Origin of the sequence: Pseudomonas japonica (assembly GCF_013522925.1) — a bacterium.
Classification (GTDB): Bacteria; Pseudomonadota; Gammaproteobacteria; order Pseudomonadales; family Pseudomonadaceae; genus Aquipseudomonas; species Aquipseudomonas japonica_A.
This window is the reverse complement of the sequence record NZ_JAAMQU010000011.1, coordinates 1-56,880: the sequence shown is the minus strand read 5'-3', so window position 1 is coordinate 56,880 and position 56,880 is coordinate 1. Positions and strand designations below refer to the sequence as shown.

At 61.7% G+C, this 56,880-nt stretch carries 50 protein-coding genes, 2 tRNA genes and 1 rRNA gene (1 of these 53 only partly in view); 23 read left to right on the top strand and 30 right to left on the bottom strand.

Annotation, left to right across the window (positions count from 1 at the left end):
* Positions 1–416: the 5' portion of a YajG family lipoprotein gene (locus G7016_RS17655; protein WP_181117022.1), read on the bottom strand. It extends 169 nt beyond the left edge of the window; 416 of the gene's 585 nt are visible here — the first part of the coding sequence; its start codon is at positions 414–416; its stop codon lies off the left edge, out of view.
* Positions 417–1,144: 728 nt separating this feature from the next.
* Between G7016_RS17655 and mqo the strand changes: the two genes are divergently transcribed.
* Complete coding sequence (gene mqo / locus G7016_RS17650) at positions 1,145–2,656, top strand: malate dehydrogenase (quinone) (RefSeq protein WP_181117021.1); 1,512 nt, start codon at positions 1,145–1,147, stop codon at positions 2,654–2,656.
* A 67-nt stretch (positions 2,657–2,723) separates the two neighbouring features.
* On the opposite strand, the gene G7016_RS17645 is transcribed toward mqo, so the two are convergent.
* The 3 genes from G7016_RS17645 to G7016_RS17635 form a co-directional block, all read right to left on the bottom strand.
* Positions 2,724–3,014 (bottom strand): PA4642 family protein, encoded by a 291-nt coding sequence (locus G7016_RS17645; RefSeq protein WP_181117020.1) that lies wholly within the window; start codon positions 3,012–3,014, stop codon positions 2,724–2,726.
* Positions 3,015–3,075: 61 nt separating this feature from the next.
* Positions 3,076–3,549 carry a hypothetical protein gene (locus tag G7016_RS17640; protein WP_181117019.1) on the bottom strand — a complete coding sequence of 158 codons (474 nt, stop codon included), beginning with the start codon at positions 3,547–3,549 and terminating at the stop codon, positions 3,076–3,078.
* A gap of 66 nt (positions 3,550–3,615) precedes the next feature.
* Positions 3,616–4,173 carry a hypoxanthine-guanine phosphoribosyltransferase gene (locus G7016_RS17635; protein ID WP_181117018.1) on the bottom strand — a complete coding sequence of 186 codons (558 nt, stop codon included), beginning with the start codon at positions 4,171–4,173 and terminating at the stop codon, positions 3,616–3,618.
* 152 nt (positions 4,174–4,325) lie between these two features.
* Here G7016_RS17635 and upp point away from each other — a divergent pair, with 152 nt between their 5' ends.
* The gene (upp, locus tag G7016_RS17630) at positions 4,326–4,964 is read left to right on the top strand and encodes a uracil phosphoribosyltransferase (protein WP_181117017.1); all 639 of its coding nucleotides are present in this window, start codon (positions 4,326–4,328) and stop codon (positions 4,962–4,964) included.
* A gap of 2 nt (positions 4,965–4,966) precedes the next feature.
* Positions 4,967–6,205, top strand: a complete 1,239-nt coding sequence (locus tag G7016_RS17625) for a uracil-xanthine permease family protein (RefSeq protein WP_181117016.1) — start codon at positions 4,967–4,969, stop codon at positions 6,203–6,205.
* Between the two features lie 62 nt (positions 6,206–6,267).
* Here the strand turns inward: G7016_RS17625 and hemH are convergent, their stop codons facing one another.
* Both hemH and G7016_RS17615 read right to left on the bottom strand, forming a co-directional pair.
* The gene (hemH, locus tag G7016_RS17620; protein ID WP_181117015.1) at positions 6,268–7,290 is read right to left on the bottom strand and encodes a ferrochelatase; all 1,023 of its coding nucleotides are present in this window, start codon (positions 7,288–7,290) and stop codon (positions 6,268–6,270) included.
* Between the two features lie 13 nt (positions 7,291–7,303).
* Entirely contained in the window at positions 7,304–8,206 is a 903-nt protein-coding gene (locus tag G7016_RS17615) for a TIGR01777 family oxidoreductase (protein WP_181117014.1), read from the bottom strand.
* 202 nt (positions 8,207–8,408) lie between these two features.
* Here G7016_RS17615 and G7016_RS17610 point away from each other — a divergent pair, with 202 nt between their 5' ends.
* The 4 genes from G7016_RS17610 to phrB all read left to right on the top strand — a co-directional run bounded on the left by G7016_RS17610 (position 8,409) and on the right by phrB (position 12,911).
* Positions 8,409–9,395, top strand: coding sequence for an NAD(P)/FAD-dependent oxidoreductase (locus tag G7016_RS17610; RefSeq protein WP_181117013.1), 987 nt, complete (start codon positions 8,409–8,411; stop codon positions 9,393–9,395).
* A gap of 111 nt (positions 9,396–9,506) precedes the next feature.
* Positions 9,507–10,496 carry a YbgA family protein gene (locus tag G7016_RS17605; RefSeq protein WP_375139704.1) on the top strand — a complete coding sequence of 330 codons (990 nt, stop codon included), beginning with the start codon at positions 9,507–9,509 and terminating at the stop codon, positions 10,494–10,496.
* Between the two features lie 3 nt (positions 10,497–10,499).
* The gene (locus G7016_RS17600; RefSeq protein WP_181117012.1) at positions 10,500–11,447 is read left to right on the top strand and encodes a MerR family transcriptional regulator; all 948 of its coding nucleotides are present in this window, start codon (positions 10,500–10,502) and stop codon (positions 11,445–11,447) included.
* Positions 11,448–11,468: 21 nt separating this feature from the next.
* Positions 11,469–12,911, top strand: coding sequence for a deoxyribodipyrimidine photo-lyase (phrB, locus tag G7016_RS17595; protein WP_181117011.1), 1,443 nt, complete (start codon positions 11,469–11,471; stop codon positions 12,909–12,911).
* Between the two features lie 9 nt (positions 12,912–12,920).
* On the opposite strand, the gene G7016_RS17590 is transcribed toward phrB, so the two are convergent.
* The 6 genes from G7016_RS17590 to hemA all read right to left on the bottom strand — a co-directional run bounded on the left by G7016_RS17590 (position 12,921) and on the right by hemA (position 18,275).
* The gene (locus G7016_RS17590; protein WP_181117010.1) at positions 12,921–13,439 is read right to left on the bottom strand and encodes an acyloxyacyl hydrolase; all 519 of its coding nucleotides are present in this window, start codon (positions 13,437–13,439) and stop codon (positions 12,921–12,923) included.
* 106 nt (positions 13,440–13,545) lie between these two features.
* Positions 13,546–14,346 carry a glutamate racemase gene (gene murI, locus G7016_RS17585; protein ID WP_181117009.1) on the bottom strand — a complete coding sequence of 267 codons (801 nt, stop codon included), beginning with the start codon at positions 14,344–14,346 and terminating at the stop codon, positions 13,546–13,548.
* Positions 14,339–15,094: a molybdopterin-synthase adenylyltransferase MoeB gene (locus G7016_RS17580; RefSeq protein WP_181117008.1), complete on the bottom strand. Its 756-nt coding sequence runs from the start codon at positions 15,092–15,094 to the stop codon at positions 14,339–14,341. Before G7016_RS17580 ends, murI begins: the two co-directional genes overlap by 8 nt.
* On the bottom strand, positions 15,088–15,918 hold the full coding sequence (prmC, locus tag G7016_RS17575) for a peptide chain release factor N(5)-glutamine methyltransferase (RefSeq protein WP_181117007.1): 831 nt from the start codon (positions 15,916–15,918) through the stop codon (positions 15,088–15,090). The genes G7016_RS17580 and prmC overlap by 7 nt, the downstream gene beginning before the upstream one ends.
* Positions 15,919–17,001, bottom strand: a complete 1,083-nt coding sequence (gene prfA / locus G7016_RS17570; RefSeq protein WP_181117006.1) for a peptide chain release factor 1 — start codon at positions 16,999–17,001, stop codon at positions 15,919–15,921.
* A complete protein-coding gene (hemA, locus tag G7016_RS17565) occupies positions 16,998–18,275 on the bottom strand; it encodes a glutamyl-tRNA reductase (protein WP_181117005.1) in 1,278 nt (425 codons plus the stop codon). Before hemA ends, prfA begins: the two co-directional genes overlap by 4 nt.
* A gap of 177 nt (positions 18,276–18,452) precedes the next feature.
* On the opposite strand from hemA, the gene G7016_RS17560 reads away from it, so the two are divergent.
* The 8 genes from G7016_RS17560 to ychF all read left to right on the top strand — a co-directional run bounded on the left by G7016_RS17560 (position 18,453) and on the right by ychF (position 25,396).
* Positions 18,453–20,186, top strand: a complete 1,734-nt coding sequence (locus G7016_RS17560) for a tetratricopeptide repeat protein (RefSeq protein ID WP_181117004.1) — start codon at positions 18,453–18,455, stop codon at positions 20,184–20,186.
* A gap of 3 nt (positions 20,187–20,189) precedes the next feature.
* The gene (gene lolB, locus G7016_RS17555; RefSeq protein WP_181117003.1) at positions 20,190–20,807 is read left to right on the top strand and encodes a lipoprotein insertase outer membrane protein LolB; all 618 of its coding nucleotides are present in this window, start codon (positions 20,190–20,192) and stop codon (positions 20,805–20,807) included.
* Position 20,808: 1 nt separating this feature from the next.
* Positions 20,809–21,660: a 4-(cytidine 5'-diphospho)-2-C-methyl-D-erythritol kinase gene (ispE, locus tag G7016_RS17550; protein WP_181117002.1), complete on the top strand. Its 852-nt coding sequence runs from the start codon at positions 20,809–20,811 to the stop codon at positions 21,658–21,660.
* A 35-nt stretch (positions 21,661–21,695) separates the two neighbouring features.
* A tRNA-Gln gene (locus G7016_RS17545) sits at positions 21,696–21,770 on the top strand.
* Between the two features lie 45 nt (positions 21,771–21,815).
* Complete coding sequence (locus G7016_RS17540) at positions 21,816–22,757, top strand: ribose-phosphate pyrophosphokinase (protein WP_181117001.1); 942 nt, start codon at positions 21,816–21,818, stop codon at positions 22,755–22,757.
* 133 nt (positions 22,758–22,890) lie between these two features.
* Positions 22,891–23,493: a 50S ribosomal protein L25/general stress protein Ctc gene (locus G7016_RS17535; protein WP_181117000.1), complete on the top strand. Its 603-nt coding sequence runs from the start codon at positions 22,891–22,893 to the stop codon at positions 23,491–23,493.
* 196 nt (positions 23,494–23,689) lie between these two features.
* A complete protein-coding gene (pth, locus tag G7016_RS17530) occupies positions 23,690–24,274 on the top strand; it encodes an aminoacyl-tRNA hydrolase (RefSeq protein ID WP_181116999.1) in 585 nt (194 codons plus the stop codon).
* Between the two features lie 21 nt (positions 24,275–24,295).
* The gene (gene ychF, locus G7016_RS17525) at positions 24,296–25,396 is read left to right on the top strand and encodes a redox-regulated ATPase YchF (protein ID WP_181116998.1); all 1,101 of its coding nucleotides are present in this window, start codon (positions 24,296–24,298) and stop codon (positions 25,394–25,396) included.
* Positions 25,397–25,503: 107 nt separating this feature from the next.
* Here ychF and G7016_RS17520 read toward each other — a convergent pair whose 3' ends face one another.
* From G7016_RS17520 to ydiJ, 9 genes are all read right to left on the bottom strand, one after another.
* Positions 25,504–25,983: a hypothetical protein gene (locus G7016_RS17520; RefSeq protein WP_181116997.1), complete on the bottom strand. Its 480-nt coding sequence runs from the start codon at positions 25,981–25,983 to the stop codon at positions 25,504–25,506.
* Positions 25,984–26,165: 182 nt separating this feature from the next.
* Complete coding sequence (locus G7016_RS17515) at positions 26,166–26,966, bottom strand: hypothetical protein (RefSeq protein ID WP_181116996.1); 801 nt, start codon at positions 26,964–26,966, stop codon at positions 26,166–26,168.
* A gap of 472 nt (positions 26,967–27,438) precedes the next feature.
* Positions 27,439–28,545: a Gfo/Idh/MocA family protein gene (locus tag G7016_RS17510; protein ID WP_181116995.1), complete on the bottom strand. Its 1,107-nt coding sequence runs from the start codon at positions 28,543–28,545 to the stop codon at positions 27,439–27,441.
* 79 nt (positions 28,546–28,624) lie between these two features.
* Positions 28,625–32,395, bottom strand: coding sequence for an autotransporter domain-containing protein (locus tag G7016_RS17505; RefSeq protein WP_181116994.1), 3,771 nt, complete (start codon positions 32,393–32,395; stop codon positions 28,625–28,627).
* Positions 32,396–32,851: 456 nt separating this feature from the next.
* Positions 32,852–33,307 carry a hypothetical protein gene (locus tag G7016_RS17500; protein ID WP_181116993.1) on the bottom strand — a complete coding sequence of 152 codons (456 nt, stop codon included), beginning with the start codon at positions 33,305–33,307 and terminating at the stop codon, positions 32,852–32,854.
* A complete protein-coding gene (locus tag G7016_RS17495) occupies positions 33,294–34,784 on the bottom strand; it encodes a tyrosinase family protein (RefSeq protein ID WP_181116992.1) in 1,491 nt (496 codons plus the stop codon). The genes G7016_RS17500 and G7016_RS17495 overlap by 14 nt, the downstream gene beginning before the upstream one ends.
* A gap of 197 nt (positions 34,785–34,981) precedes the next feature.
* A complete protein-coding gene (gene uvsE / locus G7016_RS17490; protein ID WP_181116991.1) occupies positions 34,982–36,007 on the bottom strand; it encodes a UV DNA damage repair endonuclease UvsE in 1,026 nt (341 codons plus the stop codon).
* On the bottom strand, positions 36,004–36,594 hold the full coding sequence (locus tag G7016_RS17485; RefSeq protein ID WP_181116990.1) for a cupin domain-containing protein: 591 nt from the start codon (positions 36,592–36,594) through the stop codon (positions 36,004–36,006). The genes uvsE and G7016_RS17485 overlap by 4 nt, the downstream gene beginning before the upstream one ends.
* 57 nt (positions 36,595–36,651) lie before the next feature.
* The gene (ydiJ, locus tag G7016_RS17480; RefSeq protein WP_181116989.1) at positions 36,652–39,693 is read right to left on the bottom strand and encodes a D-2-hydroxyglutarate dehydrogenase YdiJ; all 3,042 of its coding nucleotides are present in this window, start codon (positions 39,691–39,693) and stop codon (positions 36,652–36,654) included.
* A 137-nt stretch (positions 39,694–39,830) separates the two neighbouring features.
* Between ydiJ and G7016_RS17475 the strand changes: the two genes are divergently transcribed.
* On the top strand, positions 39,831–40,715 hold the full coding sequence (locus tag G7016_RS17475; protein ID WP_181116988.1) for a LysR substrate-binding domain-containing protein: 885 nt from the start codon (positions 39,831–39,833) through the stop codon (positions 40,713–40,715).
* A 3-nt stretch (positions 40,716–40,718) separates the two neighbouring features.
* On the opposite strand, the gene G7016_RS17470 is transcribed toward G7016_RS17475, so the two are convergent.
* Together G7016_RS17470 and G7016_RS25815 are read right to left on the bottom strand one after the other, a co-directional pair.
* Positions 40,719–41,942 carry an MFS transporter gene (locus G7016_RS17470; RefSeq protein ID WP_181116987.1) on the bottom strand — a complete coding sequence of 408 codons (1,224 nt, stop codon included), beginning with the start codon at positions 41,940–41,942 and terminating at the stop codon, positions 40,719–40,721.
* Positions 41,943–42,021: 79 nt separating this feature from the next.
* Positions 42,022–44,076, bottom strand: a complete 2,055-nt coding sequence (locus G7016_RS25815) for a methyl-accepting chemotaxis protein (RefSeq protein WP_181116986.1) — start codon at positions 44,074–44,076, stop codon at positions 42,022–42,024.
* 204 nt (positions 44,077–44,280) lie between these two features.
* Here G7016_RS25815 and G7016_RS17460 point away from each other — a divergent pair.
* Together G7016_RS17460 and G7016_RS17455 are read left to right on the top strand one after the other, a co-directional pair.
* A tRNA-Met gene (locus G7016_RS17460) sits at positions 44,281–44,357 on the top strand.
* Positions 44,358–44,564: 207 nt separating this feature from the next.
* Positions 44,565–46,250, top strand: a complete 1,686-nt coding sequence (locus G7016_RS17455) for an acid phosphatase (protein ID WP_181116984.1) — start codon at positions 44,565–44,567, stop codon at positions 46,248–46,250.
* Here the strand turns inward: G7016_RS17455 and G7016_RS17450 are convergent, their stop codons facing one another.
* On the bottom strand, positions 46,251–46,946 hold the full coding sequence (locus G7016_RS17450) for a TerC family protein (RefSeq protein WP_181116982.1): 696 nt from the start codon (positions 46,944–46,946) through the stop codon (positions 46,251–46,253).
* 133 nt (positions 46,947–47,079) lie between these two features.
* On the opposite strand from G7016_RS17450, the gene G7016_RS17445 reads away from it, so the two are divergent.
* Positions 47,080–48,021, top strand: coding sequence for a 2-hydroxyacid dehydrogenase (locus G7016_RS17445; RefSeq protein WP_181116980.1), 942 nt, complete (start codon positions 47,080–47,082; stop codon positions 48,019–48,021).
* 37 nt (positions 48,022–48,058) lie between these two features.
* On the opposite strand, the gene G7016_RS17440 is transcribed toward G7016_RS17445, so the two are convergent.
* The 3 genes from G7016_RS17440 to can form a co-directional block, all read right to left on the bottom strand.
* Positions 48,059–48,610, bottom strand: coding sequence for a D-Ala-D-Ala carboxypeptidase family metallohydrolase (locus G7016_RS17440; protein WP_181117186.1), 552 nt, complete (start codon positions 48,608–48,610; stop codon positions 48,059–48,061).
* Between the two features lie 29 nt (positions 48,611–48,639).
* Positions 48,640–49,161, bottom strand: coding sequence for a superoxide dismutase family protein (gene sodC / locus G7016_RS17435; RefSeq protein ID WP_181116978.1), 522 nt, complete (start codon positions 49,159–49,161; stop codon positions 48,640–48,642).
* 85 nt (positions 49,162–49,246) lie between these two features.
* Positions 49,247–49,885 (bottom strand): carbonate dehydratase, encoded by a 639-nt coding sequence (can, locus tag G7016_RS17430; RefSeq protein WP_181116976.1) that lies wholly within the window; start codon positions 49,883–49,885, stop codon positions 49,247–49,249.
* Between the two features lie 133 nt (positions 49,886–50,018).
* Here can and G7016_RS17425 point away from each other — a divergent pair, with 133 nt between their 5' ends.
* The gene (locus G7016_RS17425; protein ID WP_181116974.1) at positions 50,019–50,444 is read left to right on the top strand and encodes a serine kinase/phosphatase; all 426 of its coding nucleotides are present in this window, start codon (positions 50,019–50,021) and stop codon (positions 50,442–50,444) included.
* 12 nt (positions 50,445–50,456) lie between these two features.
* Here the strand turns inward: G7016_RS17425 and rimI are convergent, their stop codons facing one another.
* Entirely contained in the window at positions 50,457–50,906 is a 450-nt protein-coding gene (gene rimI, locus G7016_RS17420) for a ribosomal protein S18-alanine N-acetyltransferase (RefSeq protein WP_181116972.1), read from the bottom strand.
* A complete protein-coding gene (locus G7016_RS17415; protein ID WP_181116970.1) occupies positions 50,903–51,691 on the bottom strand; it encodes an energy transducer TonB in 789 nt (262 codons plus the stop codon). Before G7016_RS17415 ends, rimI begins: the two co-directional genes overlap by 4 nt.
* Before the next feature lie 158 nt (positions 51,692–51,849).
* Between G7016_RS17415 and mksB the strand changes: the two genes are divergently transcribed.
* Genes mksB through mksF form a run of 3 tightly spaced genes read left to right on the top strand, consistent with a single transcriptional unit; the run spans position 51,850 to position 56,616 of the window.
* Entirely contained in the window at positions 51,850–53,133 is a 1,284-nt protein-coding gene (mksB, locus tag G7016_RS17410; RefSeq protein ID WP_181116968.1) for an Mks condensin complex protein MksB, read from the top strand.
* Positions 53,123–53,788 carry an Mks condensin complex protein MksE gene (mksE, locus tag G7016_RS17405; protein WP_181116966.1) on the top strand — a complete coding sequence of 222 codons (666 nt, stop codon included), beginning with the start codon at positions 53,123–53,125 and terminating at the stop codon, positions 53,786–53,788. Before mksB ends, mksE begins: the two co-directional genes overlap by 11 nt.
* The gene (gene mksF / locus G7016_RS17400) at positions 53,785–56,616 is read left to right on the top strand and encodes an Mks condensin complex protein MksF (protein ID WP_181116964.1); all 2,832 of its coding nucleotides are present in this window, start codon (positions 53,785–53,787) and stop codon (positions 56,614–56,616) included. The genes mksE and mksF overlap by 4 nt, the downstream gene beginning before the upstream one ends.
* A 142-nt stretch (positions 56,617–56,758) precedes the next feature.
* Here the strand turns inward: mksF and rrf are convergent.
* Positions 56,759–56,874: ribosomal RNA gene (rrf, locus tag G7016_RS17395) — 5S ribosomal RNA — on the bottom strand.
* Between the last annotated feature and the right edge of the window lie 6 nt (positions 56,875–56,880).

Sequence of the window (56,880 nt, the reverse complement as noted above, 5' to 3'; positions counted from 1 at the left end):
ACATCGGCGCGGAAGGTTGCGCTGATGGTCGCCTCGGTGACGTACATGTTGTCCTTGGGCGACTGGTATTTCAGGTCCGCCAGGGTCACGGTCAGCTGCGGCGCATTGTAGGCGCTGGCATTAGGGGTGAAGCCCAGCAGGCGTACGGCCGCTTCGGCCTGAGCCTGGAGCTTGGGCAACACATCGGCGCCATTGACCGACACCGCACTGGTTTCCGGATACAGCCCACCCCGGGTGCCCAGCGTGGGCGAAGGGCGGCCGTCCACCACCCGCACCACCACCGCCTGCCCCTGCCCTACCGGGGCCAGTTGCTCGGTGAGCTTGGGTTGCGGGTTGAGTTGCTGAGGGCTGTTGGCACAGCCAGCCAGCGCCAGAGCGGACGCGGTGATCAAACCGAACAACAGGCGTGGCAACATTCGTGTTCTCCAGAAATAAAGACGAAGCGGCAGTATAACGGAACGCTAATGCCTACTCACCCAGCATGCAGCGCGCCTGATCAAACACTTCATAAAAGCCGCCCTGGGCGAATGTTGTTCGGACATCGCGCAAGAATTGCCGGTTCCAGGCGCTTTTTTCCCAGTTAGGCCGCTATAATCTGGCCCCGATTATAAGGACGTCTCCTGATCGGGCCCTGCAGCCTTGCCGACCTACCGTGTCGTGCCCTGGCCGCGCCGACGGAGAGGCCTCCACCAGGCCAGCGGCGCGGTGTGCCTGCACCCCATCGCCCGGCCCCGGGGCTTCGCCATCTGGCTTCGCGGCGAACCTCGCTTTGAGGTTTACGACTCCAAAAGAGCGTGAAAAACAACGGTTTTCACAACTTCACGAGAGTGTGGCGAGCAAAAGAATGAATAACAGTGCGTCAGCAAGCAAAGCCTTAACGTTCCCGTTCCAGTCCTCGTACCGGGGTAGTACCTACCGGTGATCCTCTCTCGTCGTCGCAACCTCGACCATTGGTCTATTGCCCCTGAGCCGCACCCGTGCGTTCATGGAGCTACCATCGTCGGCAGGTATGCGTCGGCGCGAGCGCAGAAAAATCGGCCATGGTGTCGCCTTCATGCCCCTGCTTTCGCCAATTGGCGGCCGCAGCGGAGCAACCGGGGTGCCTGGCTGTCTATTTGATGCAGAAGATTTTGGAGATGCGTTAATGGCGCAGAACGAAGCAGTCGACGTGGTCCTGGTCGGGGCCGGCATCATGAGTGCTACCCTGGCGGTATTGCTCAAGGAGCTCGACCCCACGCTCCGGCTGGAAGTGGTCGAGGCAATGGACTCGGGCGCGGCCGAGAGTTCCAACCCCTGGAACAACGCCGGCACCGGGCATGCGGGGCTCTGCGAGCTCAATTACACCCCGCAGGCCGCAGATGGCTCGATCGACATCAAGAAAGCGGTGCAGATCAACACCCAGTTCGAGGTGTCCAAGCAGTTCTGGGCCTACCTCGCCGGCAAGGGTGCGATCAGCGCTCCCCGGGCATTTATCAGTCCGGTCCCGCACCTTAGCTATGTCGCTGAAAGCGGCATTCCATTCCTGAAGAAGCGCTTCGAGAGCCTGAAGCCGCATCACGCCTTCGCCGAAATGGAATACACCGAAGACCACGCCAAGCTGGTGGAGTGGATGCCATTGATGATGGATGGTCGCCCCGCTACCGAGCGGCTGGCGGCTACACGCGTGGCAAAGGGCACCGACGTAAACTTCGGCGCCCTGACCAACCTGCTGCTGGGGCACCTGGCAAACTCCGCCGATGCTCAGGTGAAATACTCCAAGAAGGTCACCGGCCTGAGCCGTCGCAGTGGTGGCTGGACGGTGGACGTGAAGGATGTACACAGCGGCCACACGCGCCAGATCGACGCCCGCTTCGTGTTCCTGGGCGCCGGTGGCGCCGCGCTGCCTCTGCTGCAGTTGTCGGGCATCGACGAAAGCAAGGGCTTTGGCGGTTTCCCGGTAAGCGGCCAGTGGTTGCGCTGCGATAACCCGGAGATCGTCCACCGCCATCAGGCCAAGGTGTACAGCCAGGCCGCGGTGGGTTCGCCGCCGATGTCGGTTCCCCACCTCGATACGCGGGTGGTGGATGGCAAGAAGTCCTTGCTGTTCGGGCCGTACGCAGGCTTTACCACCAAGTTCCTCAAGCATGGCTCGTTGATGGACCTGCCCCTGTCGGTGCGCATGGGCAACATCGGCCCGATGCTGGCCGTCGCCCGCGACAACATGGACCTTACCCGCTACCTGGTAAGCGAAGTGATGCAGTCGATGGAGCAGCGTCTGGAGTCCCTGCGCCGGTTCTATCCCGAAGCGCGTGCCGAGGATTGGCGGCTTGAGGTTGCGGGCCAGCGGGTACAGATCATCAAGAAAGACCCGAAAAAAGGCGGCGTGCTGCAGTTCGGCACCGAGCTGGTGTCGGCGAAGGATGGCTCACTGGCTGCGCTGCTGGGTGCTTCGCCTGGCGCCTCGGTCACGGTATCGATCATGCTGGAGTTGATCGAGCGCTGTTTCCCCGAGCAGTACCGTTCCGAAGCCTGGACCACCAAGCTGAAGGAAATTTTCCCGGCTCGGGAAAAGGAACTCGCCAGCAACGCCGAGCTGTATCGCGAAGTGTTCGATCACAACAACGCGAAGCTGGAACTGGTGTCGACCAGCACGGCGAGCGGCGAGCGCTACGCCTGATCGCCCCGTGACCTACCCGTACCGCCCGGGCTTCAAGCCGGGCGGTGCAGGCTGACCCAGCGCCTGTTCAGGCGTTGGCGGCTTTCTGAATGATCTCGATGTATTCCTGCGCGTTGCGCTGGTCGGCAATCTGCGCCACGAAATCCTGGCCATTGGCGTCCCGGGCATGCAGGTCGTAACCGACCTCTACGAAAAAGCCCACGAAGCGCTCGAAGTCATCGACCCGAAGCCCGCGATAGGCTTTCACCAGCTTGTGCAACGAAGGCGGGGTATCGTCGGCAGGCTCCACACCGAGGAACAACTTGATCTGCTCATCGCCGATCTCGTCGCCAATCACCTGCTTCTTGTCTTTACGCATTGCCTGTTCACCTTGTGGATAACCCGAGGGGCGCCAGTCTACTCCGGGGGCTTGCCACCACTCAACGCGCCTTCACACTCCCCGTATGCACATCCGCCCACACATGCCCGTTGGGGTAGGTGAGAAACTGCACGTACACCTGATCGTTACGCAGCATGTCCATCAGCACACGGTACTGATTGAGCGGGTACGTCAAGGTAAGGGTGGTGTTCTCTTCATCGAACACAGGCCGCTTGAGGCTTTTGCTCTCGGCGTCGAAGCTGATGATCACCTGGTTCAGCGAGGCGCCCTTGTTCAGGGGCTTGCCCTTGAGCCGAAGAGTGACCGGAGCGGTTACCGGGATCGGCTGCTGGTTGGACAGGCGCTGATTGCCCGCTACCAATGAATACTCGGTGATCTGGAGCAATTGCTGCTGCTCGGGATCGCCGTCGCGCAAGCCTTGCTCATCGGGGGGAAGGTATTGGCTGTGCTGGGGTGCTGCGGCGAGGGGCAGCGAGCAGGCAAGCAGTAAGAGGGCTGGGAGGGCAAGGCGCATGGCAGGCTCCAGAACGGGCCTGCCACTGTAACACCATCACTTGCCAACGGCGTGTGGCCGTCAGGCTTACAGGCCCTTCACCGCGTAGATGCCCGCCGCATTGCGCCAGTAACCTTTGTAGTCCATCCCGTAACCAAAGATGAAACGGTCGATGCACGGCAGCCCGACGAAATCGGCCTTCAGGTCGGGGCTGGCCTTGCGGTCGTGTTGCTTGTCGATCAATACGGCGGTGTGCACCGCTGTGGCGCCAGCGTGGCGGCAGAAGTCGATGATCGCGCTCAGGGTGTGCCCTTCGTCGAGAATGTCATCGATGATCAACACGTCGCGGTCGATGAAGGAAATTTCCGGCTTGGCCTTCCAGAACAGGTCGCCGCCACGGGTTTCGTTACGATAACGCGTGGCATGCAGGTAGCTGGCTTCCAGCGGGAAGTTCAGATGCGTGAGCAGTTTGCCAGCGAAGATCAGACCGCCGTTCATCACGCAGAACACGACCGGGTTGCGGTCGGCCAGCTGCGCGCAGATCTGCTCGCCGACGCGGGCGATCGCAGCCTCCACCTCGGCATCGGTGTACAGGCAATCGGCCTCGCGCATCACTTGACGGATGTGCTCGAGATCAGCGGACATGGCGCTCTCCAGGGGGGTCCAGGTAAAAGGCGGCAAAGGTACGCATCCAGCCGGAACGAATCAAGCGTTTCTGGACTAACGTCCAGACATCGCGCTGTGGATAGATTAATCTACCGCGCATTTTTTCTGTCTGCCTCCGGAGATGTTTTCCTATGCCCATCCGCGAAATCCGCCATCCGTTGATCCGCCACAAGCTAGGCCTGATGCGCCGTGCCGATATCAGCACCAAGAATTTTCGCGAACTCGCACAGGAAGTAGGCGCGCTGCTGACCTATGAAGCCACCAAGGACCTGCCTTTGGAGAGCTACGAAATCGAAGGCTGGTGTGGCCCGGTGCAGGTTGAAAAGATCGCCGGCAAGAAAATCACCGTGGTGCCGATCCTCCGGGCCGGCATCGGCATGCTCGACGGCGTGCTCAGCCTGATCCCCGGCGCCAAGGTGAGCGCAGTGGGCGTGGCGCGCAATGAAGAGACACTGCAGGCCCATACCTACCTCGAGAAACTGGTCACCGGTATCGAGTCCCGCCTGGCGATGATCATCGACCCGATGCTGGCCACCGGTAGCTCGATGGTTGCCACCATCGACCTGCTGAAGAAAGCCGGTTGCCGGGATATCCGCGCCATGGTGCTGGTGGCTGCGCCTGAAGGCATTGCCGCCGTGGAAAAAGCGCACCCCGATGTGCAGATCTACACCGCCTCGATCGACCAGAAGTTGAACGAGCACGGCTACATCATTCCGGGCCTGGGCGACGCCGGTGACAAGATCTTCGGCACCAAGCAAAAGGACGCTTGAACATGCAGGACGAGTTCAACGATCCGCTATGGCGGCAGGTGCTGTCGGGCGCGCAGATGCTGTTCGTCGCCTTTGGCGCGCTGGTGCTGATGCCGCTCATTACAGGCCTGGACCCTAACGTGGCGCTGTTTACCGCTGGCATGGGCACCCTGCTGTTCCAACTGGTGACCGGCCGCCAGGTACCCGTGTTCTTGGCGTCGAGCTTTGCTTTCATTACCCCGATCATTCTCGCCAAGGGGCAATTTGGCCTGGCCGCGACCATGGGTGGGGTGATGGCTGCAGGCTTTGTGTACACCTTCCTTGGCCTGGCAGTGAAGATCAAAGGTACGGGCTTCATCGACCGCCTGCTGCCACCCGTGGTAATCGGCCCGGTGATCATCGCCATCGGCCTGGCCATGGCGCCGATCGCCGCCAACATGGCCATGGGCAAGGCAGGCGATGGCACCGAGCTGATCCCTTACGGCACCGCCATGTGGATTTCCATGCCGGCCTTGCTCACCACCTTGGTGGTGGCGGTCTTTGGCAAAGGCATCTTCCGCCTGGTGCCAATCATCGCCGGTGTACTGGTGGGCTTTGCGCTGGCCTTCTGGTTCGGTGTGGTGGATACCGCGCGCATCGCGGCCGCGCCGTGGTTCGGCCTGCCTCACTTTACCGCGCCGGAGTTCAACCTGCAGGCGATTCTGTTCATCGTTCCGGTCGCGCTGGCGCCAGCGATCGAGCACATCGGCGGGGTGATTGCGGTGGGTAGCGTGACCGGCCGTGATTACCTGCGCACACCAGGGCTGCACCGCACCCTGTTGGGCGACGGTATTGCCACTACCGCGGCCGGCTTGTTCGGCGGCCCGCCCAATACCACCTATGCGGAAGTCACCGGGGCGGTGATGCTAACGAAGAACTACAACCCCAAGATCATGACCTGGGCGGCGATCTTTGCGATCAGCCTGGCATTTGTGGGTAAGTTCGGCGCGCTGCTGGAAAGCATTCCAGTACCAGTGATGGGCGGCATTCTGTGCCTGCTGTTCGGCTCCATTGCTGCCGTGGGCATGAACACACTGATTCGCCACCAGGTGGACCTGAGCGAGGCCCGCAACCTGGTGATCGTGTCGGTCACGCTGGTGTTCGGCATTGGCGGTGTGCTGATCGGCACCGGCCCTGGCCCGAGCGACTTCGGCCTCAAGGGCATCGCCCTTTGCGCACTGGTGGCAATGGCCCTGAACCTGTTGCTGCCCAAGCGGCAGTAAGGCCGCCATTGAGCGTGGTGTAAACCAACCGGGCAGCTGCGGGGGCTGCCCGGGGAACAGGGTCACACCGCCAGGGTTTCACACAGGGCGGTAAGCGCATCGGCCCACTGGGGGTTGTCGTTCAGGCACGGCACCAATACCAGCTCTTCACCTCCCGCCTCGCGGAACTGCTCCGCGCCACGTATGCCGATTTCCTCCAGTGTTTCGATGCAATCAGCCACGAACGCGGGGCACATCACCAGCAAACGCTTCACGCCCTTGGCCGCCAGTGCGTCGAGGCGTGCCTCGGTGTAAGGCTCGATCCATTTGTTCTTGCCCAGGCGGGACTGGAACGACACCGACCACTTGTCGTCGGGCAGGCCCATTCGTTCAGCAAAGGCCTGTGCGGTGCGAATGCACTGCCCGCGATAGCACACGGCCCGCTCGGCCGCCGATGCATTGCGGCAGCAGTCGGCATCCCGCAACGAGTGCTTGCTGCCCTTGGGCAACAGCTTGCGGATATGGCTTTCCGGTAGCCCATGGAAACTGAGCAGCAGGTGGTCGAAATCGTGCTCCAGCCACGGCTGGGCGCTCGCCGCCAGGGCTTCGATGTAACTGGCCTGATCGTAGAACGGGGGCAGCACCTTGAGCTTGAGGTTCAGCCCCTCCCCTTTCACCACTTCGCGGGCACGTTCTACGGCCGTGGTGATGGTGCTGTCGGCAAATTGCGGATAAAGCGGTGCGAGGGTTACGGTTTCGATGCCACGCTGCGCCAGGTTTCTGAGCATGCCATCGATCGAGGGCTCGCCGTAGCGCATGGCGATTTCCACCGGGCCATGCCTCCAGCGGGTAGCCACCTGAGCCTGCAATCGGCGGGTGAGCTCTACCAGCGGCGAGCCCTGATCCCACCAGATCGAGCCATAGGCATGTGCGGACTGTTCCGGCCGCTTGATCAGGATAAGTGACACCAATAGCCGGCGCAGGGGCCAGGGTATATCGATCACGTAGGGGTCCATCAGAAACTGGTTGAGGTAGCGTCGCACCGCTTCCACATCCGGCGAGTCGGGCGAGCCCAGGTTGATAAGCAGCAAGGCGTGATTGGTCATGCAAGGTCCTGGTTCATGGGCGATGGAGCAGATCATCCAGCGCGCTTTGCACATCATGGAAAGCAAACGTGAAACCGGCTTCTTCGAGCCGCAACGGCCTGGCCCGTTGCCCGCCCAGCAGTAACCCGGACAGTTCCCCAAGGCAGGCTCGCAGCGCCACCGCCGGCAGAGGCAACACAGCGGGGCGGTGCAGGGCCTTGCCTAGCCGCCGCGCAAACTCCCGATTGCGCACTGGCCGTGGGGCGCAGGCATTATAAGGACCACTGGCCGCTTCGTTGTTCAACAAAAAATCAATGAGCGCGATTTGGTCGGCGATGTGTACCCAGGGCATCCATTGGCGCCCGCTGCCTACCGGCCCGCCGAGGCCAAGGCGGAACGGTTTGAGCAAATGCGCGAGCATGCCACCCTCCGTACTCAATACCAGCCCTGTACGCAACAGCACCACGCGCAGCCCCAAGGCCTCGGCGCGCTGGGCGGTTTCTTCCCATGCGATGCACAGCTGGCTGGCAAAATCTTCGTTTACAGGGGGCGAGAACTCGTCCAGCTGGCGCTCACCACCGTCGCCATACCAGCCCACCGCAGAGCCGGAAATCAATACGCTGGGCCGCTGCGGCTGCACATCGATCCACGCCAGCAGTTGCTCGGTGAGCGCGATGCGGCTGGCCCACAATACGCTGCGACGGTGGCGGGTCCAGGGCCGCTGCGCAATGGGCGCGCCCGCAAGGTTGATCACCGCGTCCACCGGCTCGCTGCGCAGCTCTTCCAGCGCCCCCACACCCTTCACGCCGGGCCCACACTGTTGGGGAACTCGCTCCGGATGGCGGCTCCACACCGTGATGCGGTGCCCTTGGCCAGCCCAGTGGCGGCACAAGCGGGACCCGATCAAGCCGGTACCGCCGGTCAGCAAGATATGCATGGCGCGTTTCTCCTTGAGGCCTAACCCCAGCTGCAGCTGGTCTATTTTTGTTCGAGCAAGGCACTAATTACCCAGGTTGATCTCAGAATAACCATAGGACGATCAGAGAGAAGACTACCGACCAGTACTTATACTCGTTTTGGCGATTGTACAGGCTTTGACCTGCAAAGCCTGGCAATCGGAAACCAGTACAGAGGGCACTATGACCGTACCAATCGCAATCATCGGCGCTGGCATCGCCGGGCTTTCCGCGGCCGGGGCACTGGTGGCGGCCGGACAGCGCGTTCACCTCTTCGAAAAAAGCAAAGGCCCGGGCGGGCGCATGGCGAGCAAGCGCAGCGATGCCGGCTCGCTGGACCTGGGCGCCCAATATTTCACCGCGCGCGATCGGCGCTTCGTTGCGCAGCTTCAACAATGGCAGGCTCAGGGCTGCGTCGGTGAATGGACGCCCACGCTGTATCAATCCCGCGGTGGCCAGTTGAGCCCGTCGCCCGATGAGCAGACCCGCTGGGTGGGAGTGCCGCGCATGAGCGCCTTGACCCGCGCGATGATCGACGACTTCCCCGCTGTCTACAGTTGCCGGGTGACCGAGGTCTTCCGCGGCAAGCATTACTGGCATTTGCTTGATGCAGAGGGCGCCAGCCACGGGCCGTTCAGCCATGTGGTATGCGCGGTTCCTGCGCCACAGGCGGCGGCCCTGTTGTCTGCGGCGCCCAAGCTGGCGGCCGTTGCAGCGGGCGTGAAAATGGACCCTACCTGGGCGGTGGCGCTGGGCTTTGATACGCCTCTGGACACCCGGCTCCAAGGGTGCTTTGTACAGGACAGTCCCTTGGACTGGCTGGCGCGAGATCGCAGCAAGCCAGGACGTGAAAGCGACCTCGATACCTGGGTATTGCATGCCACCAGTGAGTGGAGCCGGCAGCACATCGACCTTAGTCGCGAAGCTGTGGTCGAGCACCTGCACGGTGCTTTTGCCGAGCTCATCGGCTGTGCGGTTCCTGCGCCGAGTTTCTCGTTGGCCCATAGATGGCTGTACGCACGCCCCGCAAGCAGCCATGAATGGGGCGCGCTCGCAGATGCTGACCTGGGCCTGTATATATGCGGCGACTGGTGCCTTTCCGGGCGGGTGGAGGGCGCATGGCTCAGCGGGCAGGAGGCCGCCAGGCGTTTGCTGGAGCACCTTGAATAACTTTGCGCATTGATAAGCGAAAGGCGCCTTCCATTGACATCTTTCCCGGGGAACCTATGATCAGGCTACTGTACAAAGTCAGTAGCCTGTATAACTTATTTCGAGGGTGCCATGCGGGGATTCGCCTCCACTGATTTTCCAGACTTGCCTGAGGGTTTTCGCCCCAAGCTTGGAATCAGCGCGTGCCTGCTCGGCGAAGAAGTCCGCTACAACGGTGGTCACAAGCTGTCGCGCTACTGCACTCAAGTGCTAGGCGAGTATGTCGATTTTGTCCCGGTCTGCCCGGAGGTTGCCGTGGGCCTGGGCACTCCTCGCGAGCCCATCCGCCTGGTAGGCAGTGCTGCCGCACCCAGGGCCGTCGGTACTGTCCATTCCGAACTGGATGTTACCGAGCCGCTCGCCCGCTACGGCGAACAGATGGCCGATGCCCTTGGGGAAATTTGCGGCTATATCTTCATGCACAAGTCCCCTTCCTGCGGGCTGGAGCGGGTAAAGGTATATGGAGAAAGCGGGGTGCCGGTTCCGGAAGGCGGGCGCGGCCTTTATGCCCAGGCTTTTTGCGCGAAACGCCCCGATTTACCCGTGGAAGAAGACGGCCGCCTGTGCGATCCGGTACTGCGGGAAAACTTCCTTGTACGGGTATACGCCTATGCTCATTGGCAGTACCTGCTCACGCAGGGCTTGAGCAAGGGCCGGTTGCTCGCCTTCCATGCCCGCTACAAGTATCAGTTGATGGCGAACCATCCGCAACAGTACAAGGCCCTTGGCCAGTTGCTGGGCAGCATGGGCCGTACCGACGTTGAAGAGATTGCGGGGCGCTATTTCAGCCAGTTGATGATCGCCCTGCGGCGCTGTGCAACTCGAGGCACGCATACCAACGTGCTTCAGCATATCGCCGGTTACTTGCGTACATCGCTCGATGGGGCTGGCCGGCAGGAAGTACAGGCACTGATCGATCAGTACCGTGAAGGTGTCGTTCCCCTGGTAGTACCCCTCACATTGCTCAAGCATCTGTTCCGGCTTCACCCACACCCCTATATTGCGGAGCAGGTTTACCTGCAACCACACCCTGAAAAGTTGAGCCTGCGCAATGCGATCTGACCTATGAACGCGCTTCCGGAACCGCACCACGGCGATGACCCGCTCGACGAATCACTGCCAGAAAACGCAGCTGCCCAGGGTTGGTTGCCCATTCGCGAAGTCGCCCGCCGAACCGGCGTGAACCCCGTCACCCTCCGTGCCTGGGAGCGTCGCTATGGCCTGATCGTGCCGCAGCGAACCCCCAAGGGGCATCGGCTGTATTCCCCCGAGCATCTGGAGCGCATCCAGAAGGTCATTACCTGGTTGAACCGCGGGGTTTCGGTCAGCCAGGTCAAAGCGCTGCTGGACGCACCGGAACAGCGGTTACAGGCGCCGGCCCTGAGCGACTGGCTGCCCCTGCGCGAAAGCCTGGCCCAGGCCATTGCCGAGCTGGCGGAGCGTCGCCTGGATGATCAAGTGAACCAGGCCATGGCGCTTTACCCGCCTTCAACGGTGTGCGAACGCCTGCTGTTGCCGTTGCTTGGGGACCTCCACGTGCGCTGGCAGCAACAGTTCGGCGCGCACCTGGAGCGGGCCTTCTTTCATGGCTGGTTGCGCAGCAAGCTGGGCACTCGGCTGTACCACAATAATCGCCAGCTGCAGGGCCCGCCGTTGTTGCTGGTAAAGCACAGCGACGTGCCGTTCGACCCGGAGTTGTGGCTCACCGCCTGGCTTGCCAGCAGTGCGGATTGCCCGGTGGAAGTGCTGGATTGGGCCCTGCCGGCCAGCGAGCTTTTGCTCGCCGTGGAGCGCTTTTCTGCGCGGGGGCTGGTGCTGTATGCAAGCCGCCCGGTGCACCTGGATGCGCTCGCCCGTCAGTTGGCGAATTGCCCCTGCCCGATCATGTTGGCCGGCCCTGCGGCAGTCATCCACGGTGAAGCCTTGCGCGAGCGCACAGACCTTGCCCGGCTGCTGCTGGCGGGTAACCCGGTAGCCGCGCAATCGGCCCTGCGCCAGAACCGCCTCATCTAGGCCTTCATCCAAAGGATTTCCATGCCTCACCCTTCCCCGCGCCAGCTCGTGTGGCTGCGCACCGACCTGCGGACTGAAGACAACCCTGCATTGCTCGTGGCCTGTGACCAGGGCCCTACCCTGGCAGTATTCATCTGCAGCCCCGGGCAATGGGCCGAACACGATGAAGCCGATTGCAAGGTGGATTTCTGGCTCCGCTCGCTGACCGTGCTGCAACAACGACTGGCCGAGCTCAACATTCCCTTGCTGGTGCGCGAGACGTCTCACTGGGCCGACGTCCCCGACACCCTGCGGGCACTTTGCCAAGAGCACGAGGTAAGTGCCGTTCACTGCAACGAAGAATATGGGGTGAACGAACGGCAACGGGACCGGGCCACCCGCGAGTGCCTGGAAGCCTGCGGGGTAACCTTCAACAGTTATCTGGACCAGAGCCTGTTCGCCCCCGGTACGGTGATGACCCGCACGGGTGGTTACTACCAAGTGTTCGGCCAGTTCCGCCGCGCGTGCCTGGAACAGCTTCGTCTGGGCATGCCCTCGCCCGGTGGCGCACCCCGGAAACAACCAGCCTTGAACATTAAAGGCGATGCAATCCCGGCCAAGGTGAAAGGCTTCGAAGCGCCGGCCGAGCTCATTCGCCAACACTGGCCCGCTGGCGCCGCCGAGGCACGCCGCCGCCTCGATCTTTTCACCGATGAGGCCATCCACGACTACCACGTTGCCCGGGACCTGCCTTCACGGCCAGGCACCAGCGAGCTGTCCGCCTACCTCAACGCTGGCGTGATTTCGGTGCGCCAGTGCCTGCACGCCGCGCTTGTGAGCAATCAGGGGGAGCTGGACAGCGGTAGCGTCGGCGCCACCACGTGGATTGGCGAGTTGCTGTGGCGGGAATTTTACAAACACATCCTGGCGGGCTACCCGCGTGTGTCCCGCAACCGCGCGTTCCGCCCGCACACCGAGGCGTTGCCGTGGCGCAATGCGCCCGAGGATTTCGCCGCCTGGCAGGAGGGCCGCACCGGCATTCCGATCATTGATGCCGCGATGCGACAGCTCAAGGCGCTAGGCTGGATGCACAACCGTCTGCGCATGATCACAGCCATGTTTTTAAGCAAGAACCTGCTGATCGACTGGCGGCTGGGGGAGAAGCATTTCATGCGCCACCTGATTGATGGCGAACTGGCCGCCAATAACGGGGGTTGGCAGTGGAGCGCTTCGACCGGGACGGATTCGGTGCCCTACTTCCGGGTGTTCAACCCGGTGAGCCAATCGGCGCGCTTCGATGCTCAAGGTGTGTTCATCAAGCACTGGGTGCCTGAACTGAGCCACCTGGGCCTGAAGGATATTCACAATCCCGCACGTGGGCGGGATCTGTTTGGGTCACTGGATTATCCACCGCCGCTGGTGGACCTGAGCGAAAGCCGAACTCGCGCCCTTGCTGCCTTCAAGAATCTGCCGCGGCGGGAATAACGGTGTGGATCAGATAGGCATACGGTAGTTGAGGGAGTACGCCTCGATACCGTCGTTGGGCTCTTTGATGCCGGCGTTGGAGTAGTGAATCGCGCGAACGCTCACCTCATGACCACCGGCGAAGCGAACGCCAAGGCCCAGGCGGTCTTCGAAGTTGAAGGCCGAGCCCAGTTTGTTGCCTTCGATCTGGGTTTGGGAGAACACCGACACACCGATGCCCGCTTCAACGAACGGCTTCACCGAGCCGTTGCCGAATTCGTAGACGAACACAGGCGCAAACGACAGGCTGTTGTTGCCCGAATGCTCATCACCTTCCCAGTAGGTATAAGCGCCATCCCAGTAACCGGTAAGGCGGCCCACGCTGCTCTGCAACCAAGACTTGTCCCAGTCCGATTGAACACCCAGGCGATACACCATGGTGGACTCGCCAGTCTGGCCTACGGAAAACGAAACCCCGGCCGCTTGAGCGGACAGGCTATGCCCCAGAACCACGGCTGCTACAGCGGCCAGACCCAACATTCTCTTCATGAGGACGTCCTTTGTTTTCATTAGTTGTGCGGTTAGCGAAACGCTGGCGTTAGAAATCATGCGTGCTTTGTAAGTTCAGGCTTACACACGCAATTTCACAACTTTTTCACGTTCCGAGAGATTCCACAACATCAGAATGCATTCCAAAGGCGTGTAGGACATTTCGAAAATGCTCGACTGATCCTGACGTCCAATACCGCACTTTTTCCGCTTGACCGGTGCTGAGTAGCTCCCCTTGGGTCAACAGCCGTTGTAGCTGCCGGGCTACCGCAGCGCCAGTGTCTACCAGCGCCACGTCCGCTGGCAGCAGGTCCCGCAGCAGCGGTTTGAGGAAAGGATAATGCGTGCATCCGAGGATAAGGGTGTCGCATCCGGCGTCGAGCATGGGCCGTAGGTAATGGCTCAATAACGCCCTCAACTGGGGGCTATGCAGGTCGCCCACTTCAATCAGTTCCACCAGGCCCGGGCAGGGCTGAGTCACCACGGTCACGCCGGCAGCGAAGCGGTCGAGCAAGGCGGCGAAGCGTGCGCTTTGCAGCGTACCGGTAGTAGCGAGTACGCCCACGGTGCCGCTGCGAGTGGCCAGGGCAGCGGGTTTGACTGCGGGCTCCATGCCGATGATCGGCCAGCCAGGGTAACGCGCTCGCAAGTCTGCGGCCGCCGCTGCAGTCGCCGTATTGCAGGCGATCACCAGCGCTTTGGCGCCCTGCCCGTGGAAGAATTCGGCGATGGCCACGCAGCGCTCGCGAATATAGGCCGCCGACTTTTCCCCATAGGGGGTATGGCCGCAGTCGCCGGCATACAGCAGCGTTTCGCCCGGTAAAAGCTTTTGGATTTCCCCCAGCACGGAGAGGCCGCCAACGCCGGAATCGAACACGCCCACTGGCGCGCTCGCCGGCTCACCCATGGCGCACCTTGCACACCGGGCACTGGGGATCACGCTTGAGCTTCAATTCGCGGAAGCGAGTGGCAAGCGCGTCAATCAACAGAAGGCGGCCGACCAGGGGTTCACCGAAACCTGCGAGCAATTTGAGCGCTTCCAGCGCCTGCAAGCTACCTACCAGCCCTACCACCGGGCCGAGTACCCCGGCCTCGCTGCAGGTGAGTTCAGCATCACTGCCATGGCCGTAAAGGCAGTGGTAGCACGGGCTGGTTTCCTGGCGGGGATCGAACACCGACAACTGGCCTTCGAGGCGGATGGCCGCACCGCTCACCAGCGGCCGACCCTGGGCAAAACACGCGGCATTGACGGCTTCGCGGGTTGCGAAGTTGTCCGAGCAATCGAGTACGAGGTCCACGGCAGCTACAGCGGCCGACAGGGTGTCGGCATCCAGGGCTTGCGTGTGGCTGACCAGCGCAACGGAAGGGTTGATGGCGCGAAGGCGCGCAGCGGCCGATTCGACCTTCAGCTGGCCAATGCTGTGGGTGTCATGGGCTACCTGACGCTGCAGGTTGGTAAGGTCCACCCGGTCGAAGTCCGCCAGGTGCAGCTCGCCCACACCCGCCGCCGCCAAGTACAACGCCACCGGCGACCCAAGGCCACCCAGGCCTACGATCAACACCCGGCCGGCCTTGAGCTTGAGTTGCCCGGCCACATCCACCTGGCTCAACAGCACCTGCCGGCTGTAACGCAGCAGCTCGTCGTCGCTCAGCACGGCAGCCGCCCGAACGTGACCCGTTCATGGCCACCCAGGTCTTCGCGGCTTTCGATCTGCTCGAAGCCCTCCTGGGCCATCAGCTCACGCACGCGGGGGGCCTGATCGTAACCATGCTCGAGCAGCAGCCAGCCCGCCGACACCAGGTGCGAAGGGGCATTGGCGATGATGTGACGGATGTCGTCCAGCCCGTCGCGGCCGGAGACCAGCGCGCTTGAAGGCTCGAAGCGCACATCGCCCGCGCTCAGGTGAGGATCCTCGGAACAGATATAAGGAGGGTTGCTGACGATAAGATCGAAACGCTCACCCTCCAACGCGCTGAACCAATGGCTGGCGCGTACGCTGACATTGACCAGCCCGAGCCGCGCCCGATTGCGCTCCGCCAGGGCTACTGCCTCCGGCACGCGGTCCACCGCTACCACTTGCCAGCCGCTGCGCTCACGCCCCAGCGCCAGTGCGATGGCCCCGGTACCGGTGCCCAGATCCAGCGCTCGCGCTTGCTCAGCGGGCAGGCACTGCAGTGCGAGCTCTACCAGCAGCTCGGTTTCCGGCCGTGGGATCAGGGTATGAGGCGCCACTTCCAGGTCCAGTGACCAGAAGCCTTGCTGGCCCAGGATATAGGCCACTGGCTCACCCTGACGGCGCCGCTCAAGGTAGCTGGCGAATACCTGTGCGGCTTCGGTGCCGACGATGCGCTCCGGCCACGTGCGCAGGTAGCTGCGGGTTTTCCCCAGCGCCGCCGCCAGCAGCAATTCGATGTCCAGGCGCGCCGTGGGCGATTCGGGGAGCTGCGCTTCACGCAGCAGGCTGGCAATGATGGTCATTCAGTCACCCAAGGCCGCAAGTTGGTCGGCCTGGTATTCGGCAAGCAGGGGCTCGATAACCGCCTCGACCCCGCCGGCGAGGATTTCATCCAGCGAATACAAGGTGAGGTTGACCCGATGGTCAGTCACCCGCCCCTGCGGGAAGTTGTAGGTACGGATGCGCTCGGAGCGATCGCCCGAGCCCACCAGCAGCTTGCGCTCGGTGGCAATGGCATTCTGCGCGGCGCTGGTTTGTATGTCGTTGAGCTTGGCCGACAGCCAGCCCATCGCGCGGGCGCGGTTCTTGTGCTGCGAGCGCTCTTCCTGACACTCGACCACGATGCCGGTAGGCAAGTGGGTGATACGGATGGCCGAATCGGTCTTGTTGATGTGCTGCCCACCGGCGCCAGACGCCCGGTAGGTGTCTACCCGCAGGTCTGCAGGGTTGATCTCGATCGCCACCTGCTCGTCTGGCTCGGCCAGTACCGCCACCGTGCACGCCGAGGTGTGGATGCGCCCCTGGGATTCGGTCTCTGGCACGCGTTGAACGCGGTGAGCACCGGACTCGAACTTGAGTTTGGCGTATACGTTGTCGCCTTCGACCCGGGCGATCACCTCTTTGTAGCCGCCGTGCTCGCCTTCGTTTTCGGACAGCACCTCCACGCGCCAGCCACGCTTCTCGGCGTAACGCGAATACATCCGGAACAGGTCGCCAGCAAAGATCGCAGCCTCGTCGCCGCCCGTGCCGGCGCGGATTTCCAGGAACACGTTGCGGCCGTCGTTCGGGTCCTTCGGCAACAGCATGCGCTGCAGGCTCAGTTCGAGCTCAGCCAGGCGCTGCTTGCCCTCGCGCACTTCTTCGGCGGCCATTTCGCGCAGGTCCGGGTCGCTGTCCTTGAGCAGCGCCTGGGCGCCTTCGAGGTCTTCCTGAACCTTGCGCCATTCGCGGAAGGCGGCGACCACCGGCTCCAGTTCGGCGTATTCGCGGGAAAACGCGCGAAAACGGCCCTGATCGGAGATGATCTCGGCGTCGCCAAGCAGCGCGGTCACTTCCTCGTAGCGCTCTTGTAGGGTGTCCAGTTTGTTCAGCAGAGACGCTTTCATTGCGGGGGTTTATCCGTGGCGCCCTCGTTGAGGGCAAACAGTTCTTGAGCCATGGCCAACGCATCGAGGCGGCCTTCGGCGGAGAGTTTCTTGAGCTGCACGCTGGGCGCGTGCAACAGCTTGTTGGTAAGGCCACGCGCCAGTTGCATCAACACGTCCTCTGCGTTGCCGCCGTTGGCCAACAAGCGCTGAGCCTTTTGCAGCTCTTCGTCACGCAGCCGCTCGCCCTGCTGCCGATAGGCCCGCAGTACGTCGACTGCCGCCAGCTCGCGCAGCCGCGCCATGAAGTCATTGACCCCGCCGGCGACCATTTCTTCGGCGGCCTGTGCCGCGCCCTGACGGCTTTTGAGGTTTTCGGCGACCACTTCGTGCAAATCGTCGACGGTATAGAGGTACACGTCGTCCAGCTTGCCCACTTCGGGTTCGATATCCCGAGGCACGGCGATGTCCACCATGAAGATGGGCTTGTGCCGGCGCTGTTTCAAGGCGCTTTCGACCGCACCCTTGCCGAGAATGGGCAACTGGCTGGCCGTGGAACTGATGACGATATCGCTGTTGACCAGCTCTTGCGGGATATCGGCCAGCAGCACTGCATGGGCACCGAACTCCTCGGCCAGCACCTTGGCGCGCTCAAGGGTACGGTTGGCCACCACGATGCGCTTGACGCCTTGCTCGTGAAGGTGCCGGGCTACCAGCGTGATGGTTTCGCCGGCGCCGATCAGCAGGGCCTGGCTGCGCTGCAGGTCGGAGAATATCTGCCGCGCCAGGCTGACAGCGGCAAAGGCTACCGACACTGGGTTCTCGCCAATGGCGGTATCGGTGCGCACCTGTTTGGCCGCGCTGAAAGTGGCCTGGAACAACCGCCCCAGCAGCGGGCCGACGGTGCCGGCTTCGCGAGCCACGGCGTAGGCGGATTTCATCTGCCCGAGAATCTGCGGCTCGCCCAGCACCAGCGAATCCAGCCCGGCGGCCACGCGCATCATGTGGCGCACGGCGTCGGCGTCTTCATGGACGTAGGCGCAGGCGCGCAGATCAGCGGCGCTCAGCTGGTGATAATCGGCCAGCCATTCGAGCACGGCTTCAGCCTGCGCGCTCGATTGCTCTATATAAAGCTCGCTACGGTTGCAGGTGGAGAGGATTGCCGCTTCGCGAGTACCGGTGCGCTGGCACAGCTGCTGCAACGCCTCCACCAATTGCTCGGGGGTGAACGCCACGCGTTCGCGCACGTCTACCGAGGCGGTCTTGTGGTTGATACCGAGGGCGAGGAAGGCCATGCACTGTCGCTGAAGGAGATTCTGAGCCGGCAATTGTCCTACTTCATCAGGTTCAGAACAACCACCGGACTCTATTGTCCCAATAGACGGACGAGATAAACCCGCCCAGGTGGGTTTTGCCGTCCGGCTTGTGTCATCATGCCCTCCACCGCAGGTTAGCCGCTCGATTTCTCCTTTATGAAAAAATCCCCCGCGTTGCTTCTCGCCCTCGCCTTGCTCGGAGGCTGTCAGAATTGGGCAGCGACTCGCGACGCCGAGGCCCCCGCCGCCGCGCAGGCGCCCACGCCCCCTCCGGCGCCGGCACCACCCGTGGTGTATGGCTCATTCACCGAAGACACGCTTTATAGCCTGCTCACCGCCGAGCTTGCCGGCCAGCGCAATCGCTTCGACATTGCCCTGGACAACTACGTCAATCAGGCGAACAAAACCCAGGATCCTGGCGTAGCCGAGCGAGCGTTCCGCATCGCGGAGTACATGGGCGCGGACCAGTCCGCCCTGCAAACCTCGCTGATCTGGGCCCGCACGGCCCCGGACGATCTTGATGCCCAGCGGGCCGCGGCCATTGCACTGGCCCGCGCGGGGCGTTACGACGAGTCCATGGCCTACATGGAAAAAGTGCTTCAGGGCAAGGGCGACACCCATTTCGATTTTCTGGCGTTGTCGGCAGCGGAAACCGACCCCGCCACCCGTGATGGCTTACTGCACGGATTCGAGCGGCTGCTGGCGAAATACCCCGGCAATGGCCAGTTGATCTTCGGCAAGGCACTGCTGCTGCAACAGGACGGCAAGGCGGAAGAGGCTCTGAGCTTGCTGGAGAAAAGCCCGGCGAAGGATGAAGAGATCGCGCCATTGCTGCTCCGGGCCAGGTTGCTGCAGAACCTGGACCGCGGTGACGAAGCTGTTCCGCTACTGGACAAAGCCGTACGCAAGGCACCGGAAGATAAACGCCTGCGCCTGGCGCTGGCGCGCACGCTGGTCGAGCAGAACCGTATCGATGACGCGAAGGTGCAATTCCAGGTACTGCTGCAGCAAAATCCGGACGATGACGAGCTGCGCTACTCCCTGGCACTCGTTTGCCTGGAAGCCAAGGCCTGGGACGAGGCAGAGGGTTACCTCAACGACCTCGTGGAACGCGGCGCCCACGTGGATTCTGCCCACCTGAACCTGGGCCGGGTGGCCGAGGAGCGTAATGATCCGCAACAGGCGCTCACTCAATACGCACTGGTAGGCACGGGCACTGACTACCTTCCTGCCCAGCTGCGCCAGGCAGACATCCTCATCGCCAACGGCCAGGCCCCCGAAGCCTCGCGCCGGCTGGCCGCCGCCCGCGCCGCCAACCCTGACTACGCCGCGCAGTTGTACCTGATAGAAGCCGAAACCCTGGCCGACAACGACAAGGTGGAGCCTGCCTGGACGGTGCTCGAACGCGCGCTTGCGCAGTTCCCCGGCGACTCCAGCCTGCTGTATACGCGAGCGATGCTGGCGGAAAAACGCGGCGACCTGGGCCAACTGGAACGCGACCTGCGGAGCATTCTGCAGCGCGAGCCAGACAACGCCATGGCGCTCAACGCGCTGGGCTACACCTTGTCCGACCGCACCGACCGCTTTGCCGAAGCCAAGGCCCTTATCGAGAAGGCCCACCAGTTGAACCCGGATGACCCGGCCGTGCTCGACAGCCTGGGCTGGATCAACTACCGGCTGGGCAACCTCGACGAGGCAGAGCGCCTTTTGCGCCAGGCCCTCGAAAGGTACCCCGATCACGAAGTGGCCGCGCACCTGGGCGAAGTGCTGTGGGCACGCGGAAAGCAACGCGAGGCGCGCCAGGTGTGGGGCAACGCCCTGAAAGATCAGCCTGACAGCCCTATCCTGCGCAGCACATTGCTGCGCCTCACCGGTTCCGAGAAGCTTTGACCCATGCTGTTGCGCCATTTCTTTACGTTCGCCCTCCTCGCCCTCCTCGCCGGCTGCGCCGGCCTTGGCCCCAAAGAAGCCGTGCAGGGCGAGGGCAACGCCCAAACCTGGAAAGACCACAAGGCACAGATCGCCACGGTGGACGGCTGGGAGATCAACGGCAAAGTGGGTATCCGCGCGCCAAGTGATTCCGGCAGCGGCACGCTCTACTGGCTGCAGCGCAACGACTACTACGATATCCGGCTGTCTGGCCCGCTGGGGCGCGGCGCGGCGCGGCTGACCGGGCACCCGGGCGATGTAAGCCTTGAGGTCGCCAATCAGGGGCGCTATCAGGCCGCCTCCCCCGAAGACCTGCTGCAACAACAACTTGGCTGGCGCCTGCCGGTGGGCAACCTGGTGTACTGGGTACGAGGGTTGCCTGCACCCGAAGGCAAGAGCACCGTGGTACTTGATGGTGACAGCCGGCTCGCCAGGCTTGAACAAGCCGGCTGGACAGTGGAATACACCCGTTACAGCCAGCAAGGCGCCTATTGGCTGCCAGAGCGGCTGAAGCTGCATGGGCAAGACCTGGACGTCACCCTGGTGATCAAGGACTGGCAGCCGCGCCAGCTGGGCCGCTGACATGGATCGGCCTCGCCTCACCCTTCCCGCGCCTGCCAAGCTCAACCTGATGCTGCACATCCTTGGCCGTCGCGCCGATGGTTATCACGAGCTGCAAACCCTGTTTCAGTTTCTCGACCATGGTGACGAGCTGGATTTCGCCTTGCGTGATGACGGTATCATCGCGTTGCACGGTAGCCTCGATGGCGTACCGCACGACAGCAACCTGATCGTGAAGGCAGCCCGGCGGTTGCAGGCCGAGTCCGGAACCCGCCTGGGGGCGGACATCTGGCTGCGCAAGGTGCTTCCCATGGGTGGCGGTATCGGTGGCGGCAGTTCGGACGCCGCGACCACCCTGCTCGCGCTCGATCATCTGTGGCAATTGCGCTGGGATGAGGATCGTCTCGCGGCTCTGGGCCTCGGGCTGGGCGCGGATGTGCCTGTATTCGTGCGGGGGCGCGCCGCATTTGCTGAAGGGATAGGCGAAAAACTCACCCCTGTGGAACCCCCGGAACCCTGGTATCTGGTACTCGTTCCGCAAGTATCTGTAAGTACAGCAGAAATTTTTTCAGATCCACTGTTGACACGTGACTCTCCCGCCATTAAAGTGCGCTCCGTTCTCGAGGGAAACAGTCGAAATGACTGCCAACCGGTGGTCGAGAGGCGTTACCCAGATGTTCGTAACGCTTTGAGTTTGCTAAGTAAATTTACTCAGGCTAAACTCACCGGAACTGGAAGTTGTGTGTTTGGGGCCTTCCCAAACAAAGCTGAAGCTGATAAAGTCTCGGCCCTTCTGACAGGTAACCTCACAGGGTTTGTAGCAAAGGGAAGCAACGTTTCGATGTTGCATCGCAAGCTGGAAATTCTGCTCTAGAGAATCGAGTGCTCGGCACTCGAATGATCCGCTACAGGGGCGTCGCCAAGCGGTAAGGCAGCAGGTTTTGATCCTGCCATGCGTTGGTTCGAATCCAGCCGCCCCTGCCATTTTCTATACTCATCCAGGTATACCCCAGCCGGCAGGTACTGCGCGTGTCCAAGATGATGGTCTTTACGGGGAATGCTAACCCCGATCTGGCTCGGCGTGTTGTACGTCAGCTGCATATTCCACTGGGTGATGTTTCTGTCGGGAAATTCTCCGACGGCGAAATCAGCGCTGAAATCAATGAAAACGTTCGCGGTAAAGACGTCTTCATCATTCAGCCAACCTGTGCCCCAACCAACGATAACCTGATGGAACTGGTCGTGATGGCAGATGCCTTCCGCCGTTCTTCTGCGTCGCGTATCACTGCGGTGATCCCCTACTTCGGCTATGCCCGCCAGGACCGTCGTCCTCGCTCGGCCCGGGTAGCGATCAGTGCCAAGGTGGTGGCCGACATGCTGACCGTGGTCGGGATCGACCGCGTGCTCACTGTCGACCTTCACGCCGACCAGATCCAGGGCTTCTTCGATATCCCCGTCGACAACATCTACGGCTCGCCCGTACTGGTCGATGACATCGAAGATCAGCGTTTCGAAAACCTGATGATCGTGTCCCCGGACATCGGCGGCGTTGTGCGTGCTCGCGCAGTTGCCAAGTCGCTCGGCGTGGATCTGGGCATCATCGACAAGCGTCGCGAGAAAGCCAACCACTCCGAGGTGATGCACATCATCGGTGACGTGGAAGGCCGTACCTGCATCCTGGTCGATGACATGGTCGATACCGCCGGCACCCTGTGCCACGCGGCCAAGGCCCTGAAGGATCACGGTGCTGCCATGGTCTATGCCTACAGCACCCACCCGGTACTGTCGGGTCGCGCCATCGAGAACATCGAGAATTCCGTTCTGGACGAACTGGTGGTGACCAACACCATCCCGTTGTCCGCGGCGGCACAAGCTTGCTCGCGTATCCGTCAACTGGATATCGCACCTGTCGTTGCCGAAGCGATGCGTCGCATCAGCAATGAGGAATCGATCAGCGCGATGTTCCGCTAAGGCTCCGGCCAGCGAATATCGAACTGACGAACATGCCCCGCTCCGGCACCTGTCGAAGCGGGGCTTTTTTGCCCTCACCACCCCACGCTGGTCGCAAGCGCCGGGCAGGATGAGAGCCAACTGGAGAAACAAGATGACCGAATTTACTCTTAACGCCGAATCGCGTTCCGACCTGGGGAAAGGTGCGAGCCGCCGCCTGCGTCGTCTCGCCTCGCTGGTTCCAGCCGTCGTGTACGGTGGTGAACAAGCACCTGAGTCCATTAGCCTGCTGGCCAAGGAAGTTGCCAAGCTGCTCGAAAACGAAGCGGCCTACGCTCACGTGATCGAGCTGACCGTTGATGGCACCAAGCAGAACGTCATCATCAAGGCCCTGCAGCGTCACCCGGCCAAAGGCCACGTACTGCACGCCGACTTCGTTCGCGTGGTTGCCGGCCAGAAGCTGACCGCTACCGTTCCGGTTCACTTCATGAACCAGGAAGCTGCAGTGAAGAAAGGCGGCGAAATCTCGCACGTTGTTTCCGAACTGGAAATCACCTGCCTGCCGAAAGACCTGCCTGAGTTCATCGAAGTCGACATGGCCAACGCCGAAGTCGGCACCATCATTCACCTGTCCGACCTCAAGGCGCCTGCTGGCGTTGAGTTCGTTGCACTGGCCCACGGTAACGACCTGGCTGTCGCCAACGTTCACGCGCCACGTGTACCGGTTGAAGATGCAGGTGAAGGCGCGGCTGAGTAATCAGCTACCTTTGCCGGGGCACTAGGCCTTTGGCCCAAGCCTTTAGCAAGTTTCAAGAAATGTCTTCGAGCGAAGGTCAGGCAAGGCGAAAGCAGGCGAGGAAGCGGAGTTTACTGGTTGTAAATGAGCATTCCGAGCCTGCTTTCAACGCAGCATCACCGAGCGCAGATACATTTTTACACGGAAGAGCCTCTACGTGACCGCCATCCAGTTGATCGTCGGCCTTGGTAACCCCGGGCCCGAATACGAACAGACCCGGCATAACGCAGGGGCTTTTTTCGTTGAGCGCGTTGCGCGTGACCAGAATGTAAGCCTGGTCCCCGACCGCAAGTTCTTTGGCCTTGCCGGGCGCTTCAGCCACAAGGGCCAGGACGTTCGTCTGCTGATCCCCACCACCTACATGAACCGTAGCGGGCAAGCTGTTGCCGCGCTGGCGGGCTTCTATCGCATCCCGCCGGACGCGATACTGGTGGCGCATGATGAACTCGACATTCCTCCCGGCGTGGCCAAACTCAAACAGGGTGGTGGCCACGGTGGGCATAACGGCTTGCGCGACATCATCGCGCAGCTGGGTAACCAGAACGGCTTCCACCGCCTGCGGCTTGGCATCGGCCACCCGGGTGACGCCAGCAAGGTGTCGGGCTTCGTGCTCGGCCGCGCACCGCGCGCGGAGCAGGAAAAGCTCGACGCCAGTATCGATTTCGCCCTCGGCGTGTTGCCGGACATTCTCGCCGGGGATTGGCCCCGGGCGATGAGAGAACTGCACAGCCAAAAGGCCTGACTCCACGAAGAGGGTTGCACCATGGGTTTCAATTGCGGCATCGTCGGCCTGCCTAACGTCGGCAAATCGACCCTGTTCAACGCGCTGACCAAATCCGGTATTGCCGCGGAAAACTTCCCGTTCTGCACCATCGAACCGAACAGCGGCATCGTGCCGATGCCCGATGCGCGCCTCGATGCACTGGCGGCGATCGTCAAGCCCGAGCGCGTGATCCCTACCACCATGGAATTCGTAGACATCGCGGGCCTGGTGGCCGGCGCGTCCAAGGGTGAAGGCCTGGGCAACAAGTTTTTGGCCAACATCCGTGAAACCGACGCCATCGCCCACGTGGTTCGCTGCTTCGAGGACGAGAACGTCATCCACGTTTCCAACAGCGTGGACCCAAAGCGTGACATCGAAATCATCGACCTCGAGCTGATCTTCGCCGACCTCGACAGCTGCGAGAAGCAGCTGCAGAAGGTTTCGCGCAACGCCAAGGGTGGGGACAAGGAAGCACTCGCGCAGAAGGCTGTGCTGGAGCGGCTGATCCCCCACTTCACCGAAGGCAAACCCGCGCGCAGCCTGATGAAGAGCTTGAGCACCGAAGAGAAGCAACTGATCCGTGGCTTCCACCTGCTCACCAGCAAGCCGGTGATGTACATCGCCAACGTGGCTGAAGACGGCTTCGAGAACAACCCGCACCTGGACGTGGTGAAGGCCATCGCCGAGGAAGAAGGTGCACTGGTGGTGCCGGTGTGCAACAAGATCGAGGCGGAAATCGCCGAGCTGGACGACGGCGAAGAAAAGGACATGTTCCTTGAATCTCTCGGCCTTGAAGAGCCAGGCCTGAATCGCGTGATCCGTGCCGGCTATTCGCTGCTCAACCTGCAAACCTACTTCACTGCTGGCGTGAAGGAAGTTCGTGCCTGGACCGTTCGCATTGGTGCTACCGCTCCCCAGGCCGCAGCCGTAATCCACACCGACTTCGAGAAAGGTTTCATCCGCGCCGAAGTAGTAGCCTATGACGACTTTATCCAATACAAGGGTGAGAACGGCGCGAAGGAGGCGGGCAAATGGCGTTTGGAAGGCAAGGAATACATCGTGAAAGACGGCGATGTGATGCATTTCCGGTTCAACGTCTAAGCCGGTAAGCCGGTGTCCGAACCACAAAACCCTCGAAGCCCGGCTTCGAGGGTTTTTTTATGGAGGCGCTGATGTAACGTTATCTCCCTAGCTGCAACAAGACAACATCAACTCGATTTACCCTGGCTTGAAGTATATGGGTTGCGCTTCTTGAGCTCCGCTACCGGGATAAACTGATGTTCGATCGTTCCGGACTGAATCTCATAGGATTTTTGGTAGAGCGAAAAAGACCCGGTGAAGCTCCCCTTTAGCTGACCTTCCTGAGGATTGAAGATAAAGTCAGCCGCCATCTGTATCTTCAGCTCAACGAAGATCTCCCCGAGGCGGAAAAACGAGACATACTTTTCTGGCGATTCGCCCGGGAAGAATAACCAGATCCCGAGTGGAACTGTCTGTGTTTTCCCGTGCGCGACGACCTCAACGTCTTCGTAAGCTTCGAAGAAATGACCCCGGCCTTCTGAATAATGATAAAGCACCTTCTCCGTAAATAGTTTGTCTTTATCAAGGCCCGCGATTGCTGGAACGAAAACCGCCGAAGCCTTGCTCAAGATACCGCTTCCGCTTTTGATTGTTTGTTCGGTGCTCATGTTTGTTCTCCTGCTTCCAGTTAAATGAAGAGACACTTGTCAACTTCGCGAACACAGCATTACTGACAGAAACATATAACACTGAGCTGGCAGTAAGTTAATCGAACTGAGCTCGTGATGATAGCTGATAGAACTGTCAGGTTTTCAAGTGGACAAGGTGAGGTTAACCCAGCGACAGCCGATCAGTATTTGATGGCGATCCGCGCATCCTTCACCTTATGCACGCGACCAGCGATGTCTGTCTCAAAGGAGACGTTCCCCTCCAGGCGCTTCTGCGCCTTGTCCCAGGTGAAGTCCGAGACATCCAGGCCCCTCCCGATATAAATTCCATGATTGTAAACAAAGAAAGCAGCCCAATCTTTCGCAGGATTCCCGCCTTCATAATTGTCCGGTATCCGTAACAATATACCCTGAGTCGAATCTCCGATTTTTTGGGTAGCTAGCAGCGTCCAGTTGTCGCTACCAGGTTCGAATCTCCACTCATCAGCGAGGAAGGAGCTATCACCGCCCAACAAAGGGGGAGTGATGGAGGCACTTATGTTCCCTGAGCGCTTGGCTGTAGTTAACACAGCGACGTCAACAGCACCGCCCCTTACTTTATAGGCTCTTCCATCAGTGGTCGCCTGCATTTCAAATTCAGCCTTGAACTGATTGGCCGCCCTGTCCCATTCAATGGAGATCTTCCCAGATGTTACAAACGGGGTAACACCTTCATAGGTAAAGGTAGCCCTGACCACTGCTTCGCTATTCGTATTCTGAATCGGGTAAGTACCGTTTTTGATTTCTCGTGGAATCCATAAATAAATGAGATCGGTGCGTCCGGCCGAAACTTCGTCAATCCCGTAGACATGCAGCCGCGTATCCTCAAGGTAAGAATGCGCAGAGGTTTTGAACGACTGTAGCTGACCGTCCCTAACCTCCACCGCAGCTGTCATCTTGCCTGTCAAGGAATCTGCATTGGATTCAGCTCGATGGGTGCTCATGATTTTTCTCCCTTTTTGAAGCGTACGGCGACACGCTTTTCAAGATTGCCGGGCATTTTTCAGCGGTTATCTTTGCGCCTGCCTTTCGCTTTAAAGATTGATCAGCGCGGCAGACCTGGAGCCTACCTCAGGTGCACGCACCGGGCGTCCAGCGCGGTATATCAAGCACCTGTGAGCAAATTAATCCTCACTGTTCATATCAACTAGCTGACAAAGTGACAGGTAGCGCAACGCTATCCTTGTGCACTCTGGAGCCCCCCGAGCGGCTGCAAAGTACGCTTAAGGCAATTGCTATCGGGCTCGGCAGTAAAGGCTTCCACTACCGCTACAGCGGGATGGAAGAGGAAGAAGGGTGTTTTCTAGCCTGCAGGTTCTGGATGATCGACGCCCATGCGATACAAGGGCGCCTTGAAGTGAGGGCTGGGCGGTATCGTCCAGGACCGTTGAGCCGCGCCCGCGCCCATGCCTGAGGTTACTCCGTCGGTGACTCGGTGTTGATGTACGCCGGTGCTTCGGCCAGCGGGAACTGCCGTTGTTGATCCCGGGTGGCGGCGCGCTTCGGAGCCAAGGGCTCAAGCTTCTGAGGCTGGCCTGTAGTCAGCGCCCGCTCGATAGCCTTCACTACCCGCACGTCGCGCCAGCCTTCATCTCCATCGGGTTCCGGCGTTTGCCCTTTGAGAATGCAATCGGAGAAATACGCCGTCTCGCCGGCAAACTGGTCCACCACCGGATGTACGTGCTCTTGCGTGTTGCCATCGAGGGAAGCGCGATAGCGGATGCTTACGCCCTCGCCGTAGCCGAAACAGGGGGACGCTTCAATCTCGCCCTTGCTGCCCAGGAACTGAAAACGCTCCGCGCTGGGAAGGTTGCAGCTGACGGTGAACTGCGCAAGCCGTTCCTCGGGAAAACGCAGCGATACCGTTACCGTATCCCAGGTATTTATGTCATCCCCCGGCGTTTTTACGCCCACCGCGCTGACCTCGATGGGCTCTGCCCCGAACAGCTGACGCACCATGTTGAGCGGATAAGGCCCCATGTCGAATACTGGCCCGGCGGCGAAGCCATTGTGCAGCCGGTGGTTACTGCGCTTGACCGTCTGCGTGAAGGTGGAGGTGAACAACCGGGGTTCGCCGAACTCGCCAGCGTGTACCCGCTCGATCATCTCGAGGGTTCCTGGCTCGCAATGCAGGCGGTAGGCAATCATCAACTTGGCCCCCGACTGTTGCGCGGCAGCAATCATCGCCTTGCAGTCTTCCTCATTGATAGCCATGGGTTTTTCGAGCAATACATGAATACCCGCCTCCAGCGCCGGGACCACGAATTCGCGGTGGCGGAAGTTCGGGGTGGCAACGTACACCGCGTCCACTTCGCCAGAGGCCAGCAGTGCGGGGTATTCGTCATAGCTGTAGCTCTTGAGCGAATACTGTTTAGCCAGGCGGTCGGCTTTTACCGGGTCACCGGTGACCAGGGCGGTCATCACCGAATTGTCGGTCTGGCCGATACCGGGCATGAACGCGCCCTGGGAAATGGAACCTCCCGCTACCACGCCGTAGCGGATCTTGCCGTGTGAATCGGGCATTCACTGTCTCCTCGCTGATTGATCGATACCTTTCACCTGAGCCCCCTGTGGGAACGGAAGTTCAGTTCAATCGCTTGGCTTAGAACGGCACTTTCACGGCCACGGTCGTTGCCGAGTCGTCGTAATCGCTACGGCTTTGTGCGGAGTAGTTGACCGTGAGTTCGGCCCCGCTCGCGGTAAGCGGAGTAACCAGGCTTAGCCCACCCCGCACCAGCCAGGGGCTGGCTTCGCTGCCGCGGGTTTCGAACCGCTGCCCCGGCGCGCCGGCAAAGCTTGCGGTCACACCGTTGGCATCGTTGATGAGGTCCACACCCACGCCGAGATTCAACTGCAGCCGGCTGCCCCCCGGGCTGAACTCGTGCTCCAGCCGGCCATCCAGCCCGGCGATCAACTGGTCCGTCTCGCGGCCTTCGACGGACAGCAACAGCGGCGCGATACTGCTGGAGCCTTGCTCGCGATAGCCTTCGTCCCGGATGTAGTTGTAGTCCAGGCGCGCCGACGGCACGAAACGGGTTGCCTCGCTTAACCTGTAGGCATGGCCCAGGCTGGCGCCCACGGTGGCGAACAGGCTGTCGTATTCGCCCTTCGCTTTGCCGCTTACCCCGGATAGCGCGAGGCTGCGTTCGCCCGCAACGCGATTGTGACCGGCGCCGGCGTAGAGCATGAATTCCGTATCCGGGGCGAGCGTATAGGCGCTGTACCCCGTGAACTGCCAAAGGTCGAGCCGGCTGTTCTGGCCATTGCCCAACGCATCGCCTTGAGTGTCGCCATCGGCATAGGCGAATGCCAGGCCCACGCGCTGGGTACTGGAGGTACGGGTATCTATGCCGATCACCTGGCCGCTCCCGCTACTGCTGCCGCGGGCGCCGCTGGCCAGCGACGTGAAGGGTTTTGACCAAAGTGTCGGGGCCATTCTCAGGCTTGGCAGCTCCGAGGTCACTGGCACCAACCGTTCCTGCAACGCCTGGGATATTTCGCCCAACGCGGCCTGGCTCGCCCGCAGGCTGGCATTGCCCAACGGTAGGGTCTGGCTCAAGGCATTGGCCACCTGGGCCGTGCTGGTCGCCGAAACGAAATAGGGCGCCAGGCTACTCGACGAACCCTTGGCAAACTCGGCATCCAATACGCCCGCTACTCCAGCTGCGGAAGCAAGACCACTGCTGGCGACCGCCGCGCGGGCTCCGGTGGCAGACTTGGCCGCGAGGGTAAGGTCCACCGTGTTGCCGTCTTTCACTGCGCCGAAATCGAACAGCGCCGAGTTGCCGCTTACCGCAAAGGTGCCATCGGACTTCAGCGTACCGGCGCTGAGCACATCCTGAAGCTGGCTTACACGGAAGGGCTGGCTGGCATTGGCAACGTCCACGTCGATAAGCGCCTGGCTCGGCAATGTAGCAGTACCGGTCACCACCAGTTTGCCGTAGTGCGCCTGGTCCAGCACCTCGGTGCGCAACACCCCCCCATTGCGCTGGCTGTAGTCCCCGGTGATGGTCGCCGGCGTGGCGCTGCGGCTGGTGGACGCGGCCAGTACCAGGGTGCCTCGGTTGATGAAGCTGTCTACTGTCCAGCGATCCCGGGCGCGCAAGCTATAGGTGGCGTCGCTGTAGAGGGTGGCGGTGGTGTTCGGCGCGTACACCTCCCCGGCAAAGCGCGCGGTGTCGTTGCCAGCGATGTACAGGTTGTTCAACGTACTGGCGGGGTCGACATAAAGGGAATACTCGCTACCGGAGATCAGGCCGGCATTCACCAGGCCGCCTGCAAGCTCGCTTTCTCCCTGCACCGACACGCCGCGCTCGCGGCCCTTGAGGGTGCCAGTGTTAGTCACGCTCGCCAGCGTACTGTCCGTGACATTCAGCGCCCGGGCGCCGGTGATGCTGCCACGGTTGACCAGGGGGCCGCTGAGCGTGGAGTTGCTGATGTCGAGGGCGTAGCTAGTGCCTGCGCCGATGATCTTGCCGGCATTGGTGAACTCGCCGCCTACTGTGCTCCCGCTGACGCTCAAGCCGCTCCACGCCGTGTCACCGCCCTGTGTGCCAATGGTGCCGTAGTTGGCGAAGCGGCCCTTGATGGCGCTGTCATTAATGCTGGTTTGCGAGAGGTAAGTCAGGATGCTGCCTTGGTTGATGATGTCGCCGTCAATGGTGCTGCCACTGATCGCAGCGCCGGAGCCGCCCACGATGCGGCCCCGGTTCACCACATCGTCACCCACTGTGACAGTCAGCAGGGTGAAGGGATCAACACCGCCGGAAATGTCACCATCGTTGACAACACGACCCTCGACGGTGGAATTGACCAATACCAGGCCACGATCGCTACCTGCGATGCTGCCCCAGGTTTGAACATCGCCGCCAATCCGCGCGAACTGGATATAGGCCCCGTTCTCACCTTTGATATCGCCGGCATTGATCAAGCTACCGCCGATGTCCGTGCCCGAGATGTAGATCGCGTCCCGCCCGGCCTGCAGGCTACCGCTGTTGATCAAATCGCCGCCGATGCTGCCTCCGATCAACTGTATCGCATCCCCGTCTTCCCCCATGTCCTGTTGGGTACTGATGGTTGCGGTATTGGCCAGGTCGCCGCCAATGCGTATGTCGGTGAGCACCAGCCCGTTACTACCATCGATCAAGCCAGTGTTCAGCAAGTCTCCGCCGATCACGGTGCCGCGCTCGCTGAGGATCGCCGTGCCGCCATGCCTGCCTGCATACAGCGAGCCGAGATTCACCAGGCTGCCGCTGATAGTCGTGTCGGTCACGACCAGCGCCGCGTAGCCAGTATTGTTGGTGGTGATCTCACCGCGGTTAATGAAGTTGCCATTGACCGTGTTACGCACAAAATCCAGTGCGCCGGTGCCGCTGTCGATCGTGCCGGAGTTTTCGAAGCCGCCCATTACCGTGTCCTGAATGAACACATTGGAGCCGCCATAGATCCGGCCAGTGTTGAGCAGCCCTCCCTTGAGTGTGCTGCCGCTGATGCCGAAGCCGGTAATGCCCGAGCCGATAGAGCCATAATTGGCGAAGCGGCCCTCTATGGTGGTCCCAGAGATTCGGCTGCCTTGGTCGGAGGCGTAGATAGCCCCATAGTTGATGAAGTCGCCGCCGATGGTGCTGCCGGTGATGATCATCGGTGTAGTCGTACCGCGGATATCGCCGGAGTTGATGAGGCTGCCGCCCAGCTTGCTGTTCTCGATATGCAGCGCGGTCGAGCCGGTGGCGATGCTGCCGCTGTTGCGCAGGTCGCCAGTGATTTCGCTGCCGCTGATCAATAGGCCGTTACGCCCGTAGGCCCCGTTACGTTCGGCGGCGAGCAATCCGCTGTTGCTGAGGTTGCCGATCACCGTGCTGTTGACCAGGCTCAACGCAGCGGCCTGGGTGGAGGTGATGGTGCCGGCGTTCAGCACATTACCCGTGAAGGTGCTTCCCGACAGAACAATGCCCTCGTTCATGCCCTCGATCACGCCCGTTGCGGTGTTCTGAAGTTTTCCGGAAAACACCGTATTGAAGATAACGATGCCCTCTTCCCCAGCCAGCGTGCCGCTGTTGAAAATCTGGTTACGGCCGGGCACTGCGTGTTGCACCACTACCGCCGCCACATCGGCCACCTTGATACCGCCGTCGGCGGTCACCGTGAGCGACTCGTTGCGGCCAAGATTGCACGGCTCGGTTACACGTGTACTCAAGGTGGTGGTGCCACTGCCGCAACTGCCTGCGGCAGCGGCGGCGCCATCGGCTGCCATGAAACTCAGCGCGGCAACGATCGCGAGGCTGAGGCGATGGGGTTGAAACGCGGACGAGTGGAAAACGGCTTTGTGAGAGGAGGTCGACTGCTGAGACTGACCAGGGCTGCGGCTATCCATGGGGCTACCCTGCCTGCTGAGGTATGGAAGCGAAGGTATAGGCAGGGGATTGGATTGTGTCAAAAAACTCAGAAAGTGGTGCAATCCGGATATATTTGAAAGCCCCCGGAACCACCGTAAATCTACTCACATTCTGGCTAGTCGCCGGGTTGAACCAAAGAGCACCGACCTTCATCGGCTATAACAGCAGTGCGCTCCTCAAAAGCGCCCGCATCAGCCACCGGTACCCTAGCAAATGAGGGCCAATCAGGGCGTATCGGGCGCAGTGTAATCGTGTCTCCTATACGGGTGATCTCTAATTCGGAGACGTCCATATAAGCCATTTCTTCGGGGAGCATGATCGTTTGCCCGTCATCGTGTGTGAGAATTGATACCGTACGCATCGCTTACCTCCGTATGCTGTCGCTGCAACTGTAGCTATCTGAGGAGTCTGTACAAGCTCAGTTGCCGTTTCGCTCACCGACCATCGCCCGCGCCTATCACCTCCAGATCAAACACCACCCCGCCCTGCCCTTGCGAAGCGCTCAGCGCAAACCCTACCTTGATGCACAGCGGGTTATCGTCATGCAGTTGCCCGGCGTGGGCCGCGAGCGATACGAGAAAGCGCTGCCAGCGTACACGCTCGTAGGCCTGATAAGCCTGGCGCGGATGGATGGCCAGGCGGGCAAGTTCCACTTCGGTTCCGCCCGGCGGGGCCAGCCACACCGCCAGGCCTGCCGGGCCGGTGGTAGGCGGGGTGAATGCCTGCACCACCACAACCAGCCGTGTATCGCCGTTGCGCAGGCTTTGCAAGGTTTCTACCGGATAGCGCCGGCAGATCACCCCAGGCGCAGCGAGTGTGGCTGTTGCGGCCTGGGCGGAAGCACCTCCCAGGCCGGCCAGCAACAGCAGTGCCCGGCTAAACGAAAACAATTTCCACCGACCCCGGCGTTACCGTGCCCACCTGCGAGGCAGCCACGCCCGGAGCGGGCACGGGCACGATCTGCACCGTGATCTGGTCCCCGGTCAGCAGGCCAGCCTGGGCCAACCGGCGTACCGTTGCCGTGAGGTTGACCTGTGTCGACAGCGCCCCACCATGGCCGGCATGCCCCGCCATCGTATGGCGCAGGAACGACACCGTCCGCACGAAGTGCGGGTCGCTGTCCGGCACGTCCAGGCTGGCTTCCATCAGGTTGATGAACACGCGGAAGGTGTTCACGTTCTCACCCATCACAATATCGCGCAGCACCGCGAACACCTCCCGGTTATTGGGCGGGGTGTCGGTGCCGGCGATCACCGCATCCAGTGTGGACCCCGGCGCGGTCAAGGGCACATCCAATGGGTCGGTCAGCTTCGCTATCCCGGGTTTGGTCTTCTTCACGCGTTTCAGGTTCGAGGGCTGGCTGGGGTCCAGCAATGCCGCCACGTTGCGGTCGCGAATACTCAACAATGCGGCGGCGGCGGTGGCTTCGTTGGTAACAGCGCTTTTTGCCTTGGTGGTAGGCAGGCTGTCGTAGGTGTAGCCCATGTTGATCGTGGAACGCATGTTCTTTACTACGCGACTGTAGAACGTGCCCTGCGGGTTGATGTAATGCTTGAGGAAATTCATGTTCAGCCACAGCGGGTCGGTGCTGTTCTGCCGGCCGAGCGTGTTCCACCACAGCCAGATCCGGTCGATGTTGCCGTGGTGCATCATGAACAACGGGTCCAATGGCGAATTGGGGTTGGGCATGTAGCCGCCGATGTTGTCGTGCACATTGTTGTGCGGCGTACTTTCCAGAATGCCCTGCACGCCGCCACCGGCCGGCACCCATGACGGATCGGTACTGTTTTGCGCCGGGTTGCGGCTGGTGCCGAAGGCCTCGAACACGGTTTCGGCATAGATGCTCTGCATTACCCCCGGGCCGGTGAGCGAGTCGGTCAGTGCATAAGGGCCGGTCAATGTATTGCGGGTGGGTACATACAGTGGGTTGGGCTGGCCGTTGTAGAGCGGGTCGGTGAAGGCAGCCGGGAGGGTGCGCAAGGTTGTCCAATCCCAGTACGGCATGGCGAAATTGGCGTTGCCGGTGAGCGAGGCCGCCGCCCGTTCGTACATTTCCAGATAACCCCTGTGCCATGGCAGGAAATACCAGCTGCCGTGAGGGCACAGGTTGAAGGCGTTGTTGTTGCCATGCTGGTTGGCAAAGGCAATCCAGCTCACCCGGTTACTCTCGGGCCTGGCTTTCATGATGCCCACGAAGTCGCGATAGCACGCCAGGTCGGGGTCGTTCGGCGCCAGGTTGTTCACATTGCGGCGCACCCGCACGGTGGCCGCCGCCAATTGGCGCATGCCGGGCACGATGCCACCGAACACGCACACCGCGCCGGCGCCAAGGGAAAGTTTAAGAAGGGTACGGCGAGTAGTAGCCATGAGCTAGCTTCCTTGTTGAGTCGGTTGAACAACCGGACCCTCGAATTCGCGACGCGCCACAGCCTGAGGCTTACGCCTGAAATGTCCTGGCCAACCGTATAGCCCAACGGCGGGAAGTGGGCAAGGACGGTGGTCGGCGGCGTGTAGATAACGCTATTGCGTCATTTTTCCACCGCCACGCCCCCTTGGTTTCCTGATCAGCTATGCAACAAATACCGCTGATAGAATTCCAGCGTTGCAAGATTCTTTTCCTTGGCTTCGAACATGATGTCGAAACGGTCGAGGAACTGCAGCGCGTACTCGTTGGTTTTGTGGTTCCACATGCGGGCACTGTGTGCGTACAGGTCGCGCTTGTTGACCTTCTCCAGCAGGGCGGGTATTTCCAGCGGATCATCCGGCCCGAACCCCAGCGCCTGCAGGTGTTCGGGCGGTTGCGAGTAATGCATGGCCGGGCGCACGCCGCGCCAGCTGTCGATGATGCGGTTTACCCTGGGGTCATCGGGAGGGATATACACCTCTTCGTTGATCCAGCAGTGATGGATGTCGAGCACTACCGGTGCCAGGTCAGCGATGGCGAGGCAGTCGTTCACGCCATAGGTTTTCTCTTCGTTTTCGAAGGTGATGGTATTGCGTGCAACCTCCGACAGCCGGGGCCACACCGCCCGCACCCCTTCCACGCCGAGGCGGCCGGCAATGTGCACGTTGCATTTGAAGTCCTGAAAGCGCTGGCCATAGCCCATCATGCGGATCATGTCGGCGTGGTACTCGAACTCTGCCAGGCTGTTTTCCACCACCTCGGGCCGGTCGGAACCCAGCACGCAATATTGCCCGGGGTGGAAGGACAGCCTGATGTTTGCGCCGCGCGCGTAGTCGCCAATTTCCATAAAGCGCTGCTGCAGATGCGCTTGCAGGGCTGGGTCCTGATAAAACGCCGTTACGCTGGGGTGGCTATACAACGGCAACAGGTCGCTGCTCAGGCGCAACATACGCAGGGCCGGCGGTAATTCGGCTACATAGGCCAGCAGCCGAAGCTGTGCATCGAGGTTGTGCTCGATCAGCTGGCGCAGTTTTTCCCCGGCCGCTTCCACCGTGGCGCTGCTGATCCAACGCAATGTGGTGGTTCGAGGGTTGAACGCTTTCTCGATCGCTTCCAGTTCCTTTGTCGCCAGGCTGCGGTGCGAATGGCGATACATACAAGCAAAGCCCAGCCGTGCCTCGCTCATGAGTCACCCCACCACAGTGGATGGAACGGCCCCTGGGCGCCGAACACGGGGTCTGACGCGGGATAGGTAGCGTCGGCGATATTGCGCTCCTGTTCAGGGGTTGGCGCTTCACGACAAATGTCGAAAGTAGCCCCCGCCGGATAGGCGCCCACCACAAGAAAGTCCTTGCTGGCGCTGAGCTGGCAGTGCCCGGTACCGGCGGGCAACAAAACCACATCACCCGCCCGCACCTCGGTTTGATAGCCATTCGGCCCACCCAGCACCAACCGCGCTTCGCCACCGGCGATGCCAAGCACCTCATGGGCCGTGGAGTGGAAGTGATGGTAGGTGAACACGCCGTCGCGCCACTGCGCGGGCCAGTGATTGACCTCGAACAGTTGTTCAAAGGCCGCTGCGGGATCGCTGATCTGGGACAGCACCTGCCGGTAGACGATTACCGGTAGGCGCGGATTGTTGGGCACCCAGGCATTACGTTCCAGCTGCACCGCCTCGACCACGGCCAGCTTGCCATCGGCAAGCATGGGCAGGTTGCCCACGGTGAGCGGAACGTCCAGTGGATGTATGAAGGCCTGATGGGGATGGGCCATGGCGTTCTCCTGTCACGGGTGATTACGTGTGGACAGCAGAACGCCGCAGCCTATCAATCAACCCGCCGCCCGTTGCAGCTCCAGCAGGATTTCCAGCGGGTGGCGCAGCTCACGCCCGACCAGGCGTTTGGTCTGGCTGCGGCAGGAATACCCGGTCGCCAACGCCTCACCCTTGTCATCGGCCGAAGGTGCCACCTGCCCTGCCCAGGACTGGCCGAAGATGGTCCGTGAGGTCTCCTGGTTACGCGCTTCATGCCCATAGGTACCGGACATGCCGCAGCAACCGGTGGCCTGAGTCGCCAAGGTAAGGCCCACGCGGCTGAACAGCATCTCCCACTGTTTGGTGCTCGCCGGCGCGTTGGTTTTTTCCGTGCAGTGGGCGAGCAGCCGGTAAGGCTTCGCAACGCTTGCCTCGAGCGTTTCCGGCAACGCGTCCAGCAGCCACTCCTGGGGCAGATCCACTTTCGGCAGCTGCGCAATACCCGGGACCTTGGCGTATTCCTGGCGATACACCAGCGTCATGGCCGGGTCCAGCCCGACCATGCGCACGCCAAACGCGCTCAGTGCCTGCAACTGGCTGGCGTTGCGAATGGCCGCCTTGTTGAATGCGCCGAGGAAGCCCTGCACGTGCAGCGGTTTGCCGTTGGCAAAGAACGGCGCCAGGTACACCTGATAGCCCAGACGCGAGACCAGTTCGATCAGGTTGGCCAACAACGGGGTTTCGAAATACCGGGTGAACGCATCCTGCACCAGGATCACACTGCGGGCACGCTGCGCCTCGGTCAGCCCGATCAGTTTCGCCGGGGTAGCCGGCTGCACGTCCCAGCGGCGCAGGCTGGCGTGGAAGTTGAAGCGGCTGAGCAACGGGCTGTCGACCATGCCCACGCGGCGCGCCAGCACACCCTTGATCACGGATGCGTTCATCAGGCCGTTGTACAGCCCCGGCACCCTTGCCAGGTATGGAATGGTGAACTCCAGCGAACCGATCAGGTAATCCCGCGCCGGGCGCAGGTAGCGGGTGTGATAGAGCTCGAGGAAGCGCGAGCGGAATTCCGGCACGTTTACTTTCACCGGACACTGCCCCGCACAGGATTTGCACGCCAGGCAGCCGGCCATGGCGTCGTATACCTCGTGGGAGAAGTCCTGCTGGCCGGCCTTGCTGTCCCGGCTGTTGCGCCAGCGCTGGGGCAGGGTTTGCCAGAAGCCTGGCTGGCGACGGGCTGGTGACAATACGTCCACCCCGGCCTCGCCTTGCAGCCGCAGCCATTCGCGCACCAGCGACGCCCTGCCCTTCGGGGACTGGGAGCGCTGGCGAGTGGCTTTCCAGGACGGGCACATGGCGTCGTTGGGGTCGTAGTTGTAGCAGGCACCATTGCCATTGCAATGCATGGCGGTGCCGTAGCTCTGCCATACCCGCTCGTCGATGCTGCGGTCCAGATCGCCCCGCAACGTTACCTCATCCACTTTCAACAAGGGCTCGGTGCTGTCGAGCGGCGTGCAGATTTTCCCGGGGTTCAGCTGATTGTACGGATCGAAGGCTGTTTTCAGTGCCTGCAACGAAGGGTAAAGCTCGCCAAAGAACGCCGGCACGTATTCCGAGCGCACGCCTTTGCCGTGTTCGCCCCACAGCAGCCCGCCATATTTTTGCGTAAGCGCGGCGACTGCATCGGAAATAGGCCGCACCAGCGCGGCCTGGGCCGGGTCCTTCATGTCCAGCGCGGGGCGAACGTGCAGTACACCCGCATCCACATGACCGAACATACCGTAAGTGAGGCCATAGCCATCGAGCAGGGCGCGGAATTCGGCGATGTAATCCGCCAGCTGCTCCGGAGGCACGGCGGTATCTTCCACGAAGGGCTGCGGGCGGATCTCACCGTCCACGTTCCCCAGCAGGCCTACCGAGCGTTTGCGCATGGTGTACACGCGGTTCACCGCTTCGTTGCCGGCGGCCAGCGTATGGCCAAGCCGTTCTACGCCCAGGTCCGCTTGCAAGTGCGCAACGAACGCCGCTACCCGCGCCTCGACTTCCGCAGGCTCGTCGCCACTGAATTCCACCAGGTTGATGCCCAGCGTCGGGCGGTCCGGGTCGGCCGGGAAGTACTCCGCCACGCTATGCCACACGATGTCTTTCATCGCCAGCAGCAATACGCGCGAATCCACGGTTTCGATCGACAGCGGCTTGTGCTTGATCAACGCGCGGGCATCACGCAGGGCGTCCATGAAGCTGCCGTAGCGTACGTTCACCAGCACCGAGTATTTGGGGATGGGCAGCACGTTGAGCTTGGCTTCCACCACAAAGCCCAGCGAGCCCTCGGCGCCGCACAACACGCTGTTGAGGTTGAAGCGGCCGTCCGCTTCGCGCAGGTGCGCCAGGTCGTAGCCGGTGAGGCAGCGGTTGAGCTTGGGGAACACCGCTTCGATAAGCGCGGCCTTGGTGGCGTTGATCTCTCGGGCGGTGCGGTACACCTCGCCTGCCCGGCCTTCGCGGGCACACTGGCGCTCCAGTTCGGCCTCGTCGATGGGCAGGCTGTGTACCGCTTCGCCACCCAGCAGGCGCGAATGCAGCTCCAGCACGTGGTCGCGGGTTTTGCCGTAGGTGCAGCTGCCCTGGCCGCTGGCATCGGTGTTGATCATGCCGCCGATGGTGGCGCGGTTGGAGGTGGACAGCTCGGGCGCGAAGAACAGCCCATGAGGCTTGAGTGCGGCGTTGAGCTGGTCCTTCACCACGCCCGCCTCCACACGCACCCAGCGGTTCTGGACGTCGATTTCCAGAATGCGGTTCATGTGCCGCGAAAGGTCGACCACGATGCCGTCGGTGAGTGACTGCCCATTGGTGCCAGTACCGCCACCGCGCGGGGTGAGCTTGATCTGCCGATAGGCCGGCTCGGCCATCAACCGGGCCACCCGCGCCACATCGTCGGCGTCGCGGGGGAACACAGCGGCCTGGGGCAGCCGCTGATAAATCGAGTTATCGGTGGCCAGCACGGTACGGCTGGCGTAGTCGGCGCTGATTTCGCCTTGGAAGCCGCTGGCGCGCAAGGCTTGGAGAAAATCACGGTAGTCGGCTTTCGCAGGGGCCGGGTGCAGCTGGGCGATCATGGTCGCTGCCTCATTATAAGCTGGCTTGCGCTTATTGAATGGATGCGCAAGCCTAGGGATACGGAGTTGTGCCATGTTCGCCGGGCCGGGCGCTAAGCACAAACGGATAATCCTGCACCTATCGATGACTTTTGCGAATGAATCACCGCCGCCTTACCCCATCCATGTCCTTGCTGCTGGCCTTCGAAGCCGCTGCCCGACACGAAAGCTACACCCGCGCTGCCCAGGAGTTGTCCCTGACGCAAAGCGCGGTCAGCCGACAGGTGCAGGCCCTGGAGCAGTTGCTGGGGCTTACCTTGTTCCGCCGTGAAGGCCGCCAGGTGCAGCTCACCGACGTTGGCCGCTTGTATCAGCGCGAGCTGAGCGAGGCTTTGGGGCAGATTCGCAGCGCAACCTTGCAGGCATTGGCCTTTCAATCCGGCACCGGCACGCTGCGCCTGGCCACGCTACCTACGTTCGGCTCCAAATGGCTGCTGCCACGCCTTCAGGATTTTTACCGGGCCCATCCGGGCATGATGGTGCACATTCACTCACGCATCGAAGCCATTGACTTCGCTACCAGCGAAATCGACGCAGCGATCAGTGTGGGGATGGGTGAGTTGCCAGGCCTGATCAGCCACCGGCTGCAGGCCGAACAGCTGGTGGTGATTCTGGGGGTGGAAGGCGCGCAGGCTTTGGGCGAGTTGACGCCTGAGCGCATCAGCGGCCAAGCCTTGTTGACCGTGGCCACCAACCCGCACGCCTGGGCGGAATGGTTCAGCCACCACGGCCTGCCGCACCGAAGCATGCGCCTGGGGCCGAGCTTCGAACTCACCTCGCACCTGATTCAGGCGGTACGCGCCGGCATCGGCGTAGGCCTGGTGCCTCGCGTGCTGGTGGAAGAAGAACTGGCGAAGGGCGAACTCACAAGCGTGGGCGAGCCGGTGGCCAGCAAGCGCAGTTACTACCTGGTGTACCCGCAGCGCAACGAGGCCTTGCCCTCGCTGCGCGCCTTCCGGCAGTGGTTGCTGGGGCAGATCTGAGTCTCAGCTTCTGGCCTGGGTGGACGGCAGCAATACGGTGAGGATGCCCAACAGTGGCAGGTACGAACACAGCGTGTACACGTACTCGATGCCATGCACGTCGGCCAGCTGGCCCAGCAAGGCGGCGCCGATACCGCCGAAACCAAACATCAGGCCGAAGAACACACCGGCGATCATGCCAACGTTGCCAGGGAGCAATTCCTGGGCGTACACCACGATGGCGGAAAATGCAGACGCCAGGATGAAGCCGATCACCACGCTCAGCACGCTGGTCCAGAACAGGTCCACGTAGGGCAGCATCAGCGTGAAGGGTGCCGCGCCCAGAATGGAGAACCAGATCACCGTCTTGCGCCCGATGCGGTCGCCGATCGGCCCGCCAAAGAAGGTGCCCGCCGCCACCGCGCCGAGGAACAGGAACAGGTGCAACTGCGAACTGGCCACCGACAGGTCGAACTTTTCGATCAGGTAAAAGGTGAAATAGCTGGTAAAGCTGGCCATGTAGAAATACTTGGAGAACACCAGCAGCGCCAGCACGGCCAGCGCCCCGGTGATGCGCCCACGGGAAAGGCCATGTGTTGCGACCTTGCCGCGTTTGGCTGCAAAAGTATTGAGATGGCCTCGATACCAGCGGCTCAGCCCATACAGCACGCCGATGGCCGCCACCGCAAACACGGCGAACCACGCCACATTGCCTTGGCCGAAGGGAATGACAATGGCCGCCGCGAGCAGGGGGCCGAATGCAGAGCCGGTATTGCCGCCGACCTGGAACGTGGACTGCGCCAGCCCGAAGCGCCCGCCGGACGCCAGCCTTGCCACGCGGGAGGTTTCCGGGTGGAAGGTCGAGGAGCCGATCCCGATCAACGCGGAGGCCAGGAGGATCATCTCGAAACTGCCCACCATGGACAGCATCAACACGCCAATCAACGTACAGACCATGCCGGCAGGCAGCAGGAACGGTTTGGGATGGCGGTCGGTATAGAAGCCGATCCAGGGCTGCAGCAGCGAAGCCGTGATCTGGAACGTGAGCGTAATCAACCCTACCTGGGTAAAGCTCAACCCATAGTTGGCCTTGAGCATGGGGTAGATCGACGGCAGCACGGCCTGGATCAGGTCGTTGATCAAATGAGCCAGCGCACAGGCGGCGATGACTTTCATCACCAGTGGGCTGGTGGCCGGTGTTGCGGGAGAGGGGGTTACCGCACTAGCACTGGTAGACGCGAGAGCCATGGATCACCTGAGGTCAAAGGGCGCATTGTTCAGGTGCGCCACTGTGACATCTTGCAACACATTCTTCCAGCTGCCGGCCCTAGGCAGTAGCAAAGTTGGCGGTAGTCGCCCGCAGCGCCGTGCTGCCTCGGTTCAGCCGGTCGGCGGCGCCATTGACCTCACGGGCACCGTCGAGCAGGCGCAACGCGGCCTGATCCACCTGCTGGATATTGCCGCTCACTTCATCGGCCGTTGCCGCCTGCTGCTCCACGGCCGTCGCAATATGGGCCAGGGTGTCATTCACGGCTTGCACGGCCCCTGCGATCTCACCCAGGCTGGCACCCAGCCCTGTGACCGCAGCGGCATCCCCTTCCGCTTGGGCGCAGGCGGCCTGCATCAATTCCACCGCCTGCTGAACGGTTGCGCGCAGGCTGTCCACGGTCGCGGCGATCTGCGCAGTGGACGCCTGAGTACGCTGAGACAAACTGCGCACTTCATCGGCCACCACCGCAAAGCCCCTTCCCTGTTCACCGGCGCGGGCAGCCTCGATGGCGGCATTGAGGGCGAGCAGGTTGGTTTGGCCAGCGATACCGCCGATCACATCGACCACTGATTGGATCTGTTGGCCCTGCTCACTCACCCGCCCCAGGGCTTGGGCGCTGGCACTCAGACGCTGGTTGAGTTGCTGGATATTGCGTGTGGTCAGTTCGCTCTGGCGGCTGCTGCTCACTGCGATCTGCCGGGTGTGCCGTGCGCTTTCCGAGGCTTCCTCACACCGCTTGGCCACCTCTTGCGAGGTCGCGGCCAGCTGGGTAGCGGCAGTGGCGATCTGGCTGATCTGCAGCTGCTGGCTTTCCACGTCGCGCAAAGTGCCGCTGGCCTGGCTGGTCAGTGTGTCCACCGCGCCGCCCAGGGTGGTGCTCTCGCGATCCACTGCCGCCAGGCTGCCGCGCAACTGGTTTACCGCCGCATTGAGGGCAAGCGAGATCGCCGCCAGTTCATCGCGCCCCGCTACCGGTACCTGAACCCGCAGGTCACCATCGCGCAGGGACTCGGCCAACTTGGTAATACCGGCAGCACTGCGCCGGATGGACGCCTGCAAGCACACGAACAGGTAAACCGCGGCCAGCAGCAGAATGCCGAAGCCTATGCCCACAGGTACCATTTCGGCCATGGCTTGCCCATGGTAATAGGCAAGGCGCTGCTCCAGCGAAGCGAGCGCCTGCTGGCGCATGGCCAAAATGCTCCCGAGCAGGGCATCCACGGTGCTGTCGAATTCCGCCGCCGAGAGGTTCACCGAGCCGCCGAAGAGTTTTTCGTCGAGCAACTTCAGGGTGCCGTCGAGTTGCTCCGTACTCTGCTGGTATTGCCGCGCCCAGCCGAGGTCTTCAGGCAAGCGCCCGCTCAACGCTGCCCCACTTTTGAGCAACTGCTCGCGGGCATCGCCGATGCGTGCGCGCAGATCGCGCATCTGCAAGCGGCTTTGCAGGCTGAACTGCCCGGCCACTACCGAGCTTTCACCCGCTGCCGCCAGCCGGCCAGCCCGCTCGTAAATATCGGGCGCACGCTGGGTTGCGATTTCCATCAGCAGGTAGGTTTCCATCCAGGGGTCGAGAATCAGGCCGCTGTCCATCGCAACCTGTTCGCGCAGCAGTTGCAAGGCGCTGATGGCCGCTGTGAACTTATCGAAGCCGTCTGGCCACCATCCCACGCTGCGCAAGGTTTGCAAGTCCACCCCGGCTGCAGCCTGCTGTAGCGTCTGGTAACGGCGGCGCGCTTCTTCGCTTGCACCGGTATCACTCAGCAGTTGGCCCAGCTGTAGCATCGCTTGCTGCAATTGAGGGCCATTGGCCTCCAGGGCACTGATGGCCGCTTTGGCTGCGGCCGTGGGGTCATGAAGAATGTCGACCGCCTTCCAGCGGGCCGCCAGCGCGCGCTGTTCGCTCAGCAGGTGGTCCACTGGCTCAAGCGCAGCCAGCTGCGCCGTGCCTTTGCGCTCGGCATCGATCACCCGCAAGCGTTCGCGATAACCATTGCCCAGCATCACCAGGCTCACAGTGAGGGGCAGCATGAACAGCAAAAACAACAGCAGAAATTTACCGGCGAAGGTAAACCGACCCAGCAGATGGGTTCCGGGGGAAAGCAGAGTGGCCATGTCCGACTACGCTCCTGGACAAACGACGCGCCCGGCCAAGCCGGGGTAAGCCCAAAACAGTGCAAAAATCACACCCGCGCACGCTTCCATCGGGCGGCTGCCGCTGAGCCTTGGAGATCAAGCGCTTACGAGCGCACGTACGGAAAAAAAATGAAACCGAATGCTTGACAGCCCCCCGGGTTCCGCGAATAATGCGCGCCACTTGGCTACATAGCTCAGTTGGTTAGAGCATAGCATTCATAATGCTGGGGTCCGGGGTTCAAGTCCCTGTGTAGCCACCAAACACTGTTTCGGTCACTGTTGTACTGGTCATCGAAGCATCAGAGAAGCCCGCACTTGTGCGGGCTTTTTTGTGCACGCTCGAAAAGCATTCTTCGCCTGATCCTGAAGGCTGTATGAAACTTCCTCAGCCCCTTCAAGCTGTCACTTGAGCGTCATCTTCCGTTGCTAGGTTCCGGGCCATCTCTGGATACGCCTACGGAAGCCCAATGAGCGATCAGCCTGAAGACCCGTTCGATAGCGAGAAACCCGCCCTTTCGTCCACCCGCCGCCGGTTTCTGGGTGGCCTTGCCGCGATCGGTGCCGGGGGCGCCCTCGCCGGTTGCGCCCCCTCCAGCGCAACCCCTGCACAACCTGCCCCGCTTACCCCTGTCGAGCTGGACCATGCCCTGCGGGAGAATGTTAAAACTGTGGTGGTGATCTACGCCGAGAATCGCAGCTTCAATAACCTGTTCGCGAACTTCCCGGGCACGGAAAAACCTTTGTCCGCGCTCAAGCCCGGCGACTATCAGCAGCGGGACCGCGACGGCAGCCTGCTGACGAACCTTCCTCCCGTATGGGGTGGCGTGTTGCAGCTGGGGCCGCAAACGCTGGAAGGCCTAACCTACCCAAGCGGCGTGCAGTATCAGGAAAACTTGCCCAACGCGCCGTTCCCACTCAAGGGCCCGCAGGGCGAAGACCTGCCCATGGGGCTGGTCACTCGCGACTTGTGGCATGTGTTCTACCAGAACCAGATGCAGATCAATGGCGGGCGCAACGACCAGTTCGTGGCTTGGGCGGATTCGGGAGGCCTGACCATGGGCTATTACCCTCAAAGCCGCTATGCCTTGCGCCTGTGGGACCTGGCCGAGGAATTCGTGCTGTGTGACAACTTCTTCCAGGGCGCTTTTGGGGGTTCCTTCCTCAACCACCAGTACCTGATCAGCGCGACCGCCCCTGTTTACCCCAACGCCAGCACCTCGGCAGCCAAGTCACAGATCGCAACGCTGATGAGCGACGACCCGACAGACACCCGGCTCAAACCCCTGCCCGCTTCCCCCGCGAGCGCTATGCAAGGCCCACCGCAGTTCGGCCCCAGCGCGATTACCCCGGATGGGTATGCGGTCAATACCCTTGCCCCGCCCTATTGGCCCACCTGGATTCGCGACCCGGACCGGCCGGATTACTCCAAGCCCGACCTTCCCAACGTGCTGGTCCCCCAGCGCCATGACCATATCGGCGACAAGCTGTCGCGCAAGGGCGTGGACTGGGCCTGGTACGCCGGAGGCTGGCAGGCCACCCTGGATCAGTTCAAGGACTCGCCAGGCATTCCGAAGATCCCCAACTTCCAGTACCACCACCAGCCCTTCAACTATTTCGTACAGCAAGGCCCGGAGCACCCCGAAGAGCGTCAGCGGCGGCTGCGCGATGGCGGCCTGGGCGACGATCCCTCCAGCAACCACTTCCTGGCGGACGCAGCTGCCGGCAAGCTGCCCGCGGTCACGTTCTACAAGCCCCAAGGCAACCTCAACATGCATGCCGGGTATGCGGATGTAACGTCCGGGGACCGGCACATCGTGCGCGTCGTGAAAACCCTGCGCGAAAGCCCCCAGTGGAAGAACATGGTGGTAGTAGTCACGGTGGATGAGAACGGCGGCTGGTGGGACCATGTCGCGCCGCCCGAAGGTGACCGCTGGGGCCCAGGTTCGCGCATTCCGGCGCTGGTGATATCGCCCTTCGCCCGCAAGGGGACCGTGGACCACACCGCGTACGATACTGCGTCCATCCTGCGGCTGATCACCCGTGTATTCGATCTGGAGAAGCTGGACGGCCTGGCGGAGCGAGACAAGGCCATGGCGACGCGCGGCCAGGCGCCCCTGGGCGACCTTTCCAACGCCCTGATTTTCAATCGCTGATCAGGTAGAGCTCACCCGCTGCCGAGCGCGGTAGCGGGACAGGCCCATCCCCAGCAGCATCACCAGCACTGCACCGGCCGCACTGGCGAGGTACTGCAAGGCCGACCCATGTGCGGGCGCCCAGCGCTCAAGCACGGGGTCGGCCATGGCCAGGCTGAGCGCGATCCAGCCGATCAACCCTCCTCCCAGGGTGACGATGATCGGGAAACGCTCCATCAAGGCCAGCACCACGCGGCTGCCGAAAATGATCAAAGGGATACTCAGCAACACGCCAGCAGCCACCAGGTAGAGGTTCCCCCGGCCGGCCGCAGCCACGGCCAGTACGTTATCCAGCGACATCACCGCATCGGCGATGATAATCGTCTTGATCGCGGCTAACAGGTGGGTGCCGCCGTCAACGGCGTGAGGGTCCTCTTCAGGCGAAGCGATCAGGCGGATGCCTATCCACAGCAGCAGCAACCCCGCGCCCAGCTTCAGCCAGGCAAGCGCCAGAAGGTGCATGGCGAAGAACAGCAGCACCACACGAAGCGCTACGGCGCCGGCCATACCTGCCCAGATCGCCTGCCGCCTGCGCTCGGCCGGCAGACGGCGGCACGCCATGGCGATCACCACGGCGTTATCACCGCCCAGCAGCAAGTCCAGCACCAATATCTGCAGCAGGGATGTCCATACCGCGGGATCCTCGATCCACGCCATGCTTGCCTCCAGTCAGCGGTTACCCGATGAGCTCGTAAGCCCGAGTGACTGTGACCCGCTTGCACGGGGATTTTCTCCCCCCACCTGGCACTGCACGGTACAGTGCGCACATTGAACGCAGGGAGAGCCGCGAATGAGCGCGACCGTATTGGTACTGGTAGAAACCATTGGCGAATATCTGCCGATGCTGGAAAACGCAGGCTTCGAATTGATCGTGGCAACCACCCCGTCGGCCCGCCAGGCCGCCATTGAAACCCACGGCGCAACCATTGATGCCGTACTGACGCGTGGCCCACTGGGGCTTACGGCGCTCGAAATCGATGCACTGCCCAAGCTGCAGATCATTACGGTGATCGGTGCCGGCTACGAACGCGTAGACCTGCCCGCTGCCCGGGCGCGTGGGATCGTAGTCACCAATGGCGCAGGGGTGAATGCGTCGGCAGTGGCAGACCATGCCATGGCCCTGTTGCTGGCGCTGGTGCGCGATATTCCGCGCGCGGATGCCTCGGTTCGCCGTGGCGAATGGAGCAAGGTGATGCGCCCGTCGCTGGCTGGCAAGCGCCTGGGCATTCTTGGCCTTGGCGCAGTGGGCATGGCCATTGCCCGGCGCGCCTCACTGGGCTTCGGCATGCCAGTGGGCTACCACAGCCGCCGCCCGCGCAACGAGGCGGAGTACACCTGGTTCGCGGACGCTCGGAGCCTGGCGCAGAGCAGCGACGTGCTGATGATCGCCACGCCCGGCGGTGAGGGTACGCGCCAGTTGGTCGATGCCGGTGTGATCGAAGCGCTGGGGCCGCAAGGCTTTCTGGTGAACGTTGCGCGAGGCAGCGTGGTGGATACCGCCGCGCTGGTGGAGGCCTTGGGCAATGGGCACCTGGCGGGTGCCGGTCTGGATGTATTCGATGATGAGCCCAACGTGCCAGAATCGTTGAAGGCGTTGCCGAATGTGGTGCTCACGCCCCATGTGGCAGGCCTGTCACCCGATGCCGTGAAGGCCACTGTGGAGCTGGTCACGCAAAACCTGCTGGCACACTTTTCCGGGCGCCCGGTGCTTACGCCGGTACCGCTGGGCTAAACCGCTACTGTCGGAGCAGGCGAAGCTTGCGAACGGGTCAACGGCAGAAGGATGTGCGCTGGCTGTAGTCTTCGCCCCAGGTTCGGTAGCCAGCGGTGTCCAGGTGTACCCGGCCGGAGGGGTAGCGGCTCAGGCCCATTCGCCAGGCCTGCCCTTGCTGCTTCCAAAACCTGCATAACCCGTCTACCGAGCCTCCGGGCAACAGATCGACTGCGAAGCTGCGCACATGAGCGCTGCGGGTTGATCCTCCCGCGCAACGGTTCAGGGTTTCATCCCGCCAGGCCGAGGCCACCTCGAATTCACCCAGCACACGTAGCGTTTTCAGTGCTTTCAGCAAGTCGAGGGTATCGGCAACCGCAGGCCATTGGGGTTCGGGGGCTATGCCGAAGGGTTCGGCGCCGCAACGCTGCCAATCAGTGGCCGTTCTGAGTAATTGCCACATGGGCACTACCTCGCCCACGCCCCGGCGTTGCAGATAACGCTGGAACGCACTTATGCGCTCGGAATGGGAGGCAGCCCACTCATTGAACCGAGCAGGGCCTCGATCGGGATCTTTCGAGGTATCAGCCTGAGCGGGGGTGGCGAACATCAGCGCCACCCCCAGGGCGATCACGGCCTTCACAATACGCCGCAGGCTACCCGAGCACCGCCACCGCCGAGCGGTTGCGGCATGTCGGCATGGTTGTCACCCCCCGCATGGATCATCAACGCATGCCCTTGGACCTGGCTCAAGGTTTTCAAGCGTGGCGCCAGCACAGGGTACGTGGCGGTACCGTCGGCATTGACGTAAATGGCCGGCAGGTCGCCCAGGTGGCCTTCGCCATAGGGGCCCAGGTGCTTGCCGGTCTTGGCAGGGTCCATATGCCCGCCAGCGGCTTCGGCCGGGGACATCTTGCCGTCCTTCATGGCCGGGGCGCAGCTACCGTTCTGGTGTACATGAAACCCATGTACACCTGGGGGCAAACCTTTGAGGTGGGGGGTGAACAATAACCCGTAGGACGTCTCCTCGACGTTCACCTCGCCGATCGGCTGCAACGCCCCTTCCGGGCCGGCGAGGTCGAGGGTAACTACTTTGCTTGCTGCTTGCGCGCCTACGCTGCCAGCAATCAGCAGGGCTGCGAACCATCCATATGCTTTCATCGTGCCTCCGGGGCTACCTGTCATGAGCGTCTTGTCCACGTTAGTGGAGTTTTCGCCAAAAGGTTCGCCCCGGCTTGATGGCAAATTATGTCAGGGGGCGCAGTCGGTACTGAGGAGGCAACTGCTCGAAGCCACTGATGGTGGTGTCCAGGCTCTTCCAGCGGCCGTCCTTGATGCCGTAGATGCAGCCATGAACCGACAGGCTTTGCCCGCGGTGCCAGGCATTTTGAACGATGCTGGTGTGGGCCACGTTGGCTACCTGCTGGATCACGTTCAGCTCGCACATGCGGTCTACCCGTGCTTCCTCGGTTGGCAGCGAGGAAAGGGTATGGCGGTGCTCGTAGTACAGGTCGCGGATAGAGCGCAGCCAGCCATCGATCAGCCCCAACTGGCGATCCTGCATCGACGCACGTACGCCACCGCAACCGTAGTGGCCGGTCACCAGGATGTGTTTCACCTTCAGCACGTCCACGGCGTACTGAATCACCGACAGGCAGTTGAGGTCGGTGTGCAGGACCACGTTGGCCACGTTGCGGTGCACGAAGAGGTCACCTGGCAGCATGCCAACGATCTCATTGGCGGGCACGCGTGCATCGGAACAGCCGATCCAGAGGAATTCCGGCGTTTGCTGGCGCGCCAACTTGGCGAAAAAATCAGGGTCGCGCTGGGTAATGGCGTCGGCCCAGCGGGCATTGTTGTCGATCAGTTCTTGCAGGTCGTTCATGGTCAGGCCTCGAGAGTGATGCGCCAGTATGACTCCGCTTCGGCAGGCCGGGTCACGTTGCAGAAGGCGGCTCGATTGAATCTTGGCAAGCGCGGCGAGTCCACCCTACAAGGCCCATAACCGGAGGAAAATCATGGAACCCACACAACGCCCCTACGGTGCGCCGGAACCTTCCGAAATCGACACCACCGAAGACCGGATCGGCTCGGTACACCCGCTGGACTTCAATGACCCGAACGGCGATGGCCCGGCAGGCTTTACGGGCGATGCCCTTGAAGACGAAGCGATGGCTTCGCCGCAGCGAGTCAACGAAGCTGGCTTGACTGGGGCATCGACCGACGACCACCACCAGACTATGGACGACATGAGCCCTGAAACGCTCATTCGTGAAGACGGCTCGGAATCGGTTGAAGAGGCCGAACTGAGCGGCGCCCCGGCAGACTTGCAGCTCAACCCGGTGGACGAGGATGACATCGGTGGCGGCGATGGGCTGGACGAAGCGGAGCTGGCCCGCCTGGACCCGCTCGACGGCAAGAAGTGGGATGGCGAAGCGGAGTAACCCGCAGGCCAGTCACATCAGGGTGCAGGCCATAACCAATGCATCCTCACGGCCGCCGGCGGCAGGGTAGTAATCCCGCCGTCGGCCCACTTCATTGAAACCGTAGCGGTCATACAGGCGATACGCCGACTGATTGCTCGCGCGAACCTCCAGGAAACATTCCCGGCCATTGAGTGCCAGCGCCCGATCCATCAAGTGCTCAAGCAACTTGAGGCCCAGGCCCCGGCCTTGATTCTCTGGCTTCACGGTGAGGTTGAGCAGGTGCGCCTCGTCAATGATCACATGGATCACCCCGTGCCCTACCAGCTGCTGGCCTTCGAACATCAGCCAGACTTCGTAGCTTTTCAGCCCGTCGAGGAAGATGCCTCGGGTCCACGGATGCGTGTAGGCGGCGTATTCGATCTTGAGTACGGCGTCCAGGTCCGCCTCGGTCATGGGGCGAAACGTTACTGCGTCATTCATTCCACGGGTTTCCAGCGCGCCATCAGCGGGCGCATCGCATGCCAGACGTCCGCTTTTCGCATCGGTTCGTCCATCAGGGTTTCAAGGCCGGGCAAGGCCCAGCCCTCACAAAGGTTGTCTATGGGCACCAGGCTATAGAATGCGGACTCACTCGCGTCGGCGGCGTAGCGCAACGCCGGCAGGCCGACCAGCCAGATGCAATCGCAGGGCTCGGTTTCCAGTTGCACGGAGATAAAGCCTTGCACGAAATCTCGCGCCGCTTCCGGCCCCTGGTCAAGGCTGCCCCGAGCCAACAGCGGCCAGCGTACGGGCTCCCCGATCAGCCTCGGGCTGTCGGGCAAGCCCGCGGCACGCAGCATGTCCTTGAGCAGGAGGTAGCCGGGGTCCCGGGATTGGAAAGCCTCGCCCGTGGGCAGCTCCACCAGCACCAGGCAGGCACCGGCCCGCAGCAGCTGCAATGCGAAGCGAGGCGCCGCCACAACCGGTTTGGAGGCCTTGGCTGCAGGCGCAGGCGCGGCCTCGGTGGATTTGGCGGGTTTGACCGCCACCGCCGGGCGCGGCAGTTCGGGCCGTGGGCGCTCGGCTGGCGACGGGTTCGGCGCGGTGGCTACCCTGGCAACGGCCGGAGGCACGCTCGTCGGGGCATGCGCCTCGGGTTCTGCGGGGGCTTCCCAGGCCAGCAGCTCGGCCCGTGACGGTGCGGCGAACGGCAACTCGGCACGGGGCAACCACTGGACCACTTGCATGGCGTCCAGGTAGGCGCGGCGGCGGGGTTCGTTCAGCACAGGCAGCTCATCGTTGATCGCAAAGGCAGCGATTCTACCGCGAGCGGGGATAATTCACGACCGCTACGCGACAAGCTCACCCGGCCATCAGCGAACCCGCCGCAGGCTTGATGATGCGCTACAATCCGGCCTTTTTCTGGCAACCAGGCGGCCATCCCATGATCGAACCCAAGCGGGTGCTACGCGCCCTCGCCGAGCACTGGGCCCTGCTCGAACCCTTATGCGAGCGTTTCGACCAAGGCACCTTGAGCCTCGCAGAGCTGCGCGTGCAATTGGCCGCGCAACAGCGAGACAGCACGCCTCAGGACATCACGGCCTTGCTGGATGTGTGGATTCGGCTGGACATCCTCGTTCCGGTCGCCAAAAGCCCCAATCGCTTCGAGCTCAATGCCCAGATCCACGACTTTCTGGCTTACCTGCGGCGCGAGCACCGGCTGGGGTTATGCCTGGAGATCGAAGCGTACCTGCGGCACCTCGAGCGGCTTGCCGGGCACATTCAAGATGCGTTCGACATCCGCGACAGCAATGACCTGGCGCGCCAATTGCGTTTGTTGGACATGCGTGTGCGTGACGTGCTCAAAAAGCTTGCCAACGACGAGCAGGCGCTGGTGGCGGTGGCCGAACGCGCCAAGACCAGTGACCGGCAGATTCCGCTCCGCCAGCGCTATGCCGAGGTGCTGGCCACCTGGGACGAATATGTAGAGCCGATGATCCAGCTGGTGAACGCCGATGGCGCCTTCGAACAAGGGGTGCGCAAGGTGGAAAACGTACTGCTGCGCTTGTTGGGCGAGCAACAGCGCCTGGGCCATCTGATTGATGACGACATGTTGTTGCGTACCCATGCGCGCATTCTTGAAATGCAAACCAGTGCCCAGCTCACGCTTCGCCATGCTCGGGAACTGCTGCTGCCATTGCGAGAGGAAGCCCGTCGGCACAACGCTGTGACCCGGGGCGCTGCGCTGGCGCTGGCCGCCATGCGCCGCAAGGGGTTGGATGCGGTGCCCCAGGCAGCCCTCCCCCTCTTCACCCGCCCACAAAGCAATTTTCTGGGCACCGCAAGCCAGGTGGAGGCCTACGTTTATGCATTGGCCCGGTTCGAATCCCGCCCGGCGCGCTTCCCCCGATCCGAGAAAGCCAGTGACCAGGCCGACACGCGCAAGGCGCCACGCACAGTTCGAGAAATGCTTGACCGTTGCGAACAGGCCCTGCCGTTGCCAGACCTCATGCAATGGCTGCTGGACCAAGAGCCCGAGGGCGAGACTGACGAGCTGCTGTACTGGTTTTCACGCCTGTCCAGGGACAAGCGCTTCGCTCGCCAGCGCCTGGAACGGCAGGACTATGCCACCCCTGAACACCTTGTGAGCCTACGCTCCTTCGCCCTGTTTTCACCCGCCGATTTACCCGCCGGCGCGACCCCCGTGAGCCTTGCCGATGAATCTTGACCTGAGTGAACTTACCCAACTGGCGCCGATATTCCGGGAGCTGTTCAAAGGCTTTCATATCAGCCGACGCGATCCGGAACTGTATGCACAGCTGTCGAACTTCCAGGATGCCTATCGGGGGCTGTTTCGCGCCCTGGGCTTTGAGCTGGTGTGCGATACCCGTGGCTTTTATTACTTCGTTCCCGAACAGGCCGCGGCGCAGGTAAACAAAACCGCACAGCGGCTTTCGCTGTTCACGTTCATCCTGGTGGAGCACTTGGCAGACCAAGGCCGCGACCCGATCAGTGTGCTCGACGGCGGGAGCCTGGGCCGGGATGAACTGCCCGGGCTGCTGGAGAAATACCGGGACCTGTTCAGTCAGGCGGAAGTGCAAACAGCCGAAGAGCTGGAAGAGAAGATCATGCGCCGCATGGCCCAGCTCGGCTTCACTCATGAAGAAAACGGCATTTACCGGTTCCTTGCGCCCATGCACCGGTTCCTTGATGTGTGCCTGTCGGTTCAGCAAGACCGTGACCTTGCCGCCAGCCTGCACAGCGCTTTGCCGCTCCCAACGCCTGTTCTGGTGGATGACCCTCTGGAAGGTGGCTTCGAGGAGGACGAGGAACAGGCGCTTGCCGCCGCGATAACCGATGAACAAGAGGAGCTACAAGCATGAGCCAGGAACGCTACGGCATTCGGCGCTTCGCCTTGTTGAACACCGCTGGTTATAGCTTGGGGCTGTTCCCGCTTGAACACCCGCTGTCAGTGTATGGCGCGAACAATCTCGGCAAGAGCGCCTCGATCAACGCCCTGCAGTTCCCGATCCTGGCACGCATGTCGGACATGAGCTTTGGCAAATACAGCCTGGAGCAGTCCCGCAAGTTCTACTTCGCCAGCGATACCAGCTACATCCTTTGTGAGGTTCTACTCCCTCACGGGCCCCATGTGATCGGCGTAGTGGGTCGCGGCCCGGGCGGTGGCTTCGGCCATCAGTTCTTCGCCTATGCCGGCGCGCTGGACCTTGCCCATTACCAGAAAGACGATACCTGCCTGCGCCAGAAAGAGCTGTTCGCCAATCTGGACCGCCATGGCATCAAAGCCTATGAAGTAAAGCCCGACGAGCTACGCCGGCTGTTGGTGGGTGGCCATACGTCCATTCCGCTGGACCTTACGCTCATCCCGCTGCGCTCCACCAGTGAGCAGAGCCTGAAGACGTTCCGTGCGCTGTTCATCAACTTGCTGCACATGCGAGAAATCACCGCGGCCAAGCTCAAGCAGCTGTTCCTTGATGCTTTCGAGCACAGCCTTCGCTCTGGGAGCGTGGACTACATTGCGGCCTGCGAGGAAGCGTTCCGCGATGTCCGCCGCATGGAGCAGGACTACCATGCACTGGTTGCAGCCGGTCCTCTGGTTGAAGCGTTAGCCAATGGGGTACGCCAGCGTGATCAGCTGCGCGGCAAACTGCACCGGCTTTCGCCTGTTCTCGACGCGCTGCTCGGCACCTGGCAGGCCTACGCGCAGGATCGCAAGGAAGAACTGGTGGTTCAGGCTGAGCATTATCGCAGCCAGCAGGATGTATTGCAGAACGACCAGCGCGGAACCACTCAGGAGCTGATGCGCCTGGAGCGGGAAATCACCGGCGTACAGCGATGGTTGGGTGAATTGTCCGTGCTGCGTCATCGCTTCGCCTTGGTAGACGATGCCCGCGTACTTGAGCAGCAACTGTTGGTTGCCAAGGATGCCCACGACGAGCTGGCAGGGGCATTGGCCCACGCGAGGCAATTCAGCAGCGATGACCTGGAAGCGCGAGTGCGCGAACTGGAAAGCCGGTTGAAGTCGGTGAAACAGCAGCTGGACCATGCGGACAACAATAGCTATGCGCGCTTGCGTGAGGAGTTCTCACAGCAGGATGTAGAGCGGCTGATGCGTGTGTTCAACGGCGCGCTGTTCACCCTGCCCTTGGGCGAGAAAGGCATTGACCTCCAAGGCAGTGACGCCTGGGTCAAAACGCTCGAGGCGATGCTGGATCAGTTCAAGGGCGATCGCTTCGAAGTGCCAGGCCTTTCCATCGATCTTTCCTCGATCGAAGTTCCGGCCCTGCAAGCCTTGGCAGATCGCGCGGCATTGAGGGATCAGAAAGAACGCCTCGACAAGGAACTGCGTCAGCTGAAAACCCAGCAAACGGTTACCTCGGACAGGGTCGCAAGCAAGGCTCAGGCAGACGCGCTGTATCAGCAAGTACTGGATGCACAGAAAGCGCTGGAAGATTTCCGCCGGGCGCAGACCCTCGCAGCCGAGGAGCCTGCCAAGCTGGAACAACTGGCACAGATGGAAGCCGCGCAGGATGACCTGAAGCGTTCCAGCGATGCGTTCGCCGAGCGCGTTCAGCAGCTGGCGGCCAAGCTTCAGCTGGTAAGCCGTCAACTGGGTGACCTTGAATCGCAGCAGCGCACCCTGGACGATACATTGCGCCGCCGTCAGTTGCTGCCTGCCGACCTGCCATTCGGGACACCGTTCATGGAGCCGGTAGATGACAGCATGGACAATCTCTTGCCCCTGCTTAACGACTATCAAGACAGTTGGCAGGCATTGCTGCGCGTGGATGGGCAGATCGAAGCGCTGTATGCGCAGGTCCGCCTCAAGGGTGTCGCCAAGTTCGATAGTGAGGAGGACACCGAGCGACGCCTGCAGCTGTTGATCAATGCGTATGCCCACCGCCAGGACGAAGCCCTTACTTTGGGCAAGGCCCGCCGCGCCGCGGTCACCGATATCGCACGCACCTTGCGCAACATCCGTAGCGACTACGACAGCCTTGAGCATCAACTGGGGTTGTTCAACCGCGAGATCAACCGCCGCCAGGTTTCGAACCTGGAAAGCTTCCGTATCGTGCTTGCGCCGAACAAGGAAGCACTCAAACACATCGACCAGATCATCTACAGCGCCGGACAATATGAAGAGGGTGAGACGCTTTCTGTCTTCGACCTCAGCCAAAGCGCTGAGCAAGACAGCAAGAACGAGGAGGCAAAGGAGTATCTGGCCAGGCTCGTTGCAGCCAACCATAACCAGCTGGGCCTGAAAGACCTGTTCGAACTGGCTTTCGAGATCACCAAGGTACATGGGCAGCCCGTGTTGCATACGGACATTGATGGGGCAGCATCAAACGGCACCACAATGACCATCAAGGCGCTCACCAATATGTACCTGTTGCTGCACCTTATGGATCGGGAGCGGGCCGGCAAGATCCGTCTGCCTTATTATCTGGACGAAGCGGCAGACATCGACGAACGCAACCAGATGGCACTGCTCGAGACCAGCCAGCAGTTGGGGTTTACGCCTATCCTCGCCTCGGTCAAACCACAGGTTTCGGCACGGGTAGCGATCGATCTGGAAGGAGGAAGCGGGCCCAATGGGATTTATATCGACGAGGCGGACTGGAAGATCATTCGCCGCCATGACGAGCACCCGGCTGCAGAGTTACTCAAGGCCGCAGAGGTAACGGCTTGAAGCGCTGACGGCTCATATGCCCCGCCTGGTGCGGGGCTTTTTTTTGCGTGCGCTTCTGGGCTGGAAGGGAGCGTAATGTTTTTAGGGGTACAGAAAAGACAAAACCCCCGATCGCGAGGCGATCAGGGGTTCTGGGTTTGAATCTTGACGATGACCTACTCTCACATGGGGAAACCCCACACTACCATCGGCGATGCATCGTTTCACTGCTGAGTTCGGGATGGGATCAGGTGGTTCCAATGCTCTATGGTCGTCAAGAAATTC

Bases quoted from the DNA above. Each gene is read 5' to 3' on its own strand.
- mksE (WP_181116966.1), top strand. From the start codon at position 53,123: ATGAATCTTGACCTGAGTGAACTTACCCAACTGGCGCCGATATTCCGG.
- prmC (WP_181117007.1), bottom strand. From the start codon at position 15,918: ATGACCATCATTGCCAGCCTGCTGCGTGAAGCGCAGCTCCCCGAATCG.
- G7016_RS17475 (WP_181116988.1), top strand. From the start codon at position 39,831: ATGAATCACCGCCGCCTTACCCCATCCATGTCCTTGCTGCTGGCCTTC.
- murI (WP_181117009.1), bottom strand. From the start codon at position 14,346: ATGGGTGAGCCGGCGAGCGCGCCAGTGGGCGTGTTCGATTCCGGCGTT.
- rimI (WP_181116972.1), bottom strand. From the start codon at position 50,906: ATGAATGACGCAGTAACGTTTCGCCCCATGACCGAGGCGGACCTGGAC.
- G7016_RS17515 (WP_181116996.1), bottom strand. From the start codon at position 26,966: ATGAGCACCCATCGAGCTGAATCCAATGCAGATTCCTTGACAGGCAAG.
- G7016_RS17605 (WP_375139704.1), top strand. From the start codon at position 9,507: ATGCGGGGATTCGCCTCCACTGATTTTCCAGACTTGCCTGAGGGTTTT.
- G7016_RS17610 (WP_181117013.1), top strand. From the start codon at position 8,409: ATGACCGTACCAATCGCAATCATCGGCGCTGGCATCGCCGGGCTTTCC.
- G7016_RS17560 (WP_181117004.1), top strand. From the start codon at position 18,453: ATGAAAAAATCCCCCGCGTTGCTTCTCGCCCTCGCCTTGCTCGGAGGC.
- can (WP_181116976.1), bottom strand. From the start codon at position 49,885: ATGAACGACCTGCAAGAACTGATCGACAACAATGCCCGCTGGGCCGAC.
- G7016_RS17600 (WP_181117012.1), top strand. From the start codon at position 10,500: ATGAACGCGCTTCCGGAACCGCACCACGGCGATGACCCGCTCGACGAA.
- G7016_RS17640 (WP_181117019.1), bottom strand. From the start codon at position 3,549: ATGCGCCTTGCCCTCCCAGCCCTCTTACTGCTTGCCTGCTCGCTGCCC.
- lolB (WP_181117003.1), top strand. From the start codon at position 20,190: ATGCTGTTGCGCCATTTCTTTACGTTCGCCCTCCTCGCCCTCCTCGCC.
- G7016_RS17635 (WP_181117018.1), bottom strand. From the start codon at position 4,173: ATGTCCGCTGATCTCGAGCACATCCGTCAAGTGATGCGCGAGGCCGAT.
- G7016_RS17450 (WP_181116982.1), bottom strand. From the start codon at position 46,946: ATGGCGTGGATCGAGGATCCCGCGGTATGGACATCCCTGCTGCAGATA.
- uvsE (WP_181116991.1), bottom strand. From the start codon at position 36,007: ATGAGCGAGGCACGGCTGGGCTTTGCTTGTATGTATCGCCATTCGCAC.
- ydiJ (WP_181116989.1), bottom strand. From the start codon at position 39,693: ATGATCGCCCAGCTGCACCCGGCCCCTGCGAAAGCCGACTACCGTGAT.
- G7016_RS17590 (WP_181117010.1), bottom strand. From the start codon at position 13,439: ATGAAGAGAATGTTGGGTCTGGCCGCTGTAGCAGCCGTGGTTCTGGGG.
- G7016_RS17535 (WP_181117000.1), top strand. From the start codon at position 22,891: ATGACCGAATTTACTCTTAACGCCGAATCGCGTTCCGACCTGGGGAAA.
- hemH (WP_181117015.1), bottom strand. From the start codon at position 7,290: ATGACCAATCACGCCTTGCTGCTTATCAACCTGGGCTCGCCCGACTCG.
- G7016_RS17520 (WP_181116997.1), bottom strand. From the start codon at position 25,983: ATGAGCACCGAACAAACAATCAAAAGCGGAAGCGGTATCTTGAGCAAG.
- mqo (WP_181117021.1), top strand. From the start codon at position 1,145: ATGGCGCAGAACGAAGCAGTCGACGTGGTCCTGGTCGGGGCCGGCATC.
- upp (WP_181117017.1), top strand. From the start codon at position 4,326: ATGCCCATCCGCGAAATCCGCCATCCGTTGATCCGCCACAAGCTAGGC.
- mksF (WP_181116964.1), top strand. From the start codon at position 53,785: ATGAGCCAGGAACGCTACGGCATTCGGCGCTTCGCCTTGTTGAACACC.
- phrB (WP_181117011.1), top strand. From the start codon at position 11,469: ATGCCTCACCCTTCCCCGCGCCAGCTCGTGTGGCTGCGCACCGACCTG.
- prfA (WP_181117006.1), bottom strand. From the start codon at position 17,001: ATGAAAGCGTCTCTGCTGAACAAACTGGACACCCTACAAGAGCGCTAC.
- sodC (WP_181116978.1), bottom strand. From the start codon at position 49,161: ATGAAAGCATATGGATGGTTCGCAGCCCTGCTGATTGCTGGCAGCGTA.
- G7016_RS17510 (WP_181116995.1), bottom strand. From the start codon at position 28,545: ATGCCCGATTCACACGGCAAGATCCGCTACGGCGTGGTAGCGGGAGGT.
- G7016_RS17425 (WP_181116974.1), top strand. From the start codon at position 50,019: ATGGAACCCACACAACGCCCCTACGGTGCGCCGGAACCTTCCGAAATC.
- G7016_RS17495 (WP_181116992.1), bottom strand. From the start codon at position 34,784: ATGGCTACTACTCGCCGTACCCTTCTTAAACTTTCCCTTGGCGCCGGC.
- G7016_RS17455 (WP_181116984.1), top strand. From the start codon at position 44,565: ATGAGCGATCAGCCTGAAGACCCGTTCGATAGCGAGAAACCCGCCCTT.
- G7016_RS25815 (WP_181116986.1), bottom strand. From the start codon at position 44,076: ATGGCCACTCTGCTTTCCCCCGGAACCCATCTGCTGGGTCGGTTTACC.
- mksB (WP_181116968.1), top strand. From the start codon at position 51,850: ATGATCGAACCCAAGCGGGTGCTACGCGCCCTCGCCGAGCACTGGGCC.
- hemA (WP_181117005.1), bottom strand. From the start codon at position 18,275: ATGGCCTTCCTCGCCCTCGGTATCAACCACAAGACCGCCTCGGTAGAC.
- G7016_RS17645 (WP_181117020.1), bottom strand. From the start codon at position 3,014: ATGCGTAAAGACAAGAAGCAGGTGATTGGCGACGAGATCGGCGATGAG.
- G7016_RS17615 (WP_181117014.1), bottom strand. From the start codon at position 8,206: ATGCATATCTTGCTGACCGGCGGTACCGGCTTGATCGGGTCCCGCTTG.
- G7016_RS17505 (WP_181116994.1), bottom strand. From the start codon at position 32,395: ATGGATAGCCGCAGCCCTGGTCAGTCTCAGCAGTCGACCTCCTCTCAC.
- G7016_RS17445 (WP_181116980.1), top strand. From the start codon at position 47,080: ATGAGCGCGACCGTATTGGTACTGGTAGAAACCATTGGCGAATATCTG.
- G7016_RS17470 (WP_181116987.1), bottom strand. From the start codon at position 41,942: ATGGCTCTCGCGTCTACCAGTGCTAGTGCGGTAACCCCCTCTCCCGCA.
- G7016_RS17485 (WP_181116990.1), bottom strand. From the start codon at position 36,594: ATGGCCCATCCCCATCAGGCCTTCATACATCCACTGGACGTTCCGCTC.
- ispE (WP_181117002.1), top strand. From the start codon at position 20,809: ATGGATCGGCCTCGCCTCACCCTTCCCGCGCCTGCCAAGCTCAACCTG.
- ychF (WP_181116998.1), top strand. From the start codon at position 24,296: ATGGGTTTCAATTGCGGCATCGTCGGCCTGCCTAACGTCGGCAAATCG.
- G7016_RS17625 (WP_181117016.1), top strand. From the start codon at position 4,967: ATGCAGGACGAGTTCAACGATCCGCTATGGCGGCAGGTGCTGTCGGGC.
- G7016_RS17440 (WP_181117186.1), bottom strand. From the start codon at position 48,610: ATGTTCGCCACCCCCGCTCAGGCTGATACCTCGAAAGATCCCGATCGA.